Consider the following 57,671-nt stretch of genomic DNA (forward strand, 5'->3'; position numbering starts at 1 on the left):
TACGTTCGACGTAAAGCGCGCTTTCGGTTAACTGTTATGCCGGTGACGACAAGCCCGCAACGGGGTTGGATGCAAACCATCAGACCTGAATGGCTGTCGCCGCCGGCGCCGTGTTCGACGAGGCCGCCCATCGACCGAGCCCGCTTGGGTTGATCCCCTTACCGGTGAGATCAGGAACCTGTGCACCGCAACCGCGGACACATGGACGGAACGATGGCAACCGACGAGTGTTTGGGAGCGTAAAGCTCAGGGGCGCGAAGCGCCTTGATCCAGAAGGGTGACTGGTGCGGACTCACTCCGCAGCCAACCGAAAACACCAGGCGTCGGCCAATCCGAACTACGGCATTCAAACTCAACTCGCTCGGCAAGCGGGTGGATTACACTTGTGCCTATTGACTAGAGCGGCGAAATGGTGACCCCGAAGTTTCGTGCAAGCCGATGCGAAACAGGAAGCGGACACGATGAGTCGATCCGCTTCTTCCGTGCATTGCGACAAGATCGGGCAAGGCCAGGATCGGGACAGCCACAATACCGCGGTTTTCCGATTGACGAATGCTACAAAGCTAGACCTGACCCTTGCTTCTCGATTGATGAATGCTACAAAGCTAGACCTGACCCTTGCTTCTCTGACCCTTGCTTCTCAAAGCTAGACCTGACCCTTGCTTCTTTATTGCCTTCCGTCGTCTTGAAAACGTCGGCTCCCGCAAAGCGGTCATTTCGGGGCTCAATCACACGGCCCACACACTCGCTGTCTACGCTTCGCAGTGACGGTTACCCGACCACCACGCAAGACTCGCTACCGGCTGCTGGCCAAGCATTACCGGGCGGGGTTCTCACCCGCTGAGCTCCATGCGCAGTTTCAGGCCACTCTTCCTGAGTGACCATCCCACGCGCCCAAGCTTCGCCTGGCGCACCAAGACCAGACCCCGAAGTTTGCTGATCATTCCATATTTTGATCGCTCGGATCCGCTCGGATCCGCCCGGATCTGCTCGGGGCTGCTCAGTTCTATAAGCTAAATGCGACGTAGTTAATCTTCTTTCCTTCAATCGTCCGCTGACGCTCCACAAACGGCTGGAGCCGCACGAGGAGCTCACTTAATGCACTTGATTCTATTGCTGATATTTCGCTCAGACGTCCTCCGAAGCCACCCATTGAGGTCCCCAAGCGAATACCGCTCGTAGCTCCGAGCAACCAACGGTCATGGACGGGTGAGCGTTCATCTCCGGGGTCACTCATTGCAATTATTTCAACGTCGGGTGGATCTTGATCGACCATATCCGACCATGCCTTGCTGAAGTCGTCTGCCCCAGCCGACCCCAAAGATTTTTTGCTTGTGAGAATTACAAGCCGCTGATCCGGACTCTCCCCCAAAACAAGCCTCACGAACTCCATGTCCCCAAGCCCAAAGTACGGGTCGCACAGCAGAAGCGGCTCCGCGCATTCAGCATGTTCGCGGAGCCACATTCGGAGAAATTCCAGTGCGCCTTCACGCCCTTCTCGCCGGCCAACCAAGATTCCAGTCCTATTCACGGCCTCCTCAAAAATTCTAATCTTTTGTCTCGACGAGTCTTTACTAATAACATTAATTGCCAACTCGGCAGAAAGAACGAGCGCCTCCCATATTGGCGTTACCTTGGACACGACATCTTCAGAGCGCATAACTCTCCTGCCCGAATTTTCGATATACCATGAAAGCACGGGAAACGCACTGTGTAGATCCCATTCGCCCGATGCCTCCACATACTCCAATAGTCTCTCTGCTATCTGAGGCTCGACACGACCGGCAACCAACGATCCGACAGTTTTCCAAGCAGCGGATGGAAGCACATCCTCTCCCTTGTCGTCTTTTTCAACTTCGCTCCGCGCATCGGCTATTCGCCTGCGAGCTTTCTGAACTTTAGACTGGGATACTAGTTGAGCCTTTGCTTCCGCACGAGCAGGATCGTCATCAATCGCGTCAATCAACGTGTCGACAAGTTTCGGATCAATTTGTTCCGCAACATCGAGTAGCTTTCTTCTTGACTTGACCGCCGCTGCTTCACTATCTAACTCAAACGTAATTTTTAGCGCATCTCTAAGGGCGCCCCGCGCCATCGCAGGCTCTGTGTCCCTAGCGCATTCAACCAAATAGTTGAGACGCCCGTAACGATCATATGCTGATGGAATTTCCTCAGTAGCTGACTTCGCGATCTCAAACATCGCCCGCTTCTGCACAGACGATTTTGGCGGAAGACATAACGCAACCTCCAGTAGAACCAACACCTTGTCAGCAACATTCTCCATCGACTCAGCACTCTGCCTCAGGTCGGTCCAGAAATCTGCTGGATTGGTAGAAAGGCGCCCCAAGTGGGCCCTACAAGCAATCAGGTATCCATCGTGTTTAATATTGTGAATATCCGGAAGTCGCGCCCGGACTACCTCATCCAGTTTCTGTCGGATACCAAGTCGTTGCTGTATTGATATTTTCTCTTTGCTACGCTTATTTAGTAACGATTCTGTGAAACCTTTGACTGCACCAAATATTGAGATATCTGATTGCATTTGAGAGATCAACCGGACAACGTCTTCTGCGTCATCAAGCGCGATCACGCATGCGGAATTATCGCCTGGCCAAGGATCGGCCCTAGTCACTCTGCGTATGATTATCTGACAACAGGTATGAAGCGCGTGGTCACGAGCATCTCTATCTTGACTTTCTAGAAGCTCGAACGCTTGCGTACCTCGCGCGAGGAACAACGCCGGGAATACAAGAATTGCAAGTGACTTATATATCTCGCTATCCTTGTCGAACTCTTCGAGCAGCGGTCTGCAATGTTGTTGAACAATGCGACGAGATATCTCCAATCTGTGCTCGCACCATGCTTTCGATGCTAGATCACAAAGATGAGCCACGCGAGCTAAGGGATCCGGCAATAGATTGAAAAGTCGAACAACACGAGCTAAGTAGTCATCATTCAGCTCATCGAAGCGAAGCAACGGCCGTGCAGTTCTAACTAGGAGCGCCATAACCTTTGCCATAGTTGCCTCCGAGGCGCCGGTTACGATTCTAGAAGTAGAACGCGCGGTCTCAGCCGCTTCGTAGAACTCAACCGCTAAACCTCGGTTGGTACGCGAGAGAGCGGCTGAAAAGCGAAACAGCGCGCTAACAAGATCTACAGGTGATGGAATGGCCGCCAAACCTGCCCTCATCCTCACAACCAACTCATCAGTGTGTGCGGGTAGTTCCGAGCACTCGCTGCGAAACAGCGCCGTGATTGCCGAGCAGATGCCATGAGCTGTGGTGGACTTTCGAACGAGCGCGAGAAGAGTCTCGAACCATTGAGAAGCCACCGAAGATCTCCGCGCCGAGTCGATCGCGGTGACTATGCAATCGTCACGTAGCTTAGGATTCGAGATTCGATCCACAACGCAGAGAATCTCTTGCGAACCGTCGGCCGGTTTCGTACCTGAGAATGCAATATGAACGATATGGTCATACGCTGCGTCGCGCGCGGATTGTGTATTAAGGCGCTCCGCAATCCCCACCGCAGCGCGGATGTCAAACTTCGTAAGGGCCGCAAGCGTGGATCTGACAACTTCGAAGTGACTTGCCGTCAGCAGCAGCAACTCAGCGATAGATTGCAGGAGATCATTGCTAACAACTTCTGAAAGATGCTCCTTCTTCTCGATAGCGCCGCTTCGATCAACATCCTTTAAAGCGTGAAGCAGAACCGCAAGACACTCCACCTTGGTCTCTGTGGATGAGATTGCAGAAATTTGGAAATAGCATTCCACAAGGCGCTTTTGCGCTGCAGTTTCATCGATCAGGCTATCGACCCTTGCAAGTTTCATTTCAAGTCTTACCCGATCACCCGACGTCGAAGCTTCTGCTACTAGGGCTATTTGCTCCTCCATTCTCCTCAACAACTTTTCCGCACGTGTTAGGTCCACACCCTCGAACCCAAGCGGTGTCGCGAAATCAACAAAGTCACGAATCTTAGGTAAATAGGAGGTTGCAGAGATAAGCTGGTCAAGCGCGTACTCAACGATGTCAAGTGACCCCTTACGTCCATCAGCGGCGCCTAAAATACTCCTTAAAAAATAAATCCTTCGTTCAACTTTCATGGGATCCGCGATAGCAGAAATTTGTATCGCAGAGACATCACCAAGGTAGCCAGCAATAAACGCTATGAGCGTTCGTAGTCGCTCGTCGGATATTTGGCTAGCGGTCTTCTCAAAAATTGCACCATTGTCCTGGGCTCCACTCAAACTTGCAGCCACAGAAACCTTCGCCAGCGCCTCGTCTCGTTGGTACTTATGGTCGTTCGACACGTTGCTGCAATCGAGAACCGATATGGCAAGATCTGGATCAACAAATGCGAGGTTTTCGGCGAGCTCCTCAGCCTCCGTTGGTGAGCCAAAGTAGTCAACTTCGGAAGCGAGCTCTCTAATAGTCGCGACGACCTCTTTGTCCAGCTGCGCGCCCGACTCTCGCATTGTACGAGCGTACTCCGCCAACATCTGTAGGCGTCGTTCCTTCGTTGCGGCTCTGGACGCTACATCTAACGCTTTTTGAGGCTGACCGAGCCCCACTAAGGCCGCGACTTGCGCCTGACAACCCCTAGCCGTTGCGACGTCTGCGAAAATGCTTCTCTGCAGTGAAAACTGAAACGTCTCAACAGCAAGCTTAAGTTCGTGTGCACTTCTTGCGCCAATTGCAGCCCTCGCCCGCAGGATTGACACTGACTGAGTGCTATCGAGCAGCCGCTCGTAGTGTTCGGGGCTCAACATCTCGATCAGCGTGCTGTGTTGGTTCGCTTGCTGCAAGTAGCTAGGCAGAAATTGAAGCGTTTTCAGACTATTTGGATTATCAGATAGATGCGAAATTTGAAGCGCCAATGCGGTGCTACGCAATGACTCTAGTCGAGTCTCCGCTATCCGGCGATGAGTTTCGGACTCAAAGGTTGAAAAAGGCGGCTCGCTTCTTATAGCTACAAATGAGCAACGTTGTGTAATATTGGCTATGTGCGTTTGATTTGCGTCACACAGCTTTAGTAACTCCTCTGCTGATGGCGCATATCGGGAAAACGCTATAACAGCCACAATCGTCTTCTCTAAGCTGCTTAGCTCATCTAGCGGACGAAACTCCATAGCTAAAAACTGTGGATAGTTCTTGGCATCTGCTGCAAGAATTGATTCGACAGCCGCACCCGCTTCAATCTGTCGCCTTACGGATGCAAGACGCCCAGGCAATCCCTTGCAAAGCCTAATGAGTTCATCAGCATCGCTCTCTTCAATTCCCAAGCCATCGAAGAAGTGCGTCGCTTCGTCTCTAGACAACTGCTGAACTGGGCATGTCTTTGACCCAACCCCGGGAAGATACTCTTGAAATATTTCTTGGCGACCCGTAATGAGATAGCGAAAGCCATCGACACCAAATGAAAGAACGTCGCCGAAAATCTCTTTCAACTGGCGCCGATCATCGCGCGGGACCTGATGCAGACCATCTACAATAATATACAGGATACCCCGACCATTCTTCTTGCGAATGGCGAGCAATAGCGCATGGTATTCGCTTTCATCTACACTTGAATCTGGCGGAAGTTCGCGCCCAAGGTAGGCGCAAAACTGCGTCGCAAGCATAAAGCGCAAATAGGGCACGCTATAGGCAAACCGACTGTGTGGCCTAACAAATAGATGGAATGCAGGGGTGGAGACGCCCAAACAAAATTGTGCCAGCAGAGTTGTGGCGCCACACCCATCCTCCCCTTCAATAAAGACGACTGGATACTCTTCCGTAGGAACCCTCGATATCGTCTCAATGACATGCTGGCGCTCCACTGGCCGATCCGGAAGAGTCGGAAATCCTCCACTTGCGGATTCCTGAGGGAAGACGCCGCTTCCAGCCTCGATGACTGCACCAAATATCACTAATTACTCCTCTTCATACGTAATGAATCAAGCATTCAATAGCGCGGATACACTGTCTTAAGTATGCCTCCCCCGGCAAAACCGCAATGAAGGGGGTCACAAAGAAGGGGGCAAGTCTCACAATGAAGGGGTCAAGTCTTGAACTTTGAATTGGCACCCCATTCTCCTACCTCGTAAATCGACAATTCTCACTCACTCCCCCTGCTGCTCCCTAAACGTATCCCGCAACTCCTTAGAAACCACATCCACCTCCCGCTTCCTCTGCATAAACGCCCTCTGCCCTTCCGGCAGCTGACAGTTGCGCGAAAGCGTGGTCGCGCCATCCGGGGTGGTTGCTGTTACGTCCTGCACGTTGACGACAATGGCGAGCGTGTCGCCGAGTGGCTGCAGGGCCAGGCAGACTTTGTCGATCATCTTCATGCTGTGGTAGCTGGCACCGTTGACCATGACGATGAAGTTCTCGCGATCCATCCAGACCGAGGAACGCACACCGGGCAGCGGACGCACGGCGGTGCGCGCGGCTTCGTGATCGATCGGTCGGGATGTGTCGTAGACGCGCGCGGATCGAATCACGTCATCGGTCATCGCGCGGACATGTGCTTCGGCGGTTTTGCTGTCTCCAGGCGCGGCTGACGCGCGGGTGCCGGTGATGTGCCTGGCCATCTTGACTGGATTGACAGGTTGGCCGGCTTGCTCGGGTCGAGCTTCGGCGGTGTCGGAGTCGGACGGTGCGCAGCCATGCATGCCCATCGCCACAGGGGCGATCAGCAACAAACAACAATATGGTGGCGCGGTGCTTCTGCGTCCGCTATTACGCACGGATTCCATCCCGACCTATTACCCCCTGTGGTAACTACCTACAGAGTAAGCAACAAATAGGCCAATTATTCAAGTGCGTAGAATGCTGCAAAGCAAGGTAAAGCGGATCCGCCAATGGTGATTCTGCCGTTGGTGTGAATACTGGTTGTGTGAGTCCACCCCGCTCATGGTTCGACAGGCTCACCACGAACGGGGTGGACTCATGACGTGCGGACGGGCCTCACCATGAACGGGGAGGCTTCATTCCGAACGGAGGGACCCCAGCCTGCGCTGGGGTGACCGCGTATTCGGAGTTTCCGAACCGACGGGGTCGCGTCCGGAATCGAATCTTTGACTCTGGCAACCCATGACCGGGCCGAAGCCAAGGCCGAAACTGGAATCAAGGTCGACTTTCTGATTAGCCCTACTCTGACTCCTGGCGCTACTGGCGTTCGGCAGTCCAGGTCCAGGTTACCCCCATCTTGTTGCCGCCCGTGCCCTCCATGTGGTCGGCGTCCACGAATTTTCCACGTGAAACCGCGTATTGATCATTGATGGAGATGCGTACTTCGTCAGCGGATTGCTCCCAGGTGCTCACTCCAACCGTTGATGGCGGGTTGGTTGCCAAATTGCCGCCATCTTCGAACTTGAGCACTTGTTCCTTCTTGAAGCCATTGACGTTCGTGACAAAAAGCCATCGGGTTGACGGGAGCAGATGAGTTGGCTTGCCGGTATCAAGCGGCGTCAGCAGATTAGAGGGAACACCTGGCTCCTGGCCTTGAATAAAGGTTCTGGTCGTTGCGGACTTGTTTGCCAGCGCGATGATTTCAGTGGAGCTTAGCCCGGTGATGCGGTCCTTGATTCGGACCGGACCAGGGCTGCGCAACTCCGGGTCGGCAAGCATTTCCTCGGCGCTGGAGATGCCGGCCAGATTGAGCTGAATAATTGCCGTCACCAATTTTGCCTGGCTTTCGTGATTCAGTGACTCAAGCATGCGCGTGTAGCTCTGTTCCACGCTCTTGTCGCTTGAACCATCAATCCGGACTACTTCCTGCGCGTGCGCAAAGCTCGTCATGAAAAGAAGTGCGATCAATGCCAGTGCGGGGCCGAGTAGCTTCACGGTATTCTTCATTAATTGCTCCTTTTATTTATCGCTCCATCGGTCATATCATCGGCAAAAGAGGCGCGGAATGCAATTTCTCCTGCGTCGCGATACCGTGAACTCTCTTGTCTACAATGATCTGCCATGGATGAAGGTGGCGCAAGTCAAAGAGAAGTTCGGCGACTTGCGCTTCTACGTGGATAGCGCATCGGAGCGGCAGCAAGCCTTGATCGACGACGCCCAGGCGCGGTCTTTTCGCGTCTGCGAAATCTGTGGCGCGCCGGGACTGCTGATGCGGGAAACCTGGATGCGAACACGATGCGCCGACCACGTATTGCTGAATTCATTCGAACATGGACAGATGCGAGCGCTCTGAGAATGCGCACCTGAGTAGAATTTCAACAGCCCGCTACACGCCACTCGAACTCGTTGCATCAGGCAACTTTGCTATCACGACGCAGTTCGCCGGCAGCCTTCAACTGCCGATGTAGCGCCTCGGCGCTGAGATCAAACCCGTTCGGCCACGCCAACGCGCCCAGTTCGATGAAATGCCGGCCAAAGAATTCCGTATCCCGCAAGGGTTCGGTCATTGGCGTACTCGCCTCTACATCGCGCGAAAAGTCGTAGACGCCCCACGCGCCATCGGAAAACCGCAGTCGTAGTTTGTAGGCGCCTTTCGACTCGACAGCAATCAGCTTGATAATTGGCGGTTCCACACGCTTACTGATCGCTCCAAAGCCGGGCAACAAGTCACCCCTAAGCAGCAATCTGCTCATAAGAGAACGCGGGAATGTCGGTCCGCTGACTCGCATGCTCCATGGTCATGGCACATATCCGCCCGCGATCATCCAGTTCGATCAAGGTGTTTTCATCTAGATCGCGAGTCTCGACGATTTTATCGCCGCGAAACTCGATATAAAGCGTATCGGTGTCCTGGAAATACTTGATTTTCATGGCACGAAACCTCGATCAAAAAAGGCGTTGTGTACCGTCTCTCCGTCGGACAGTAGCACGACCCGAAGATACCGCCCTTCGGCCTCAGGGACGGCTGCCCAGCACCGGATGCGCCCATCCTCCTGTACGAAACGCTTTTCGGGGTGAGCGATAGTTCGCTCTATCCAATCGTCAGCAATTCCTGCGCGATCCGGTCGTGTCCGCGTAGCTTGAAAGTACAGTGTAGTTTTCACCGCCTATCCTGCCAATCACATGTTGCGCCGATACTCACCACCCACATCATAAAGCGCATGGCTGATCTGGCCGAGTGAGTGGGTCTTTACGGCTTCCATCAATGCTTCGAAGACGTTCTTGCGCTCGCGGGCGGTGTTTTGCAGGTAGCCGAGGCCGTGGCCGGTGTGGATCTCGGTGGCTTCGTCTTCTTCCGACGTGGTTGCGTTGGCGTGCGAGGTTTCGCCGCTTGGGGCGAGTGCGTTGCGGTTTTTCTGGTAGCTGAGCACGTTGGCGATCTGTGCGCCCTTCTCTTCCGGGGTCGAGCGGATCAGTTCGATCTCGGTGGCGATTTCGCCGGCATGCTCCCTGGGCAGGAAGGTGTTGACGCCGATCAGCGGCAGCGAGCCATCATGTTTCTTGTGCTCGTAGTACATCGACTCTTCCTGGATCTTGCCGCGCTGGTACATGGTGTCCATCGCGCCGAGCACGCCGCCGCGCTCGCTGATCGCCTCGAACTCCTTGTACACGGCTTCCTCGACCAGGTCGGTCAGGGTGTCGACGATGTAGCTGCCCTGCCACGGGTTCTCGTTGAAGTTGAGGCCGAGTTCCTTGTTGATGATCATCTGGATGGCCACGGCACGGCGCACGCTTTCTTCGGTGGGCGTGGTGATCGCCTCGTCGTAGGCGTTGGTGTGCAGCGAGTTGCAGTTGTCGAACAGCGCGTACATCGCCTGCAGCGTGGTGCGGATGTCGTTGAACTGGATTTCCTGCGCGTGCAGTGATCGGCCGGAGGTCTGGATGTGGTACTTCATCATCTGGCTGCGGCTGCTGGCGCCGTAACGCTCGCGCATGGCGCGGGCCCAGATGCGCCGGGCGACGCGGCCGATGACGGTGTATTCCGGATCCATGCCGTTGGAGAAGAAGAAGCTCAGGTTGGGCGCAAAATCATCCACGCTCATGCCACGGGCGAGGTAATACTCGACGATGGTGAAGCCGTTGCTCAGGGTAAAGGCGAGCTGGCTGATCGGGTTGGCTCCGGCTTCGGCGATGTGATATCCGCTGATCGACACCGAGTAGAAATTGCGCACGCCGTTGTCGACAAAGTACTGCTGGATGTCGCCCATCATGCGCAGGGCAAATTCGGTCGAGAAGATGCAGGTGTTCTGCGCCTGATCCTCCTTGAAGATGTCGGCCTGCACGGTGCCGCGGACCTTGGTCAGGGTTTCGGTCTTGATCCGCGCGTAGGTTTCCGCATCGACCAGATCATCACCGCATACACCAAGCAGGGCGAGACCGAGGCCCTCATTGCCCTTGGGCAGCTCGCCGAGGTATTGCGGGCGTTCACGGCCGGCGAAGAGCTTGTCGATCTTCTTCTGCGCGGCGGCCCAGCGGGCGTCGTCCTCGCGCAGGTATTTCTCGACGTTCTGATCGATGGCGGTGTTCATGAACATCGCCAGGATCATCGGCGCCGGGCCGTTGATGGTCATCGATACCGATGTGGTCGGTGCGCTGAGGTCGAAGCCGGAGTAGAGCTTCTTCATGTCATCAAGGGTGGCGATGTTGACGCCGGAGTTGCCGATCTTGCCGAAGATATCCGGGCGCGGCGCCGGATCTTCACCGTACAGGGTGACCGAATCGAACGCGGTCGACAGTCGCGTGGCGGCACCGCCCTGGCTGAGGTAATGGAAGCGGCGGTTGGTGCGCTCGGGCGTGCCTTCGCCAGCGAACATGCGCGTGGGGTCTTCGCCGCTGCGCCGGTACGGATAAACGCCGCCGGTGTAGGGGTAATGACCGGGCAGGTTTTCCTTGCCGAGGAAGGTCAGCAGTTCACCCCAGTCCTTTGACTTGGGTGGCGAGACTTTGGGGATCTTCTGGTGGCTCAGTGACTCGCGGTAGTTGTCGACCTTGATGACCTTGTTGCGCACTTTGTATTCGTTGAACTCGGCGCTGACCGATTCAAACAGTGCCGGCCATTCGCGCAGTTGCTTGATGGCTTCCTTGCTCAGTTCGCCAAGTGCTGCGTTGTAGCGCTGACGCAGCAATTGCATCGAACGATCGCCTGCCGCCTGCAGCCCGTCGCTGGGATAAAGATCCAGCGGCTTGGGCAGCTTCTCGTCATCAAGTTCCTTCAGCGATTCGTAGTAGTGCTGCGCCTTGCTGGCGAACTCGGCCTGGGTCTCGATGCTTTTGTTGATCGACCGACCTTGCTCGGCGATCTCCGCGAGATAGCGGACGCGGGCACCAGGAATGAGCACGGTGGCACGCGGAGACTTGAGCGTGGTGTCCAGGTTCGGCGTGAAATCGCACTTTGCAGTACCGATTCCCGATTCCCCATTCCCCACTCCCAGCTTTTCCCGCAACAGGCGGCACAAATTCACAAACATCCAGCTGATGCCGGGGTCATTGAACTGGCTGGCGATGGTCGGATAGGCGGGGACGTCCTCGTCCTTGACGTTGAACGCGGTGCGGTTGCGCTTCCACTGCTTGCGCACGTCGCGCAGGGCGTCTTCGGCGCCGCGCTTGTCGAACTTGTTGAGCACGATCAGTTCGGCGAAATCGACCATGTCGATCTTTTCTAGCTGGCTGGCCGCACCATAATCGCTGGTCATCACATACATCGGGAAATCGACCAGATCGACAATCTCGGAGTCAGACTGGCCAATGCCGGCGGTTTCGATGATGACCAGATCGTAGGGCTGGCTCTTGAGGAAATCGATGCAGTCATGCAGCACGACGCTGGTCGAGGCGTGCTGGCGACGGGTCGCCATCGAACGCATGTAGACACGACGGCTGCGCAGCGAATTCATGCGGATGCGATCGCCAAGCAGCGCGCCACCGGAGCGGCGACGCGTCGGATCGACCGCAAGCACGGCGATGCGCATTTCAGGAAACGAATGCAGGAAGCGCAGCAGCAGTTCGTCGACTACCGAGGATTTGCCGGCGCCGCCGGTGCCTGTGATGCCAACAACTGGCGTTGTTGGCTGGGAGTGGGGAGTGGGAAATGGGGAGTGGGTAGAAGCCTCCGACCACTGCTTTCGCAATTTCACCAGTTCGGCTTCGTTGAAATCGCCGTTTTCCAGGGCGGTTAGCATGCGACCGATACTGATTTCGTCGTCGATATTGGCAGCTTCCGAGATGCTCTTGCCTGACGATTCCCCTTTCTCTATTCCCGAATCCCGCGCGCGCGCTGCGCGCGCGATAACGTCCTCGATCATCTCGACCAGACCGAGCTTCATGCCGTCGTTGGGGTGATAGATGCGTTCGACGCCGTAATCTTCGAGTTCGCGGATTTCTTCCGGGGTGATGGTGCCACCGCCGCCGCCGAATACACGAATATGGCTGGCACCGCGTTCCTTGAGCATGTCGACCATGTACTTGAAGTACTCGACGTGGCCGCCCTGGTAGGACGACATGGCGATCGCGTCGGCGTCTTCCTGCAATGCAGCGCGAACAACATCCTCGACCGAGCGGTTGTGGCCGAGGTGGATTACTTCGGCTCCTTGCGCCTGGATGATCCGGCGCATGATGTTGATGGCCGCATCGTGGCCATCAAACAGGCTGGCTGCGGTGACGAACCGCAACGGGGCCTTGACCTCGGTGCTCTCGCTGGCAGGAAGATTCTCGGCAGTCGTGCTCATGACGGAATTCGGCTTGCGACAAAGGACCGCAATTCTACCGCGTCGACCGCCTGTTCCGCAGTCACAGGTCCATGCCAGGCATTTTCAGCGGCTTACTGCAGGTCAGCCCAGCTGATTGATCGGGCTCGGATACGAGAACAGATAGCCCTGGCCAACCGTGCATCCCATTTCAATCAGTGCATCGCGTTGTGCGGGCGTTTCGATGCCCTCGCCGATCACCTCGACATCCAGCGAATCAGCCAGTGCGAGGATTGCATTGACGACAGCGGCGCTGCTGCTTTCGGCACCAAGATCGGCAATGAATGAGCGGTCGATCTTGAGCGAGTGGATCGGAAAGCGATGCAGATAGCTCAGTGACGAATAACCGGTGCCGAAATCATCCAGTTGGACCAGCACCCCGGCCTTGCGCAAGCGCAACAGGATCTCGCGCATCTGTTCGGGCTGATCGAGCAAGGCTCCTTCGGTGATTTCCAGGCGAACTCGGTGCGGAGACAGGCCGCATGATTCGATCGTGCGCAAGGCAAATTCGTCAAAATCCGGGACGCGCAACCTTCGTGCGGACACGTTGATCGACACATAGGTCGATTCCGGCAGCCGATGTGCATACTCGCAAGCGGCGGTAAAAATCTGCCAGTCGATCTGCTCGATGCAGCCGCTGTCCTCAGCCGCGGCAAGGAAGTCATTCGGAGCGAGTAAACCGCGCGTTGGATGATTCCAGCGCAGCAGTGCTTCGTAACCGAGAATCCGGCCATCAGACAGGGACACGATCGTCTGAAAATAGGGTTCGAATTCACGCCTTGTCAGCGCATGGCGAAGGTCGCCCTCCAGATCCAGCGCGCGCATGGCTTCAGCCCGCAGGTTCTCGTCGAAAATCTCGTAGCGTTGTCGACCTCTGGCCTTGGCCCGATACATCGCCGTGTCGGCATCGCGCAACAATTCCTCGGCGCGTGTGTAGTGCTCGTCAGAATAGGCAATGCCGACGCTGGCCGAGGTGAACATTTCCTTCTTGCTGAGCCGGATCGGGTCGTTGAATACATCGATCAGGCGTTGCGCAACCGTGGCCGCGAGGGATGGATCGGGCAGACTGTCGATGAGTACGGCGAATTCATCACCACCGAGGCGGGCAACCAGGAAAGGCGCGCAAGCGCCGGCGAGTCGCAGGGCGGCCTGCTTGAGCATCTCATCGCCGATCAGGTGACCGACACTGTCGTTGACCACCTTGAAGCGATCGAGATCGAGAAACAGGACCGCGTAGCGTCGAGCCGGGTCTTTCTGGAAATGCTGCATGGCCGTTTCCAGGCGTTGCAGCAACAGGGCGCGATTGGGCAGACCCGTCAACGCATCATGAAATGCCTCGTGAGTCAGGCGCGCTTCGATGCGTTCACGCTCGCGTATCTGGCCGGTCAGATCACGATTGGCCAGGGCCAGTTCGCGGGTTCGCTCATTGACCCGCGCTTCGAGTCTGACATTGTCGTGGACCAATGACTCCTGGGCACGCTTGCGCTCGAGGCCATTGGCGATGTGGTAGGCGACGAACGTCAGCAGCTCCTGATCGCGTGCGGTGAATGGTGTTTCCGACGAATAGCTCTGAACAGCCAGAACTCCGGCGGCAACATCCGCGCAAACCAGCGGCACGCCAAGCCAGTAGGCGGCACGGGTCCCGAAACGCTGCACCTCATCGGCCGCCACCAATTCGTCGATTTTTGCCCGATCGGCAAGCAGGGCCTGACCGGTCCGCAGCACGTATTCGGTCATGCCTTTGGCCAGGGGTCGACGCGGGCGCACCGGATTGATTTCGTCAACCGAATAGGGGAATTCCAGTTCGCCCGTGGCGTCTTCGACCAAGGCGATATAGAAATTTCGCGCATTCAGCAGGCCACCAACAATGCCGTGGACGCTGGCGTAGAAATCAGCCATCGACTCGGCGGCCGCCGCACATTCGACGATGCCAAACAATGCCCGTTGCAAGCGTTCGCCGCGCTGACGTTCGGCAACTTCCTGCTGCAACTCACCGATTGCCGCCGCCAGTTCGCGAGTCCGATCGACCACCCGGCTTTCAAGTTCGGTTTGCGCCTGCTTGCGTTCGAGTGCGGTAAGAATGTGCTGCGCGACATAGTTGAGGATGGCGCGATCCTCTTCGGAGTAGCGGGTATCCGGCAGATAGCTCTGCACCACGATCGCACCACGAATTGCTGCAGCAGCCCCGATCATCGGCACCCCGAGCCAGTCTTCGGACTCGGGCCCCAGGGTCGGGTCCTTGGCGACACCCAGCGTTGTGCGGACACGCTCGGAGGGTCCCATCTGCGACTCGCCGCTGCGTATCATTGCCAGGGTCAGACTGTTGGGCAAATCACTCGCCGCTATTTCGTCGTTGAGGCTGAATGAGTCTTTGTCGACAGAATCGACAAAGTACAGAAATCTCAAACTGTCGCGCTCGGGCTCGTAGAGCGCAATGAAGAAGTTCTCGGCATACATCAGCCAGCCGACGATCTCGTGGATGCCGTGCAGCATGTCCGGCATATCCAGATCGGAGCTTGCCATGTTGGCGATGGCAAACAAGGCGCGTTGGACATGCTCGGCGCGCTCCAGCCGACGCACGGAATGTGCCAGCGATTCACGCTGCAGGACCCGTTCCGAAACCAACGCAAGATCGCGCAGAAATTCTTCCCACGCATCCGCCGAGCGAACCTGGGCTGTGGTTTCCCTCCAGGCAATCTCGGCGTGCATTCCGTTGGCCGCGCTGAACAGTGAAACCCGCCGCACATCGGCGCCTTCGAGATCCTCCACGGGATAGCATCCGGTCAAATCACTGCTGCCATCGGCATGAGCGCGCTCGGCGTTCCAGCACAGCCTCACATCGTGCAGATCAAAGCGGCTGCGAGCCTCCTCGATGACCCGCGCAGAGAGCGATGACATGTCAGACGCGCGCAACAAGCGACGAACGAATTCGATCGTCGAATCGTTCGCGCTGAGCTCACGGTTTAACTGTGCCGACGGCATGAAACCTCGCACCTCACCTGCTTCTGCATCAACAAGGGCAGTCTGGTCACCTTATTGTTTCAAGGCTTGAAGCTGCACTCTAGGGGAATATGCACAAATTTGCATGGTTCGCAGCCGGTCAGCTTCGATTCGGCTGCCTTGCAAACCATGCCCATTTGCACTCACCGATTTGAAATCTCAGCGTATTCGGCGAACCCCGGCCGACAGCCGGGGCAAACCAGCGAAGAGTCCCGGATGCTCCGGGATTCGCTTCAATCGCTGACGGTGGCCGCTTGATCGGTGAATTCCTCGATCTGATCGAAGTTCATGTAGCGATAGATCTTCTCGACATCGGCGTTGAGCACACCGACGTCGGCCATGTACTCAGCCTTGCTCGGAATGCGCCCCAGACGCGAGCAGATTGCGGCCAGCTCGGCCGAACCCAGATAGACGTTGGCATTCTTGCCGAGACGATTGGGGAAATTGCGCGTACTCGTTGAAAACACCGTGGCACCTTCGCGAACCTGGGCCTGGTTGCCCATGCACAACGAACATCCCGGCATTTCCATGCGCGCACCCGCCGTGCCGAACGTTCCGTAGTGGCCTTCCTTGGTCAGCTCGGCAGCGTCCATCTTGGTCGGCGGCGCAACCCACAGCTTGGTCGGAATATCACGCTTGCCTTCGAGCAGTTTCGAGGCCGCGCGGAAATGGCCGATATTGGTCATGCACGAACCGATGAAGACCTCGTCGATGCTGGCACCGGCGACATCGGAAAGCGTCTTCACGTCGTCCGGATCATTCGGACAGGCGACGACGGGCTCATGCACATCGGCCAGATCGATCTCGATCACGGCGGCATATTCGGCATCGGCGTCCGGCGCCATCAGTTTCGGATCGGCCAGCCACGCCTGCATCGCCTCACTGCGCCGTTTGATGCTGCGCACATCCTTGTAGCCCTGGGCGATCATCCACTTCAGCATGACGATATTGCTGGTGATGTATTCAATGATCGGTGCCTTGTCCAGATGCACCGTGCAACCTGCCGCAGAACGCTCGGCCGAGGCGTCGGAGAGTTCAAATGCCTGTTCGACCTTGAGGTTCGGCAGGCCTTCGATTTCGAGGATGCGGCCGGAGAAGATGTTTTTCTTGCCTTTCTTCTCGACCGTCAACAGACCGGCCTTGATCGCATACAGCGGAATCGCGTTGACCAGATCACGCAGAGTCACGCCGGGCTGCAGTTCGCCCTTGAAGCGGACCAGCACGGATTCCGGCATATCCAGCGGCATCACGCCGGTTGCCGCGGCGAACGCGACCAGGCCGGAACCGGCCGGGAACGAAATGCCGATCGGGAAGCGCGTATGCGAATCGCCGCCGGTACCGACCGTGTCGGGCAACAGCATGCGGTTGAGCCAGGAGTGGATGATGCCGTCACCGGGACGCAGCGGAATGCCTCCACGGGTGCTGATGAACTCGGGCAGATCGTGATGCATGGTCACATCGATCGGCTTCGGATAAGCCGCTGTATGACAGAACGACTGCATGACGAGATCGGCGCTGAAACCGAGACAGGCCAGATCCTTGAGCTCGTCGCGGGTCATCGGCCCGGTCGTGTCCTGCGAGCCGACCGAAGTCATGCGCGGTTCGCAATACGTGCCCGGACGGATGCCCTCGCCTTCCGCCAGACCGCAGGCGCGGCCGACCATCTTCTGCGCCAGGGTGAAGCCCTTGCTGCTGCTGGCCGGGTTTTCGGGCAAGCGGAACAGGGTCGAAACCGGCAAGCCCAGCGCTTCACGGGCCCTCGCGGTCAATCCGCGACCGATGATCAACGGAATCCGGCCACCGGCGCGGACTTCATCGAACAACACGTCGGACTTGAGCTTGAACTCGGCAATGACCTTGCCGTCCTTGAGCGCCCTGCCCTCGTACGGACGCAGTTCGACAACATCGCCCATGTTCATTTCGCTGACATCGAGTTCGATCGGCAGCGCACCGGCATCTTCCATCGTGTTGTAGAAGATCGGCGCGATCTTGTTGCCGAGGCAGACTCCGCCAAAGCGCTTGTTCGGAATGAACGGAATGTCCTCACCGGTAAACCAGAGCACCGAGTTGGTTGCCGACTTGCGGCTGGAGCCGGTGCCGACCACGTCACCAACGTAGGCAACCAGATGGCCTTTTTCTTTCAACGATTCGATGAAGGCGACCGGACCGCGCTTGCCGTCCTCCTCCGGGGTAATGCCATCGCGCTTGTTCTTGAGCATGGCCAGCGCATGCATCGGGATGTCCGGGCGCGTAGTTGCATCGGGTGCCGGTGACAAATCATCGGTATTGGTCTCGCCGCTGACCTTGAACACGGTGACGGTCAGTGATTCCGGCACTTCAGGACGGCTGGTAAACCACTCGGCATCGGCCCAGCTCTGCATGACACTGCGGGCGTGCACATTGCCCTTGTCAGCCTTCTCCTTCACATCATGGAAGGCATCGAACATGAGCAGGGTTTTCTTCAGCGCTTCGGCCGCGATCGGGGCCAGACTGGCATGATCGAGCAATTCGACCAGCGGATGAATGTTGTAGCCGCCGAGCATGGTGCCAAGCAGCTCCGTCGCACGCTCAGGGGAAATCAATGAGCAGCTCTCGGTGCCAAAAGCGATGGCGGCTAGATACGAAGCCTTGACCTTGGCTGCATCGTCAACGCCGGCCGGTACGCGATTGGTGATCAGATCCAGGAGGACCTCGCCATCTTCAGAACCCGGCTGCTTGAGCAACTCGATCAGCTCGGCGGTCTGTTGTGCCGAAAGCGGCAACGGCGGGATGCCAAGTGCGGCGCGTTCGGCAACGTGTTGGCGATAAGAAGTCAGCATGATCGGCAGGCATCCTGTGGGCAGGCGAAGGGAAGCGCCCGGCGCGATGAGACAGCTCATCGCCAGGCGAAACGAAGCAAGCATGAACGCAGGGCATCGGGGCGAATCCAGCTCTGCGCCGGCCGCTGCAACCACGCATTTTAGCCGTTTCATCCACTTTCCCGCAACGCGATGTGCTCGTCGGGAAGGCCCTTCCAGCTTGCAGTTGGCGTGATTCGCCCCCATATGCGATCGCGCACCAGTCAACTCCAGAATCCGGCAGCCACATACCGGTCCGAACGCTGATTCGGTCTGATGATCAACCAATCGAAATTCTGCAAGGCCGAGGCAGGTGTCCAACTTTCCTCCAATCCAGCAGACTGTCGGGCTACGATAGTGGCGGCTGAACACCACCTTCGTACCGCCCTCTTGCAAGGAGAATCGCCATGAAAGACAGCTTCTCGACTCACGACACACTCAAGGTCAACGGCAAGGAGTACCGCTATGCCAGCCTTGCCAAGCTGGGTCAGCGATTCGATCTGAAAAAATTGCCCTACTCAATGAAGATCCTGCTCGAGAACCAGCTTCGCCACGAAGATGGCGTCGATGTCACCGACAAGCAGATCGAAGCAGTCGCCAACTGGAAGGCCGATGCCAAGCCGGACACGGAGATTGCCTTCATGCCGGCGCGCGTCGTACTGCAGGATTTCACCGGGGTTCCCTGCGTTGTCGACCTTGCCGCGATGCGTGATGCCATGGTTGCGCTCGGAGGCGATCCCACCCTGATCAATCCGTTGGCACCGGTGGAACTGGTCATCGACCATTCCGTCCAGGTGGATGTGTTCGGCTCGGAAGACGCGATCGAGAAGAACGTCGAAATCGAATTCAAGCGAAATCAGGAGCGCTATTCGTTCCTGCGCTGGGGCCAGAAGGCATTGAACAACTTCAAGGTCGTGCCGCCGCGTACCGGCATCGTCCATCAGGTCAACCTTGAGCACCTGTCACGCGTGGTCATGACCAGCCAATCCAACGGTGCGCAATGGGCATATCCGGATACGGTTTTCGGCACCGATTCGCATACCACGATGGTCAACGGTCTCGGCGTACTCGGCTGGGGTGTCGGCGGCATCGAAGCCGAGGCGGCGATGCTCGGCCAGGCTTCATCGATGCTGATTCCGCAGGTGGTCGGTTTTGAGCTGACCGGAAAGCTGCCGGAGGGCGCAACCGCGACCGACCTGGTTCTGACCGTAACCCAGATGCTCAGGAAACACGGTGTGGTCGGCAAGTTCGTCGAATTCCACGGCTCCGGGCTCAAGCACCTGCCGCTGGCCGATCGCGCCACGATTGGCAACATGTCACCCGAATATGGCGCGACTTGCGCGATCTTCCCGGTCGATGCGGAATCGATCCGCTATTTGCACCTGTCCGGACGCACTGAAGAACAGATTGCGCTGGTCGAGGCCTATACCAAGGCTCAGGGCATGTGGCATGACGATGAAACGCCAGCGGCCACCTTCTCATCAACCCTGAGTCTCGACATGGGCACGGTGAAACCCTCGCTGGCAGGCCCCAAGCGTCCGCAGGATCGGGTCCTGCTCAGCGACATGCAGTCGAGCTACCGCGAATCGGTGAAACTGATGACCGAGGGACGCCCGAGAAAGGATCAGGATGTCGCCCGCTTCAAGAATGAAGGCGGCAGCACCGCAGTCGGTCACGACGAGAGCGCAGCCAAGCACAAGCTGGCCAATCAGGCCTCGCTTGCAGTCGGCGATGGCGCCGTGGTCATTGCCGCGATCACCTCATGCACGAACACCTCGAATCCGGCGGTCATGATCGGTGCCGGCCTGCTGGCCCGCAACGCTGCGGCGAAGGGCCTCAAGCGCAAGCCGTGGGTCAAGACCTCGCTGGCACCGGGATCGCTGGTGGTCACCGATTATCTGAAAAAGGCCGGTCTGCTGGCTGAACTGGAGAAACTCGACTTTTTCCTCGTCGGCTACGGTTGCACCACTTGCATCGGCAACTCCGGCCCGCTCGATGAAGCAGTCAGCAAGCAGATCCAGGCTGGCGATCTGGCCGTCGCCGCCGTGCTTTCAGGCAACCGGAACTTCGAGGGTCGCATCCATCCGGAAGTGAAGATGAACTATCTCGCTTCGCCGCCGCTGGTGGTCGCCTATGCGCTGGCCGGAACGGTCGACATTGATCTCTCCACTGATCCGCTCGGTACCGACAAGGACGGCAAGCCGGTTTTCCTCAAGGACATCTGGCCAAGCAACAAGGAAATCGGCGATTTGATCGCAAAGACGATCAGCCCGGAGATGTTCAAGTCGAACTATGCCGACGTGTTCAAGGGCGACAGCCGCTGGAACCAGATCAAATCGCCCGAAGACAAGTTGTTCGATTGGGACGGCGACTCGACCTATATCAAGAACCCGCCGTACTTCGAAGGCATGACCATGGAACTGGATACGTTTGATGACATCCATTCCGCGCGCTGCCTCGGCTTGTTCGGTGATTCGATCACCACCGATCACATTTCGCCGGCTGGCAACATCAAGAAGAGCTCTCCTGCCGGCAAGTTCCTGATCGAGCGTGGAGTCACGCCTGAGCATTTCAACTCCTACGGCTCGCGTCGCGGCAACGACGATGTCATGGTGCGCGGAACCTTCGCCAACATCCGCATCCGCAACCAGATGCTGGATGGCGTCGAAGGCGGCTTCACCGAGCATGTGCCGAGTGGCGAGCAACTGGCCATCTATGACGCCGCAATGCGCTACAAGGAAGAAAAGACGCCGCTGATTGTCATTGCCGGCAAGGAGTACGGCAGTGGCTCATCCCGCGACTGGGCCGCAAAAGGCACCTTGCTGCTTGGCGTCAAGGCAGTCATCGCGGAAAGCTACGAGCGAATCCACCGATCAAATCTGGTCGGCATGGGTGTACTGCCTTGTCAGTTCAAACCCGGCGAAAACGCCAAGTCGATCGGGCTCGACGGTCGCGAGTCGTTTGAAATCATCGGATTGAAGGACGGAGCGGCAAGTGAAGCCAAGGTCATCGCCACGGCAAAGGATGGCAGCAAGAAGGAGTTCATGATCGATATCCTGCTGGCCACGCCCAAGGAGCGCGAGTTCTTCCGCCACGGCGGCATCCTGCCTTACGTTCTGCGCCAACTGGCCAAATCCGGCAAGGCCGCGTAAGTCTCATGGAAACGAGTTGCCGGATGGCTTCGACGCCATCCGGCAAATCCCGTCAACAGCCTGTCAGAGCGCTCGCTCCCACTGCGCATTGACACAGATCCATTCGCCATCCTGCTTGCGCCAACCGCTTTCGATCCGATAGATCGCTCCGCGTTCTGGAATCCAGCGGCCACTTCCCCCGGAGAGTGTTGCGGTCACCTTGACCGTCGCGTGGTTGCCCTGGAGTTCGACATCGGTCGAGGCGAGGGTGACGCCAATCCGGGCATTGGCAAGGACCTGTGCGCGAAGCAGGTTGTGCAAGGCTTGTCGATCAAGCTGCCCGTCGGCGCCAGTGAAATCCTCGCCGATGTACTGCATGAAGTCCCTTGGCTTTGCGGACTCCATGGCCAACTGCATGTCCTCCAGCGCAGCACGGATGCGCTGCTCGTCGGAAGGTCGCTTGCAGGCGCTGATCAGCAGAAGCGTGGAAAGAATCATGAGCAACGCCACGATTGCAGCCGGCCGCAGGTGGGGATTCGTGCTCATTCGCAGCGTGGCGGGTATTCTCACAACCAGTCTCCTCAATTTGAGTACCATTGATGGCGCAAGCCCGATTAAGGCGTCGCGCCTTGCTGCAACGTCATCGCGTGTGGTGGAATCAAACCCTGCGCTTCCGTACGGTTGACCCGTCACCTATCAATTTGGCCACCGCGCAGGCGGCAATGGCCTGGAGTGAAACATGTCCGAGATCAATGATCGACCATGGTTGGCAGGCTACCCCAAAGGCGTTCCGGCCGAAATTGACGTCAATGAGTTCGAATCGATTTCGGTCCTGTTTGACACCTGCTTCGAGCGTTTTCGCCATCGCCCAGCGTTTACCAACATGGGCCGCACGATCAGCTATGACGAACTGGATACGCTGAGCCGGCAATTTGCCTGCTTCCTGCTCAACGACCTGAAGTTCGTCAAGGGCGATCGCATTGCGATGATGATGCCGAATGTCCTGCAGTACCCGATCGCCATCGCTGGCGCGCTGCGTGCAGGCATGGTCGTCGTCAACACCAACCCGATGTACACGGCACGTGAACTCACCCATCAGCTTGAGGATTCGGGTGCGAAGGCGATTATTGTCCTCGACAACTTTGCCCATACCGTTGCCAGTGTCATCGCAAAGACCCCAGTCAAGCACATCATCACCACCGGTCTTGGCGACATGCTCGGCTTTCCGAAAAGCATGATCACCAATTTCGTCGTTCGCCACGTCAAGAAGATGGTGCCTGCGTTTTCGATTGACGGCGCAATCCGCTTCAACGACGCGCTGCGACGTGGTGCCGGCCAGACTTTGACCAAACCGGAAATTTCGTCCTCGGATATCGCCTTCCTCCAGTACACCGGCGGTACAACGGGCGTTGCCAAGGGCGCGATGCTGACCCACCGGAACATGATCGCCAACATGCAGCAAGCCAGCGCCTGGATAGGGACCGGCTTGCGTGAAGGCGAAGAAGCCATTATTACAGCCTTGCCGCTTTATCATATTTTCGCACTGACCGCGAATTGCCTGACCTTCATGAAGCTTGGCGGATTGAATATCCTGATCACCAATCCGCGTGACATGGCTGGCTTTGTCGCTGAAATGGGCCGCGTTCGCTATACCGCGATCACCGGTGTCAACACCTTGTTCAACGGGCTGCTGAATACGCCCGGATTCGACAAGCTCGATTTTTCCAATCTGCGCATGACCCTGGGCGGCGGCATGGCCGTGCAACGCGCCGTGGCCGAGCGCTGGAAGAAAATAACTGGTTGCACTCTGGCAGAAGCCTACGGATTGACCGAAACCTCGCCGGCCGTCTGCATCAATCCGCCGGATCTCGAAAACTTCAACGGCTCGATCGGCTTGCCGGTCCCGTCAACCGACGTTTCCATCCGCGACGACGATGGAAAGACCCTGCCGCCCGGAGAAATCGGCGAACTGTGCGTGCTCGGCCCGCAAGTCATGAAAGGCTACTGGAATCGCCCCGGGGAGACGGCAAAGATAATCGACGCTGATGGCTGGCTGCATACCGGCGATATCGCGCGCATGGACGAAAAAGGCTTTTTCTATATCGTCGACCGCAAGAAAGACATGATTCTGGTTTCGGGATTCAACGTCTATCCCAATGAAATCGAGGATGTCGTCGCATTGATGCCAGGCGTTCTCGAAGTGGCCGCAATCGGTGTCCCGGACGAGAAGTCGGGCGAAGCAGTCAAACTGGTTATCGTGAAAAAGGATCCAGACTTGACTGAGGACGCGATTCGCAAGCACTGCCGCACAGAGTTGACCGGATACAAGCAACCCCGGCACATTGAATTCCGCGACTCACTACCGAAAAGCAATGTCGGCAAGATCTTGCGACGCGAGCTACGCGACGCTCACTAGTGCTGAAGCCTCCGCGCGGCGGAGGCTTCGCCTTGCAACCTCAACGCTTCTGGACGGACTTGGCCGGACGCTCAAGATCATCGGCATACTGACCGAGAAGTCCCCACAATGCGTGCTCTTTTTCCTCGGGGATACTCGTGAAGGCGAATGCCAGCCGGGTTGCCGTCAGGCGAGTAACCCGGGCTTCAAGGTGGATGTGCAGATCGTCACCGACGAGCAGGTCGAGCACGCACTGCTCTCCTGCCTTGGCGCCCCATTCGTCGGGGCGCAAGACAAGAATGCCGGTCGATGAAATATTCTCGACCTCGGTAACCCAGGACAACGGGCCCATGCTGATCAAGACGATCGAACGAATCGGCATTCGCGCATGGCGTAGAAGTTGCCCCCTGCCATTGAAATTCATCATTTCCCCCTTGTGGCTTGCTGGATCGCCGAAGCGAACCCGTTCTCTCGCCCGATCCTTTGCAAGAAGAATTTCCTGATCACACGATTGCTGCTCAAAATATAGTGCATGAATCAGGCCAAGCATGAGCCATGCTGCAGCGCCCTGGAATAGAAAGCCACCATTGGAACGGACAAAGTGTGACTCGATTCTCACACTGAGACAAATTTCCCCCGCTGCAAGCCCCCCCTGCGGCAGCAAAAATCTTCGCTGGCAGTCCCATTGAAGAGTCGCGAAGATATCGTTGTTCGCTGTCTCGTCACGCCCTGGCGCGCCGCAAAGGTTTTCCGGGGCACGAGACAGATCTGTCTCCCAAGCGAAATCCATATATGCAAGAATCAAGCGAAAGGATCCGCTTTGTCTCGCTAGCCAACCACCACTGTCCCCGTTTCTGCCGTATCGTCGCTACTCGCTTGAAAAAGCCGTAACACGTCAGGTCATCGCCGCAGGAAAAATGGAGCAACCATCCAGATCACAGGTTTCTGCCCAGGTGCGTTGCTTGCATTTGCAGAAACACCCACAACGCCACCACAAGGATCAGCAATGAAACATCCCGATTCAGGTCAAATCCTCTCTCTGCTGCAGCAGTTTCTTGCAGAAAAATTCGATATCCCCAGCGAGAAAGCCGGCATTGAAACTCCATTGCTTGATCTCGGCCTTGATTCGATGCTTATCCTCGATGTGTTGCTGGAAGTCGAAGATCAGCTCGGGGTCAAGCTGGACGATCTGGCCATTCCTCGAAACGCGACGCTTGGCGACGTCGTCAACGTGATTCAGCGCAATCTGGAAAAAGCGGAATGAACATGGCCAGACAGGATGTCGTAATTACCGGCATGGGCGTGATATCACCGATCGGGCAATCCATCGCCGAGTTGCATCGCAGCGTTCTCGACAATCGTTCCGGGATTCAGCTCTGGGAGTCCGCTTTGCTGTCGAAAGGCGTTCCGGCGGGAATCATCGCGGATGATTTCAGCAGTCAATTCAGCAAGATCGAACTCCCGTACATGGATCGTTGCAGCCAGATCGCAATTCTGGCGGCCGAACAAGCCATGCAGGATGCGGGGATCGATCGATTCGAGTCCTACGCGCAGCGCGCCGGCCTTTATTACGGATCAGTCGGTGGTGGCGTGCAGACTGAACATGAGTGGGTCAGACAGTTTCACGTCAATCATGTGGAAGTTTCCAAACCCTTCACGATCATGGCCAGCATGCTGAATGCGGCTCCCGCGCTTATTTCGATCCGGCACAAGATTCTCGGGCCGGTCGTTACCAACAGCAGCGCCTGTTCGTCGTCCGGTGCCGCGATTGGCGAAGCCTGTCGCGCCATTCGGGATGGTTACCTGGATATTGCCCTGGTCGGTGGTGCAGAAGCCGCGCTCAGCCCCACCTTCATTTCCCTCTGGGGCGGCTTGCGCGCGCTGGCGAGCGTCGACGCCGACGATGTCACGCGCAGTTGCCGTCCTTTTTCGATTGATCGCAGCGGCCTTGTAGTCAGCGAGGGCTCGGTCTTCCTGGTTGTCGAGTCACGCGCGCACGCTGAGCAGCGAGGTGCAAACTGCTACGCGAAGCTTTCCGGCTATGGTATTGCCTCCGATGGTCATCACATTGGCTCACCGAATGCGCTTGGACAGGCCGCCGCACTTCGAGCCGCTCTGGCCGATGCCACGCTTGCACCCGAGCAGATCGACTACTACAACGCCCATGCAACCGCTACGCGCGGTGGTGATCCGATCGAGGCAGCAGCCATCCGCGAGGTCTTTGGTGACTCTACCGAGCGCCTGCCAGTGAGTTCGACCAAGGGCATCCACGGCCATTTGCTTGGTGCGGCCAGTGCCATCGAACTCGCCATCTGCGTACTCGCCGTCTGCGATTCATTTCTCCCCGCCACTGCACATCTGGTCGAGCCCGACCCGGAATGCGGCCTTCAGCATGTAGCCGGGAAACCAGTACCCGGTCACGCCCTCGAGCACGCGATGTCGCTATCTGCCGGGTTTGGTGGGACAAATGTCGCCTTGGCAGTTTCGAAAGAACACGATCTACCCAGAAGAACTCTTCCAGCGGAGAGTTCCGTCAACCGGGTGCCTCAGTAGGGGCACTCATAAATGCAGGAGAGTGTCATGAATGCCGTCCACGTCCTTCCGCAGTTTCCATCGACCCGTCATGTTGAAACCCGCTTCGATGCAAATGCGAACAATACCCTCTGGTTGACTCTGCCGAAATCGATCGATGGCAGTGCACCGTATTTTTCTCCGGCGCTACTGGAAGACTTGATGAGCGTATTGGGCCAGATGAAGGAGCACGGTGTCAGTTGGCCATGGAACGGCTTCTTGAAGCCGATTCACTACACCGTAATGAAGTCGGCACATCCGGATTTCTTCAGTCTGGGCGGTGATCTCGCCTATTTCCACGATTGCATCAATCGCCGTGACAGCGAAGCCCTGCGCAACTACTCGCTTGGTTGCGCCGACATGATTCATGACTGGTCTTCGATGCTTGGTACCGAGGCAACCAGCATTGCGCTGGTTCAAGGCCGTGCCCTTGGCGGCGGCTTTGAAGCTGCGCTTGCTGCTGACTTGATCGTCGCCGAGGAACATGCCGAATTCGGGTTTCCAGAGATTCTTTTCGGCCTGTTTCCCTGTACCGGTGGCATGAGCCTGCTGGCTCAGCGCATTGGCGCCCGCGCGGCTGAACGCATGCTCGGTGACGGTCGCATCTACTCGGCAGCAGCCCTGAAAAAGCTTGGCGTTATCGATGAGGTGTGCCCGAAAGGACAAGGCGAGCAATTTGTCGAGAAGCTCATTTCCACGCATGCGCGCCAGCGCATGGCCCGACTGATGCTTCAGCGAAGCCGTCATCGCATTGCATCACTCGACCGCACCGAACTGCATGCGATTGTCGATGAATGGACTGAAACCGCCATGAACCTGAGCACTCAGCAATTGCGCGTGATGGAAGCGCTATTCATGATGCAACGAGGTCGCGCCGGGGTCAGCTGAGGCCAAGCCGCATTCCTTGACCTCGTTCCTCAGCGCGGCCACGGTGTCGCGCAGCGATTCGCCGAGATCGTTGATCCAGCGATCCTTTTCGCGCTCGAATTCATCGCGCGGCGCCTGCATCAGCTTGCTTGCAAGAGCGAACAATCTGAGTGCACCCACGTTCGCAGATACACCTTTGAGCGCATGTGCGGCATCACGAACGGCTCCATAGCGGTTCTCGGTGATAGCTTCGATGATTTGCTGTCCACTATGGAAAATATCCTGCTCTGCTTCCATCAACAGTGTCGGGAAGAACTGCGGGCGAGTACTGACCGACTTCAATTCATCGATTACGCCGCGATCCAATGGATTGACGACAACCGCAGCCAATGTCGGCCGGGTACGTCTCGCCTCGGCATCGCCAAGCATGACCTCTGCGGCAGGCAAATCGTTCGCGTCGACTGTTTCCTCAAGATGGGCAATTGCCTTGCGCAACTTGCCCAGCGATATGGGCTTGTACATCACGCCCGCACTACCGGCGAATTCGCGAAGCCTGGAGGCGGTAGCCTGGGTTGTATCGGCAGTCAGAAACAACGCTCGTGCGGGGTTGATTCTGCCGAATTGGTAAGTCTGCAGGAGTCGAACACCGTCCATGTCGCCAAGATTGTAGTCGAGCAAGAGCAAATCAAAATCATGATCGACCAGAATATCCAGAGCGGCCATCCCGCTCGAGCAGGTGGTCACACGATGGCCGTCGGTTTCCAGCAGTTCACGAATCAGCATCAGGTTGGTCTCGTGGTCTTCAACCACCAGAATGTGTTTCGGTACAACTGCCGATGTCTCCTGAGTGCCACTCCCGATCTCAAGATCACTGCCCTTTGCCGCGCTGCGCGCGAACGTGACGTCGAACCAGAAACGACTGCCCTGCCCCAGAGTGCTTTCAAATTCCAGTGACCCGCCCATCAACTCGACGATCTGCCGGGAAATTGCCAGACCTAGACCGGTTCCCCCATAGCGTCGACCGGCACCCTGATTGAGCTGCGCAAACGGCTCGAAGATTTCTTGTCGGAATGATTCCGGTATGCCGATACCGCTATCAGACACGTCAAAACGAATCGTGTAGTGACTCTCGGTCTGGCTCAGCAGCCTCGCCCCGAGGTGGGCTTGGCCGCGATCAGTAAACTTGACCGCATTGCTGCCAAGATTCATCAACACCCGACCCAGTTGATGGGAGTCCGATTCGATACGATCGGTAATGGCCGGATCCAGTGAAGTGCTGAAATCGATCCCCTTCTTGGCGGCTGTTGCCGCCAGCGCCTCATGGACCAGATCAAGCTGATGACGCAAATCGACTGGCGCCAAATCAAGGGAAGCTGCGCGGGCGCCAAATTTGGCCTCATCGAGCAGATTATTGATTTCGCTCAGCAACTCGCTGGAAAGACTGAGAATTGTATCGGTACGCTGGGTCACACCGCTCTGTGCAGCCTCTGCCGCCAGCAGCTCGGTCGCCGAAATGATTCCGGTCAATGGCGTGCGCAGTTCATGGCTGACCTTGGCCAGCAATTCTGATTTGGCCTGACTCTCGCGTTCGGCATGCTGGCGTGATTCACGCAGGGTCAGGATCAGCTTGCCGGCATACATCGGAACCGCCACCAGCGGCAGCAGCATGGCGACGAAAAGCGTGGGATGTACTTGCCAGTAAGGAACGCTGAGAAAGACCAGAACAAACCCGGCAATCGACGTCAGTTGGCACAAATGCATCAACGGCCGTCCCGTGCGAAAACCGAATCCAAGAATGGTAAACAAGTAAAAACCAACGATGAGCGTTCCGAACTCGTTGGTAACGACCAGCCAGGCGGACAATGCGAGCGGATCAAGAACGGCAGTAGCAACCAGAAGATTGCGCGCGGGTAACGAAGTCCGATAGCGAACCAGCCCTTGCAGGATCACCACATAGAGGCAATATCCCATCGTCAGCACGATCAAGCGCTCGGCTACGCTGTTTGGCGACATCAGGTAGAGAAAGGCCTCGATCAGCACAACCGGCACGGCAATACAGATACGCAACATGCCCTGATCAGACAGGATCTCGCGCAAGCCGGAGTCGGACTTGTCGATTGCTCCTTCAACGATATCGGGATACATCAAATGTCACTCCGCACGGACAAGTCCCTCGATGCCAATCGCATGGGTAATGCGAATGGCATTCCAGGCATCGATGCGTCCAGTTGATTGCCGGCAGGGCCTGAAGGCAGCAACTCGACGGCTTCGCAATGCAACTTACAAGCCAAGGCCTGTTGGCACCAGCTTCGCGTTCTGGATCTCGATGATGCGGGCTTCGTTGGCGAGCAGAATCCTGACGCACTCCGGATCGAACAAGGTTCCCGCGTGCTCGCGGAGATAGGCAAACGATTCCTGATTGCTCCAGGCGCGCTTGTAAGGTCGCTCGGAGGTCAAGGCATCAAATACGTCGGCGATCGCGACAATGCGAGCGATCAGTGGAATCTGCTCACCCTTGAGCCCATCGGGATAGCCACTGCCGTCCCAACGTTCATGATGACGCAAGGCGATCTGTGCCCCGGTCTGGACAAAGTGACTCTGACTGTCGCGAAGAATCTCAAATCCGATCAACGGATGTTTGCGCATCTCGGTCATCTCGTCATCGGTCAAACTGCCACGCTTGAGCAGGATTGAATCCGGGATGCCAATTTTTCCAATGTCGTGCAACGGCGCAGCAAGCGTAAGCGTCCGTACATCCTCTTCGGACATACCCATGTTCTCGGCGATCAGCTCGCAGTAACGAGCCATTCTCAACAAATGTGCTCCGGTGCCGAAATCGCGAAATTCGATGGCCTTGGCCAACCGGAACAGCATCTCGCGCTCGCGTTGCTCGATCTCCTGAACACCTTCGAGGACCTTCTGCTCAAGTGAACGCGCACGCTCCTTGACCGTTTCGCCCTGCCTGCGAATCTGCAGCAGATTCTTGCAGCGGGAGCGAAGCTCGCGTGGACGCACCGGCTTGATCAGGAAGTCGATGACGCCGGCATCCAGCGCTGCCTGACGGACCGGCTCATCGCCGACGACGCTGATCAGGATGATCGGAATATCGCGACGCGAAATCGGCCGGCGAAAGCGCCGGGCGAACTCCAGACCATCCATTTCAGGCATGCGGTAGTCGAGCAGGAGCAGATCCGTACTGTTGCTGTCTGACCAGTGCAAGGCATCCACAGGATTGCCGAAATCTGAAACCTGAACGACAGGCCCGACGCCCTCGACAATATGTCTGAGCATGGTTCGAGCTGACGGTTGATCATCGACGATCAGAACGTTCATGCCGGCCTCCTCCAACAAATAATCCTGCTAGCCCGGGCCGTACTCGGCACGGTTGTGAACCGATTCGAGTGATTCGCGGCCGTAATCCGGCCCAAAGGAAAGAAACACTCTTGCAAATCTTTCGTGTAGAAAGGCTACCACATCAGCGCACAATCAAAACGCGCCATATGTCGGTCCAAATTGGACAGCGACGCTGCCCAATGGAGCGTATCCGGTGCAGAGAACCAGGCACCTGAAAGCGTTCGGAACCTGCGATGGTCGTGACGGACGGGCTGTCAATCACAGATTCTGAACGGCAATGAAAGGCCGTGTCATTCGCCAGATATACGTTGTGGGCGCATATACGGGAACAAGAGCACATCGCGAATCGATGCAACATCCGCCAGCAGCATGATGAATCGGTCGACGCCAATTCCAAGTCCCCCCGTCGGCGGCAAACCGTACTCAAGCGCACGGATGTAGTCGGCATCAAAATGCATGGCTTCGTCATCGCCCGCGTCAAGTGCATCGACCTGGGCCTGAAAGCGTGCGGCCTGGTCCTCGGGGTCGTTCAGCTCGGAAAATCCATTGGCAAGTTCCTTGCCTCCGATGAACAGCTCGAAGCGGTCCGTAACGCCGGGCTCGCTGTCACTCTCACGCGCCAACGGCGAAACCTCGACCGGGTGTGCAGTGATGAAAGTGGGTTGAATCAAAGTCGCTTCGACCGTCGCCTCGAAAACCTCGAGCAGGATCTTGCCCCAGCCGTAACCCGGCTTGATCGCGATCTTGAGTCGGGCACAGTGCTTGGCCATGGCCTCGCGATTGCGCAGCTCTTCGCGCTTGATTTCAGGGTTGTGCTCCAGCACCGCATCATCCATGCGCCAACGCCGGAATGGCGGACCGAGGTCGATATCCCTGCCCTCCCAGGTCAATGCGCTGCGACCGAGCGTTGCTTGCGCGGTATCGCGCATCAGCGCTTCAGTGAGATCCATGATCTCGGTGTAGCTGGCATAGGCCTGATACAGCTCCAGCATCGTGAATTCGGGGTTATGTCGGGTCGAAACCCCCTCGTTGCGGAAGTTGCGATTGATTTCGTAGACACGCTCGAAGCCACCAACGACAAGACGCTTGAGATACAGCTCGGGAGCAACACGCAGATAGAGGTCCAGATCGAGCGCATTGTGGTGAGTCACGAAAGGTCGTGCCGTCGCACCACCCGGGATGACGTGCATCATCGGCGTCTCGACTTCCATGAAACGGCGAGGCTCGGATTCCAGCCATTGGCGCATGAAGCCGATGGCCCGCGAACGCAGGACGAATGCGTTGCGTGACTCCGGCGTCACGATCAGATCAACGTAGCGCTGACGATAACGCTGCTCGATATCGGCGAGACCGTGCCACTTGTCGGGAAGAGGACGCAACGACTTGGTCAGCAGGCGCAGCGAATCAACCTTGATCGACAGTTCGCCGGTGCGCGTACGCATCAGCACGCCTTCGGCACCGATGATATCGCCCGTATCCCAGCCCTTGAAAGCATCGTAGGTTTCGCCCAGGGCCGAACCTTGCAGAAACAACTGGATCTGCCCACTCATGTCCTGAATCTGCACGAAACTGGCCTTGCCCATGATCCGGCGCGCAAGAATGCGTCCGCCAATACGAACCCGCCGCGCCTGTGCGGCAAGTGCTTCGGCATCCCACTGCTCAACATCACCGAATTCCGCCTGCAGGTCACCGGCGAACGCGTCGACTCGATAGTCGTTCGGATAGGCATTGCCGATCTCACGCAACGCTTTCAGCTTCTCGCGCCGCTCGGCAACCAGCTTGTTCTCGTCTTGTGCGACGGCAGTTGCAGGAGTCGAAGAATCTGCGGGTACAGGGGAAACGCTATCGGTCATCGCTGAGGCTCGCTGGGTAGCTGCTGGTGAAAGGAACTGGCTGGACAAGTGCAGTCAAGCGTCTACGCGCTTGGCACCCGCTTCGAGGCCGGATTTCAGACTGGCTTCGATAAAATCATCGAGGTCGCCGTCAAGCACGTTCTGCGTATCAGTCCGCTCAATTCCGGTACGCAAATCCTTGATTCTGCTTTGATCGAGCACATAGTTGCGGATCTGACTGCCCCAGCCGATATCCGACTTGGTTGCTTCCAGCGCGTCGCGCTCGACATTGCGCTTCTGCACCTCGAGCTCGTACAGCTTGGCGCGCAGCATCTTCATTGCGTTGTCGCGATTGGAGTGCTGTGAGCGGCCGGTCTGGCAGGCGACCACGACGCCAGTCGGCACATGGGTGATGCGAACAGCGGATTCCGTCTTGTTGACGTGCTGGCCACCGGCGCCGGATGAGCGATAGACGTCGGTTTTCAGGTCGGCCGGATTGATGTCGATATCGATGTTGTCATCAACTTCGGGCGAAACGAAAACCGAGGTGAAGCTGGTGTGCCGGCGGTTGTCGGAATCGAACGGCGACTTGCGTACCAGACGATGCACGCCGATCTCGGTCTTCAGCCAGCCGTAGGCGTAGTCGCCTTCAACCTTGAACGTGGCGCTTTTGACTCCGGCCACATCGCCCGCCGAAACCTCCAGAATTTCGGTTTTCCAACCCTTGTCTTCGGCCCAGCGCAAGTACATGCGCAGCAGCATCTCGGCCCAATCCTGTGCTTCGGTGCCACCTGCGCCAGCCTGGATATCGACGAAGGCATTCATGCCATCCATTTCGCCGGAGAACATGCGATGGAATTCCAGCTTCTCGACGCGAGCCGTGATTGCGGCAACATCGGCTTCAACGCCGTTGATCACATCCTCGTCGTCTTCCATTTCGCCAAGTTCGAGGAGTTCGCCGGAATCCTTCAGGCTTTGGGTCAATTCGACGATGCCATTGACTACGCGCTCAAGCTGGGCGCGCTCCTTGCCAAGTTCCTGCGCATGCGCCGGATCGTCCCAGATATTCGGGTTCTCAAGTTCCAGGCTGACTTCTTCAAGGCGCTCGGACTTCGTATCGAAGTCAAAGATACCCCCGGAGCGAATCAAGGCGCTCGGTCAGGTCATCAATAGTTGCGTGTAGGGGGTTGGTCTCGATCACGGGAATGCTGCAGTGCAAGGTCGGTCGCAAAGAATAGCAAATCAGAGCCCGTGCGGGTTTGCCGCGTCAATCCAGCGCTTCGACGTGACGCAGGATCAATTGCAGCGATTCGCGCCCGTTCCACTCGTTGACATCGAGCTGATACGCCGCACGGAATGTCGCTGCTGGCGTGGCACCTGGCTCGGCATTGAACAACATGGCATCGACCACGCTGGCTTGTTTGCACAAACGCAATTTGAGTTTCCAGTGCTTCGAGCCGACCAGGCGCCAGGAGACGAGCTCGAAGTCATTCTCGAAAATCGGTTCGGCAAAGCCCTGCCCCCAGGGTCCGGCGAAGCGCAATACCCGGGCCAGGTCGAGACTGAGGTCAGCGCCACCCAGTTCGCCATCGGTCATCAGAATTGGTTCAAACAGATCGGCCGCTGCACGCTCACGCACCACGGCATCGAATTCAGCGGCAAATTCGCCAACTGAAGATTGCTCTAGGGTCAGCCCTGCAGCCATGGCATGGCCGCCAAAACGCAGGATAAGGCCGGGTTTGCGCGCATCGACTTCAGCCAGCATGTCGCGTACATGGATGCCGCGAATCGAGCGCGCCGAAGCACGCACCTCGCTGCTGCCATCTCCTGCCGGGGCACACGCAACCACGGGCCGGTGCAATCGGTCCTTGAGTCGGGATGCAACCAGGCCGACTACGCCGGGATGCCAATCCTGCTCGAACAAGGTCAGGCCGATTGGCAGTTGTGCCTGACCCTGTGCGGCGATCCAGCACGAGACCGCAGCGTCGGCTTGCTCGATCATGCTGGCCTGCAATTCACGGCGCTCGGCATTGATCGCCGACAGTCGCTCGGCCAATTCCAGTGCGTGCTGCGGATCATCGGCAAGCAGACATTCAATGCCCAGGGCCATGTCTTCCAGGCGCCCGGCCGCATTGATGCGCGGCCCGAGCGCAAACCCGAGGTCAGCAGGAATCAAGGTACGCACATCGCGACCGGAAACGCGGGCCAGAGCCTGAATGCCGGCGCAAGCTCGCTCGGAGCGAATGCGTTTCATGCCAGCATTGACGAGCACGCGGTTATTGAAATCGAGCGCGACGAGATCGGCAACCGTGCCGAGTGCGACCAGATCCAGCAGGCAACCGATATCCGGTTCGCTGCGCGCTTGCGCCACAAACCAGCCCGACTCGCGCAAATGCGCACGCAAGGCAACGAGCAGACAAAACATGACACCGACCCCGGCCAGGGCCTTGCTCGGAAAGCTATCGCCAGGCAGGTTCGGATTGACCATCGCGTTCGCCGCAGGCAACACCGGACCGGGCAGATGATGATCGGTGACCAGCACATCGATGCCGCGTGCGCGGGCCGCAGCGACGCCGGCGAGGCTGGCGACACCATTGTCGACGGTGACGATCAGATCCGGCGCGGGATCTACGAGGGTCGCGACCAGGGCGGTGGTCAGTCCATAGCCGTGAAGCTGACGGTTCGGTACGCGATAGTCGACATGATTGGCACCGAGCAGGCGCAAACCTCTGACCGCAACTGCCGTGCCGGTTGCGCCATCGCAGTCGAAGTCGCCGACGACGACAATGCGCTTGTTGTCGGCGATGGCCGCGGCCAGCAACTGACAGGCCACCTCGATGCCACCAAGTGTTGCCGGCGCAGCCATCGAAGCCAGGCGATGATCGATCTGGCAGACGTCGTCGATTCCACGCGAGGCGTAGACGCGGCGTAGAACCGGGTGCATGCCGTGCGGCCAGTCGATCTGGATTGAAGGAACCGGGCGTCGCTGCAGACGGGTCAGCATCAGCAGCGCAGTTCGCTGATCCGTCGCCAGAAGCGCAGACGATGCAAGCTCTGCAAGCGATAACGCTGACCCGATGCGAAGAGCAGGTCGGCGCCACGCACATGTCCTCGCCGCAGCGCGTTGTCGATTGTCCGCAACGAGGATTCAAGCAGGTCGTTGCGCAAACCGGTCAAATCGATCAGCAGATCACCGTTGCCGGATTCTGAAAGCTGCGCCTGCAGTGATTTCAGTTCGAGCGACTGCCGCGGAATGCCGGCAATCTGCGCCAGGCCGCGAAGCTCAAGTCCGTCGCTGAAAATCCGCTCGAATCCGCCGCGCACCGAAACCGGCAGTACGCCCGCTCCCCAGAACCACAAGCTGTTGACGCTGACCGCGCCACGCGCGGCACGCTGCGCATTGACCGGATGGTTGTGCAGGATGATTTGCGAATCGTTGAATAACTGACGCCAGCGCTTTCCCGCCGCGCCCTGGGGCAGATGCAGCTTGAGGTCATCACCCATGGCCTCGTCGGGCGAAGCACACGCAGGCAAATCCGAGCCAATGGCTGCACGCAGATACCAGCGGTTGGAAAAACGCGCATCAAGCTCAAAGCCGGCGTCACCGAACAGCGGCATCAATTCCCTGGCCAGGCCGGCTGACTCCTCATCGGTCAAACCGAGCTCGCCGCAGGCCAGCATGCGGGCGGTGACCATGTCGGCGCGCACATACGCAGGATCAGCCCGCAACCAGGCCGAATCGGCGGCATCACCAACATCGATCTGACGGCTCAATGCGGCCGCGGGCAGAGGTGAACCACCCCACGGCAAAACCTCCCGCACTGCGGCGGCGAACCCGCCTGCCCCGGGTTCAAGGCGATCAGCACGCGCGCACCATTCACTCAGACTGCCCCTGGCAACCACCTCGGAGGCGACGCAGCGGGTCCAGTCAGGCAGCAGCAGACAAACGCGGCTCATCAAGATCAGGCGCTGTAGCGAACGGCGAGGATCTCGTAATTGCGTGTGCCATTCGGCGCCTGGAACTCGAAGCTGTCGCCTTCACTCTTGCCGATCAAGGCACGGGCAAACGGCGACATCACCGAGATCAGCTTCTGCTTGATGTCGGCCTCCATGTCGCCAACGATCTGATAAGTCACCTCTTCGCCGCTGTCTTCATCGACCAGTTCAACGGTTGCGCCAAAGACGATCTTCTTGCCGGCATTGAGCTTGGTGATATCGATGACATCCGCATAGCTGAGGCCAGCCTCCAGTTCCTTGATGCGGCCTTCGGTAAATCCCTGCATCTCGCGAGCGGCATGGTATTCGGCGTTTTCCTTGAGATCGCCATGCGCGCGCGCTTCGGCGATGGCCTGGATGATGCGCGGGCGATCTTCCGTTTTGAGTCGATCAAGTTCGGCGCGCAAACGGATGGCGCCTTGCTGGGTCATGGGAGCTCGGTTCATACGGTCAATTCTCTATGCAGTTCCTGCAGGCTCAAGACGCTCTCGCTATCACGGAAATCCAGTGAATGAAGCAAGGCACGTGCGCCCGAAATGGTAGTCGAATACGTAACCCGTTGCTGCAGGGCCTGGCGCCGGATCGAGAAAGAATCCGCGATGGCCTGCTTGCCTTCCGTGGTGTTGACGATGAATACGATCTCACGGTTCTTGATCAGGTCGACGATGTGCGGCCGACCCTCGATGACCTTGTTGATGCGCTCGCAGACGATGCCGTGATCGCTGAGCCAGGCACAGGTACCGCTGGTTGCGACCAGACTGAAGCCGCGACGCAGCAAATCCTCGGCGACTGCAAGCAGACGTGACTTGTCCGAATCACGCACCGACAGAAATGCCTTGCCAACCGAAGGCGGCATGATTCCGGCCGCCTCGTGGGCACGCGCAAAGGCTTCACCGAAACTGCGACCAACGCCCATGACTTCACCGGTCGAACGCATTTCCGGTCCGAGAATCGGATCGACATTCTGAAACTTGAGGAACGGGAAAATCGCTTCCTTGACCGAGTAATAATCCGGCACCAGCTCGCGCGTCATGCCTTGATCGGCAAGACTGCGACCGACCATGCAGCGCGCTGCGATCTTGGCCAGCGGCACACCGGTCGCCTTGGACACGAACGGCACCGTGCGCGAAGCGCGTGGATTGACTTCGAGGACAAAAATCGAATCACCCTGAACTGCAAACTGGGTATTCATCAATCCGATGACCTTGAGTTCGCGGGCCATGAGAGTGACCTGTTCGCGCAAACGAGCCTGCAATTCGGCACTCAGTGAGTACGGTGGCAGTGAACACGAGGAGTCGCCCGAATGCACGCCAGCTTCCTCGATGTGTTCCATGACGCCACCGATCAACACGTTGCCTTCGGCATCGGCGACCAGATCGACATCGATCTCGGTGGCGTGATCGAGGAAGCGATCAAGCAACACGGGTGAGTCGTTGGAAACCTTGACCGCATCGCGCACATAACGCGACAGGTCCTCATCATCGTGCACGACTTCCATCGCTCGCCCGCCGAGCACATAACTCGGTCGCACGACCAGCGGATAGCCGATTTCGCGAGCCAGTGCCAACGCTTCGTCGGCGTTGCGGGCCGTACGATTCGGTGGCTGGGCGAGGTTGAGTTTGATGATCATCTTCTGGAAGCGTTCACGATCCTCGGCCAGATCAATCGAGTCCGGCGAGGTGCCGATGATCGGCGCCCCTGCCGCCTCGAGCGCTCGCGCAAGCTTGAGCGGCGTCTGTCCGCCGTACTGCACGATGACGCCCTTGGGCTTTTCCTTGTCGATGATCTCCAGAACATCTTCGAGCGTCAGTGATTCGAAATACAGGCGATCCGACGTGTCGTAATCCGTCGAAACCGTTTCCGGATTGCAATTGACCATGATGGTTTCGTAGCCATCCTCGCGCAGCGCAAGGGCGGCGTGAACGCAGCAATAGTCGAATTCGATACCCTGACCGATACGATTCGGGCCACCGCCGAGGACCATGATCTTGTCCCGCGTTGTCGGTTCGGCTTCGCACTCTTCCTCATAGGTCGAATACAGATAAGCCGTCGTCGTCGCAAATTCGGCGGCACAGGAGTCCACGCGCTTGTAGACCGGGCGCACCTTGAATGCCCAGCGCAGATGGCGCACGGCGTTCTCGTCGGTATCGAGCAATTCGGCCAGGCGTGAATCCGAGAATCCCTTGCGCTTGAGCGCACACATGCGCTCGGCATCAATCGCCTGAAGGCCTTGTTCGCCGACTTCCCCCTCAATCTCGATCAACTCCTTGATCTGATCAAGAAACCAGGGGTCGATATGAGTCAGATTGTACATTTCCTCAAGTGAAAGCCCGGTGCGAAAACCATCGCCGATGTAGAGCAGACGTTCCGGTCCCGGCTCGCGCAGCTCACGCTTGAGCGTGGTCATGCCGATTTCGTTCGAGGTGTCGAGCTCCATCGGGCTCAAGCCGTTCTTGCCGGTTTCAAGCCCGCGCAGCGCCTTTTGCAATGACTCCTGGAAAGTGCGCCCGATCGCCATGACTTCGCCGACCGATTTCATTTGCGTGGTCAGGCGTGAATCGGCGGCCGGAAATTTCTCGAAGGCGAAGCGCGGAATCTTGGTCACGACATAGTCGATCGATGGCTCGAACGAAGCCGGAGTCTGGCCACCGGTGATTTCGTTGCGCAGTTCGTCCAGGGTATAGCCGACGGCAAGCTTGGCCGCGACCTTGGCAATCGGGAACCCGGTGGCCTTGGAGGCCAGTGCCGATGAGCGCGATACGCGCGGATTCATCTCGATGACGACAACCCGGCCATCTGCGGGATTGATGCCAAACTGGACATTGGAACCGCCGGTATCGACACCAATCTTGCGCAGCACGGCGATCGAAGCGTCGCGCAGACGCTGATATTCCTTGTCGGTCAGGGTCTGTGCCGGAGCCACCGTGATCGAATCGCCGGTATGCACGCCCATGGGGTCAACGTTCTCGATTGCACAGACGATGATGCAGTTGTCCGCGGTGTCGCGAACCACTTCCATCTCGAATTCCTTCCAGCCAAGTACCGATTCTTCAATCAGCACCTCGTTGGTCGGCGAAAGCTCGATGCCGCGAGTGACAATCTCCTCGAACTCTTCGCGGTTGTAGGCGATGCCGCCACCCGAACCCCCCAGGGTGAAACTGGGCCGGATGATGGTCGGATAGCCAACATTGAGCTGTGCCTCCAGCGCATGCTCGAGAGTGCGCACGACCTCCGCCTTTGGACAATCCAGTCCGATCTCGCCCATGGCGACGCGAAACAACTCGCGATCCTCGGCCATGCGGATGGCCTTGCGTGAGGCTCCAATCAGTTCAACATTGTGCTTTTCGAGCACGCCCCGATCGGCCAGATCCAGCGCACAGTTGAGCGCAGTCTGGCCACCCATGGTCGGCAGCAGGGCATCGGGCTTTTCCTTGGCGATGATCTTCTCGACCATGCGCGCATTGATCGGCTCGATATAGACCGCATCCGCGGTTTCCGGATCCGTCATGATCGTCGCCGGGTTCGAATTGACCAGGACGACACGGTAGCCCTCATCCTTGAGCGCCTTGCAGGCTTGTGCGCCTGAATAGTCGAATTCGCAGGCCTGACCGATGACGATCGGCCCTGCGCCAATGACCAGGATGGTGCGTATATCAGTTCTTTTTGGCACCGGGCTTACCTTCGTGCGGAGAAGTTTCGTTGGAGAAAAGCGGATCGGCAGGTGCAATTTCGAGCATCACCTTGCGAATCGTGTCGCGCGGAATGGACAACTCGATCGAACCCTGATCCGCTCCGAGCTTCACGCTGATGCCGACCGTGGTATAGCGCTGCAACGTGCCACTCCGGGTCGTGTCGTTGGTTGTCTGGATAACCAACCGACTGCCGATCTTGTTTTCCAGCGCGCTGTATTCGACTTCGCGCAAGCTGTGCTTTGCGGCCTTGCCATCAGCATGTCCGTCACTGCTGACCGGAGTGGCGGCCTGCGCACTTGGAATCAACAGGCCAATCAGGGTTGCAAGCAATACCTGGGCAATCAAATGTGGATTGTTCATGCCATTACGCCGCGGCAGACGCGTGCGCCTCCATCAGTTGAATGAATCGATCAAACAAGGGAGCCACATCTTGCGGCCCGGGACTGGCTTCCGGATGCCCCTGAAATCCGAATGCCGGTGCATCGACAAGCTCGATCCCCTGCAGCGAGCCATCAAACAGCGAACGATGGGTCGCCTTGACCGTATCGGGCAAACTCGACTCATCGATTGAAAAGCCATGGTTCTGGCTGGAAATCATCACGCGCCCCGTGCCGAGGTCAATAACGGGATGGTTGGCACCATGATGGCCAAATTTCATTTTCTGTGTGCGCGCACCGAGTGCCAATCCGAGCAACTGATGTCCAAGGCAGATGCCGAAGACCGGAATGCGCGCATCGACGAACTCGCGAATCGCCGCAATTGCGTAATCACAGGGTTCCGGGTCACCAGGACCATTGGAAAGAAACACGCCATCGGGCTTCAGCGCGAGCACTTCACTGGCCGGTGTCTGCGCCGGCACCACGGTGATTTCACATCCGCGATCAACGAGCAGGCGCAAGATGTTCTGTTTGACGCCGAAATCATAGGCAACCACGCGAAACCTTGCCGCCGTCAAACGTGCGCTACCCAAATCCAGATCGTGGCTACCGGCAGACCAGGGGCGCGACGTCTCGGCACTGACGACTTTGGCCAGATCCAGGCCGGCAAGGCCGGCAAACCCGCGCGCCGTGGCCAGTGCCGTTTCGTCGGATATCCCGGTACCGGCCATGATGCAACCACTCTGGGCTCCGCTTTCGCGCAGAATTCGGGTCAGGCGACGCGTATCAATATCGGCAATGGCGACCACGTTGTTGCGCTTCAGATAGGTATCCAGTGATTCTTCGCTGCGCCAGCTACTGGCCAGTCGCGGCAAATCCCGGATGACAAGCCCGGCAACCTGCACACGATCCGATTCGACATCCTCGGCGTTGCAGCCGGTATTGCCGATATGCGGATAAGTCAGGGTGACGATCTGTTGGGCGTATGAAGGGTCTGTCAGGATTTCCTGATAACCGCTCATCGCCGTATTGAAAACCACTTCGCCGTGGCTGCTGCCGTCGACGCCAATGGATCGGCCACGAAACAGACTACCGTCGGCGAGGGCAAGGATGGCTTGTTGAGACATACGTTCGCCTGGTTGGGGCCATTCAACTGAATCCAGGGCATGGATGCAGCAGAACCTGCGGGCTGGCGGGAACCAGTCCGTGGTTAGGCAAGTTGGGATCGAGGCGAGGAGGAATGATAGGCATCGGCCGCTGCTCTGTCCACCTTCGCATTCCGGATACCCTTAAAATGGAGAGCAATTGCTGGCCCACACTGGTCTGTTTCGTGCGAATGCTCAGGCTGGAAGTTCTTGATCGCCCTGGCAACAGGGCTCAAAAGGAACCGTTCGCGTTCCTTGTTGCCGCTGGCGTGCTCGATGATTCTGCCCGCGCCCGCCTTGCCGTTGATTTTCCACGCTATACGAGCGCAGGTTTTTTCCCCCACGAACCTGACGATTGTGGCCCTTCCGTCAACGCCCTGATTGCCGAACTGACCGCCCCGGTCTTTGCCCACGTCGTCGGAATGAAACTCGGCATTGATTCGCTGGAAACATTTCCGACCCTGGTCACAATCTGTCGGATGCTGAACAAGCGGCATGGCACGATCCACACCGACAGCCAATCCAAGATTGCAACCGCCCTGCTCTATCTCAACGAAACCTGGCCAGATACCAGTGCTGGCTGCCTGCGCTTCCTGCAGCGGGCAGACAGCATCGATGATCAGTAGGGCAACGCTGATCAAGTGGCCCAACCGTCATGGCATTCAGAAGGTTCGCCGGTCGTGCTGCGTGGCGAAGTGAAGGCTGGTTGCCTTGACGATCCGCGCGGTGCGGCTGGCGGACCTTCTGGATGCCACCTGTTTCAACAAAAACAATCGGTTAGGCGACACCTGTCTGCGCGCAGCTCTTTGTTGCGCTGGCTTGAAGCACGGCCAGTGCATCTACGCCAGCGCGCCGCGATCTGCACGCAGACAGGTGTCGTGACGATTGCGCCACTTGATCAACGTTGCCCTAGGCCCTGAAATACGCCCGCTGTACGGTAATCTGGCCGCATTCCGGCGTAGTGAGCATTCGTTTCATGGCCATCTGCCATACGAAGGTGAGCGCCGGGTCATTCAGGTTGCCTGGTTGATCAGTGAACAGGAGAAGCTTCGCAAGACTCAACGCGGTAAACTTTCGCGCTTGTTCAAGAAACTGTTCGGTGCCATCGATCACAGGATCGGCGCAGGACGCAAGGATGATGCAGCGCATCTCGACTGATCCGGACCCGACCATGAAGAACCTGTTCTCCAGCCTCATCACCCTGATTGCGATGCTCGCCGTCGCCCCTGCTTTCGCCCGTCATGGCGAGGCCCCATGGAGCATCGGGAATGCGGCCAAGGCCGGGTTTTCAGTTCCTCTGGCAAGCCTGCCCGAGATCGATGCGGCTGCCTTGCGGGATCTGGACGATGCCAAGCTGCAACAGGTCGGTGTCATGCACGACAAGCGCCTGGCCATTGCCGCAGGCAATACGGTTTCTTTCAATCCGCTCAGCAGCGGTCAGTGGCAGGTGCTTGCCGATGGCGGTTCGCTGTGGCGCCTGCGCGTACGGGTTCCCGGAGCCACCGATCTGCACCTGGGCTTTGAAAGCGGCAGCTTGCCGGCTGATGCCTCGCTTTGGGTGATCGGCGCCGATGACTATTACGAAGGCCCGTACGACGCCGCTGACGCCATGCCCTTGTGGATACCGATGGTTCCCGGTGACAGCGCCATGGTCGAAATCCGGTTGCCCGCCGGTTCGGCGATCGAGACCGCGCTGCCGAGCCTGACCCATGTTGGCGCGGGCTACCGTGATCTTTTCAACCCGATCAGCAAGAACGGCAATCCGAACGGGTCAGGTGCCTGCAACGTCAATGTCGTCTGCCCGCTTGGCCAGCCCTACTCCGATGAACAGCGTGCCGTTGCCTATTACGAGTTTCGTGTCGTCGGCGACAATAGTACCTATCTGTGCACAGCGACCCTGCTCAACGATGTTCCCGGTGATCGCAAGAACTATGTGCTGACCGCCGCGCACTGCGTATCCACCCAATCGGAAGCAACCAGCATGCGCGTGTACTGGAACTATCAATCCACCGACTGCGCGATAACCAGGGGCTGGTCGTTCGCGCAGAATCAAACCGGCGCGACCTTGCGCGCCACGCGCGCCGACGCCGATTTCACCCTCGTTGAACTGAACCAGACGCCAGATCCGGGCTGGAATCTTTTTCATGCCGGCTGGGATGCGGACGGCATTGCTCCGTCGGCCAGCATCGGCTTGCACCACCCGAGTGGCGATGTCGCCAAGGTCGACAACAGCCCGACTGCACCACGCTCCACCTACAACTGCATCGGAACCGGAAGTTTCGGGACCGATTCGCATTGGATGACCGGCCCCTATGATCAGGGCACTACCGAAGGCGGCTCGTCGGGATCCGGATTGTTTATCCCGTCCAGCGACAGCAGCGGCCATGGGCGTCGCCTGATCGGCGTACTTTCCGGCGGCAATGCCGCTTGCTCACTTGCCCAGCCTACCCAGCCCGACAATGGCACGGATTGCTATGGAAAATTCTCGGCGGCATGGAACAGCCCCTCGCCGTCAAGTCGTCTGCGCGACTGGCTCGATCCGCAATCGAGCGGAACCAAGAGCGTCGCCGGTATCGACAACAACCCACCAACGACTGCGCCGCTTGATTCAGTCCTGGCGACGCGCATCGCGGCAGATCGCCAGGCGGTACCATTGCGTGCAGTCGGTCGCGGGCCGGCAGGTCATACCGCACCTTACAACCCGCTTCAGCGAACAAACTGATCAGAGGCCGAGCATGTCAGCCATGCTGTAGCGTCCTGGCACTTGCCGCGACAACCAGCAGGCTGCGGTCAGCGCGCCCTTGGCAAAGATGGCGCGATCAGTAGCGCGGTGGATGAGTTCAACGCGCTCGCCGAATCCGGCCAGACGCACCTCATGTTCACCGACGATATCGCCTCCGCGACTGACCGAGTAGCCAATCGTTCCGACGTCGCGTCGCCCATTGCGATCCAGATCCGGATCGGGCGCATCAACACCGCGAGCCTCGCCAGCGCGACGCCCGAGCGTCAATGCGGTTCCCGAAGGTGCATCGAGCTTGTGCCGATGGTGCGATTCAATGATTTCGCAATCCCAATCCGGCAACAAGCGCGCGGCTTCACCGACCAGATGCTCGAGTACGGCAACGCCGACACTGAAATTGGCCGCCCACATCAGTGGAATCCGGCGCGCCGCTTGATCCAGCGCTTCGATCTGGGACGGATCAAGTCCGGTTGAACCGCTGACGAAGGCGATGTTGCGTGTCAGCGCAAGTTCCAGCGCGGCATCAAAACCGGAACTGGCGGAAAAATCGATCAGCACATCGGCAATGACAGACTCAGGCAAGCGCGTCGCATAGTTCGGCGCACCCGCGGTCGGTGTCGGGCGATTTTCAAGTTCGCTTCCCGGGCGAATCAGAGTGGCAACCAGTGAAACATCATCGCGCTCGGCGATGACGCTCGACAAGGCCTTGCCCATGCGCCCTGCGGCACCACTGATGACAATCCGGATCGATTCGCTCATTGCTGCGATTCCGTGATGCGATTGGAGAGTCCCAGAGTAAACCGAACCAGCGCGAATGACCCAACGATTACGACGTGACGCGATCCCAGAATTGCTTGACCCCATCGAGGAAGCTGCGATTTCGTGGAGAGTGGGTTTGCGCATTCTCACCGACGAAGGTGGTCTCGAGCTCTTCGATCAGTTCGCGTTGACGTGCGGTCAATTTCACCGGAGTTTCGAGGACGACACGGCACAACAAATCGCCGGCACGCCCGCTGCGAACCGATTTGACGCCCTTGCCGCGCAAGCGGAACAGCTTGCCGGTCTGGGTTTCGCTCGGAATCGTGATTTGCGCCTCGCCGCCGAGGGTTGGTACGGCGATCTCGGCACCGAGTGCTGCCTGGGCAAAGCGGATCGGAATCTCGCAATAAAGGTCGTCACCCTCGCGAGTGAAAATGTCATGCTCGCGAACCCGCACCTCGACGTACAGATCACCGGGAACGGTTCCTGCAGGTCCCGCTTCACCCTGCCCGCTCAAGCGAATGCGATCACCGTTGTCGACGCCGGCCGGAATCTTCACTTCAAGACTGCGTTCATCGTTGACCCGGCCATCGCCCCGGCAGGTGCGGCACGGGTTGGCCACGGTCTTGCCGCTGCCTGCGCAATGCGGGCAGGTCTGCTGAACCGAGAAGATGCCGTTCTGCATGCGCACGCGACCATGCCCGCGACAGGTATCACAAGTTGCGGTCTTGCCATCTTCCGAACCACTACCCTGGCAATCCTCACAGGCAACCAGAGTCGGAACGTCGATCTTCTTTTCGACGCCGAAAACGGCCTCTTCGAGATCAAGCTCCATCAGATAGCGCAGATCCGATCCGCGCTGCGGACGCCTGCGACCGGCTCCACCCATGCCGAAAATATCGCTGAAGATGTCACCGAAGATGTCACCGACATCGCCATTGAAGCCACCACGCCCGCCCATGCCGTTTTCGAACGCAGCGTGTCCATGTTGATCATAGGCCGCGCGCTTTTGCGCATCGCTGAGGACTTCGTAAGCCTCCTTGGCTTCCTTGAACCGCTCCTGTGCCTCGGGATCATCCGGACAGCGATCCGGATGACACTTCATGGCAAGGCGGCGGAAGGATTTCTTGATCGCCTCGTCCGTGGCGGTGCGGTCGATCGAGAGGACTTCGTAGTAGCAGCGTTTTGTGGTCATGGTCAGAACAGCAATCGAGATCAATGTGGCTCAAGAAACGTGAAGGGCGGAACGGCGAGCGGCAATCAGTAGCCGTTCACCGTTCCGCCCTGCCACACGTACTTACTTTTCTTCGTCTTTCACTTCGGTGAATTCGGCATCGACCACATCCTCTGGCTGACCCGGACCGGCGTGCGCGCTTTCATCGGCATTCGCCTGCGCTCCGGCCGAAGCCGCTGCAGCGTGCAAGGTCTGGGCAACTTCCTCGACGCGGCTGATCTTGGCCTCGATCTGCGCCTTGTCATCACCCTTCATGGCCTTGTCGAGATCCGACAGGGCTTCCTCGATTCCACCCATTTGCTCGGGCGGCACCTTGCCACCATGCTCCTTGAGCGCGGAACGCGTCGAATGAAGCAGTTGATCCGCCTTGTTGCGAGTCGTGACCAATTCCTGGAAACGCTTGTCTTCCTCGCGATTGACCTCGGCATCTTCGACCATGCGCTTGATTTCATCATCGGACAGGCCTGAACCGGCCTTGATCTCGACGCGCTGCTCCTTGCCGGTCTTCTTGTCCTTGGCCGACACATGCAGGATACCGTTGGCATCGATGTCGAAGGTGACTTCCACCTGCGGCATGCCTCGCGGCGCCGCGTCGATATCAGTCAGATCGAACTTGGCCAGCGACTTGTTGAAGCGAGCCTGATCGCGCTCACCCTGCAGGACATGCACGGTTACCGCGCTCTGATTGTCTTCGGCAGTCGAAAAGACCTGAGAAGCCTTGGTCGGAATCGTCGTGTTCTTCTCGATCAGCTTGGTGAATACACCACCGAGCGTTTCGATTCCGAGCGACAACGGCGTCACGTCAAGCAACAACACATCCTTGACCGTGCCCGAGAGCACGCCACCCTGGACGGCAGCGCCAATGGCGACAGCCTCGTCGGGGTTGACGTCCTTGCGCGGCTCCTGGCCGAAGAAATTCTTGACCGCTTCCTGCACCTTGGGCATGCGCGTCTGACCACCGACGAGAATGACTTCGGAGATATCGCTCACCTTGAGTCCGGCATCACTGAGCGCGGTGCGGCATGGCTCGATGGTGCGCTTGACCAGATCATCGACCAGCGATTCAAGCTTGGAGCGGGTCAGGCGCATCTCCAGATGCACACCTTCGTTGTTGACCTGGGTAATGAACGGTTCGTTGATATCGGTCTGCTGACGCGAGCTGAGCTCGATCTTGGCGCGCTCGGCAGCCGAGCGCACGCGCTGCAGCTGGATCGGGTTCTTGCGCAGATCGACGCCATGCTGCTTTTCGAACTCATCAATGATGTAGTCGATGATGCGCATGTCGAAATCCTCGCCACCGAGGAAGGTATCGCCGTTGGTCGCAAGCACTTCAAACTGCTTCTCGCCATCCACTTCGGCAATCTCGATGATCGATACGTCGAAGGTGCCGCCGCCAAGATCATAGACCGCAATCTTGCGATCGCCGCCCTTCTTGTCGAGGCCATAGGCCAGAGCAGCCGCGGTCGGTTCGTTGATGATGCGCTTGACCTCGAGACCGGCAATACGGCCGGCATCCTTGGTCGCCTGACGCTGGCTGTCGTTGAAGTAGGCCGGAACCGTGATGACCGCTTCGGTCACCGTTTCACCGAGATAATCTTCGGCGGTCTTCTTCATCTTCATCAGCACCTGCGCGGAGACCTCCGGCGGCGCCATCTTCTTGCCGTCAGCCGTTTCGACCCAGGCGTCGCCATTTTCATGGCCGATGATCTTGTAGGAAACAAGATCAATATCCTTCTTCACCTCGGCATCCGAGAACTTGCGTCCAACCAGGCGCTTGACTGCCGTGAACGTGTTCTTCGGGTTGGTCACTGCGCCACGCCGGGCGCTCGCACCAACCAGGACTTCACCGTCCTTGAATGCGACGACCGACGGCGTCGTACGATCGCCCTCGGAATTCTCAATAACGCGGACCGTGCCGCCTTCCATGACCGCGACGCACGAGTTTGTCGTGCCGAGGTCGATACCGATAATCTTGCCCATTGTGTCTCTCCCGATATATCTGTTCGGCCGCTACGGCCACTGGCGCAAAAACTGGGGGTGTTGTGTCGGCTTTCAAGCGTTGCGGACAGCTAAATGCCCGGATTGTGCATTTCAAGCTCGCTTACTGGGCCACATTGACCAATGCAGGTCGTAGCAGGCGATCATTGAGCACGTAGCCTTTCTGGAAAACCGTCACCACATGATTGGATTCGACCTGGTCGGATTCAACCATGCTCATGGCTTGATGATGGTCCGCGTTGAACGGCTCACCCAAGGGGTCAATGACAACCAGGCCATTTGCGCCGACCACGCGCAACAACTCCTTGAGTGTCAGTTCGACGCCAGCATGCAATCCACTGCCTTCGCCCTTGTCCGCAGCAAGTCCGCGTTCGAGGTTGTCGATCACCGGCAACAATTCGCCAAGCAGGCGCTCATTGGCAAACTTGCGCGCCTGATCGAGATCGCGTTGCAGGCGTTTGCGCTGATTGTCGAGTTCGGCACGTTCGCGAAGAATCAGCTCGCGCATCTCGCCAAGCTTGATCTCGTAATCGGCCATCATCTGGTTCAGGGCTTCCTCGCCACTGGCCAGGGTGGATTCATCGACGATTTCCTCTTCTGCCGATTCCGGCTTGGGTTCCGTATTTTCCATGCTCGCCTCCAGTGGCGGTCGCAACCTGGGCGCTGGCCCCGGCTTCGAACAACCGCATTTCTTATGATGTCACTGCCAAAATTCAACTTCATCGCTCGATCCTGATCACGGAAATTGAGCAGACGAACGAGTCCCGCCAACCTTATGGGGGTCAGGGCAACGCTGATCAAGTGGTGCACTCACCATCAGTTGCCTGCGCGCAGATCACGGCCAGGACCCTGCACAGATAATCTGGGCTAGGACGAGCGGTTCAAGGCGCCCGAGATCAACTGGGCGGTCGTCGCAACCACGGGAATGACCCGCTCATAGGCCATCCGGGTCGGCCCGATCACGCCGAGAACGCCAAGAATGCGATTGCCCACGCCGTACGGAGCGGTGACCAGGGAATAGCCGCCGAGCGCGGCAAATCCCGATTCCTCACCGATGAAAAGGCGAACGCCCTCGGCGCGTGAGCAGCGCTCAAGCAGTTGCAGCAGGTCACGTTTGCGCTGGAAGGCATCGAACAGGTCGCGCAGCCGATCAACCTCGGACAGCTCGTTGATACCCATCAAATTGGTCTGACCCGAAACCAGCATGTCGTTGTCATCGGTCGACTGGAATGCCGCTTGGGCAACCTCGACAGCCGAGGCCAGCAGACGATTCAGTTTCGCCCCCTCTTCGCGCATCTCGCGCAGCAGGCGCTGACGGATTTCATCCAGACGCATGCCTGCGTAGTTTGAATTGAGAAAATTCGCCGTCTGTTCGAGCTCGCTGGCTGAATATGGTTGCAGGGTCTCGATCACCCGGTTCTGCACCTGACCATCGGTAAACACCAGGATTACCAGCAGGCGATTGGCGTCGAGGGGAACGAAATCGATATGACGGAACGGGAATTCATCGTGCTTGGGCACACTGACCACACCGACAAACCGGGTCAGCTCGGATAGCAAGGCGCTGGCACTGCCAAGCAGCGCCGGTGTTGCCGCGCCGGTCGGCAGTTCACGACGCAACTGCTCGACTTGCGGCTCATCGAGCGGACGCATTTCGAGCAGGCTGTCGACAAACATGCGGTAGCCCTGCGCGGTCGGAATGCGACCGGCCGAAGTATGCGGTGCCGCGACCAGACCGGCCTCCTCAAGATCGGACATGATATTGCGGATCGTCGCCGGGCTGACATCCAGGCCTGACGACTTGGCCAGCGTGCGCGAGCCGACCGGCTGGCCATCGGCGATGTATTGCGCGATCAATGTGCGCAGCAGCGAGCGCGAGCGCGCGTCCAGGGAATCAGGGTTGCCGGAGTAACTCATTCCTGCAGCATACACAGCGATGCGGGGCGGGTGATAGAAGTGTGTCTGCAGAATTCGGTCAGTCTCACCGAATGATCCCAGACTTGCGACAATGGTCAGCGACCCGGAAACTCCGGGCGGAAATTTCCAAGGGTGCTGCATGCTGCGTTCGTTATACGTCAAGGATTTCGCCATTGTCGGCGAAGTTGAAATCGCTTTTGGTCCGGGGCTCACCGTGGTCACCGGTGAAACCGGCGCCGGAAAGTCGTTGCTCGTCGACGCCTTGTTGATGCTTGCCGGCAATCGAGCCGAGAGCAGTCTGGTTCGGCATGGCTGCGAACGCGCTGAATTGTCAGCCGAGTTCGATTTGGCTCAACGCGAGGATTTGCGTGAATGGTTGCGTGAGGAAGAACTCGATGACGACAACGCCTGCCAGTTGCGCCGCGTCCTGCGCAGCGAAGGCACGTCCAGAGCCTGGATCAACGGCCGCCCGGTCACCCTGACCCAGATGAAGGCGCTCGGCGACCGCCTGATCGAGATCCATGGCCAGCACGAGCATCAGGCGCTGCTCGAACGCAGCCAGCAACTTGGTCTACTCGATGCCTTTGGCGGTCATGCCGATGCTTTGGCCGAGGTCAGGAAGACGGCAATCGCGTGGCGAACGGTGGTCGCCAGAATCAAGGATATCTCGCGCGGCGAGGATCATGCCGAGCGCATCGAATGGCTCAATCATCAGGTCAGCGAACTCGATACGCATGCATTGACCGCCGAAGCGCTGGCCGAGCTGGAGGAAAGCCACAAGCGACTGGCCAACTCCGGACAACTCCTGCAGGGCTGTGCGGGCCTGGCCGACCTGCTCGATGGCGACAGCGAGTTCAGCATCTCGCGCCTGATCGCGCGAGCGCACGGTGAGAGCCAGCGTCTGGCCATGCTCGATCCTGCGTTGACCTCATTGGGCGAACTGCTCGATGCCGCGCGTATCCATGTCGACGAGTCGGTCGATACCTTGAGCCGCTACCAGAGCTCACTGGATCTTGATCCCGAGCGCTACGCGGAAGTCGACGCCCAACTTGGCACCTTGCATGAACTCTCACGCAAGCATCGGGTGAACATGGCCGAACTGACCAGTCACGGCGAAACCTTGCGCCAGGAACTCGAATCCCTGCGCGATGCCGGCACCGAACTGGTTCGCCTCGAACGTGAACGCCGTGAACTCAAGAGTCAATACCAATCTGCCGCCAAGGAATTGAGCAAGGCGCGCCTTGCAGCGGCGAGGAAGCTCGGTGATTCGGTAACCGAGCTGTTGTCCGAGCTTGGCATGAGTGGCGGCAGGTTCCAGATTGAGCTGGAACCGACCGCCAATGAGGAACCTGAAATCCAGGGTGCCGAGCGTTGTGAGTTCATGGTCAGCGCCAACCCCGGGCAACCCGTGCGTGCGCTGCGCAAGGTCGCCTCGGGCGGTGAATTATCGCGTATCAGCCTCGCCATCGAAGTCGCGGCACTTGGTCATGACGACGTCGGCACGATGGTTTTCGATGAAGTTGATTCCGGTATCGGCGGTGCTGTCGCCGAGGTGGTCGGCCAGAAACTGCGCCGCCTCGGCAGCCAGCGCCAGGTACTTTGTGTGACCCATCTGGCCCAGGTGGCGGCGCAGGGCCACGCCCATCTGCAGGTCAGCAAATCGGCCGAAGATGACAACACGGAAACCGGCATCGAGCAGCTGAATGAGAAGTCACGCCGCGACGAGATCGCACGCATGCTGGGCGGTATCGAGATCACAAAGGAAACCCTGGCCCACGCGAAGCAGATGTTGCAGGTGGCTCAGAGCGGGGATTGAGGCACTGTCCCGATCCCGCCGATTTACTCGAAATCCGGGTTTCAGTTGAATCTGCGGTTGCGTGTCGCGGGATATGTTCGTCCCATCCCTGGGTCTCGCCCTCCGCGCTGTGGGCAAGCCGTTCGGCTGTCCAAATTCGTTCCGGACACTGCGGAGGCAGGATGCCGCAGCGAACATCGCCGATGGCGATGGCCCGAAGGGCGGAGAGCGCGCGACGACATGGATGCCGGAGGTGGAGCAACGCAGAAGCAGTTGCCGACCGTCCGGAGTCAACCGGGAGGTTTCGTCCACACCTCTCTCCGCCAGATACGAAAAAAGCCCCTTTCGGGGCTGATTTCGTATCTGGCGGAGAGAGAGGGATTCGAACCCTCGATAGAGCTATAAACCCTATACACCCTTAGCAGGGGCGCGCCTTCGACCACTCGGCCATCTCTCCGGATTTCTTGCGTTTGTTACGTGTTCGCTGACTTCCGGGTGTCAACGGGAGCCGAAGGATACCCGCAGCGGCTCATTGGGTAAAGCTCAGGATTCGCTTTCATTTCCGCTGGCGTCATCACCGGGTTCCTGCTCGCGTTTGATGCGTTGGTAGATTTCTTCGCGATGGACCGATACATCCTTGGGTGCATTGATGCCAATGCGTACCTGATTGCCTTTCACTCCGAGGACGGTAACGGTTACCTCGTCACCAATCATCAGGGTTTCCCCTACTCGGCGGGTCAAAATCAACATATGTCTGCTCCTTGAATCTTTTTCGTCTATCCGGTCTGGCTGCCAGTCACGTACTTGATCCGTACGAATCCTGGCGTCAGGTCCGGGGACCAAACCCAGCATCCCTAGCTGAATTCGCGGCCCGTTCCCCCCAGTTCGCAGCCTTCGTCCGCTGATCCAATGGCGCGCCCCGTAAACGAGACGGCCAGCGATGCGTGGGACCCGACGATACTAAGCGATGGCGTTGCATGTGCGCAATGAAACTTTGCCCGTAACCACCTGGACCAATGGCACTACCCAACCGCTTCATCGATTGACTGCGTCTTCGCTCGCTACTCCGCAAGCGCATGTCATCCGAGGCGAGCCTCAATCCATTTTGGCAATTCAGCCAGTGTGGAGGCGAGCTTGGGCGAATCCGTGCCGCCGCCCTGGGCCATGTCGGGTCGACCACCGCCCTTGCCGCCAATCGCCGCGGCAACGTGTGCAACGACCTCGCCAGCCTTGATTCGACCGAGGGCCGATCCGCCGACCGCACCCACCAGGGCAATCTTGCCATCCGCTCCAGCGGCCAGAACGATGACGCAGTCGCCAAGTCGTGGCTTGAGCGAATCGATGCCTTCTCGAAGTGCCTTGGCATCGAGACCATCGACGCGTGCAGCGAGAACCTTGATGCCTTGAATGTCGATCGCCTGATCAGCGAGATCTGCGGTCGCCGCGCTGGCTGCCTTGGCCTTGAACGACTCCAGTTCGCGCTCGAGTTTCTTCTGCCGATCAAGCAGATGACGCAGCTTGTCGATGACCTCGCTGCCCGATGCGGAAAGCAGATGTCCAATCTCGCCAAGGCGGGCCTCCTCGTCGACGACGAAGGCGGTTGCGGCAGCGCCGGTCACGGCCTCGATACGTCGAATGCCGGAGGCAACACCGCTTTCGCCAAGAATCTTGAACAAACCGATATCACCCGTGCGCGAAACATGCGTGCCGCCGCACAGTTCGGTCGAGAAATCACCCATGCGCAAGACACGGACTTCATCACCATACTTTTCGCCGAACAGCGCCATGGCACCGAATTCAATTGCGTCGTCATAGGCCATCTGGCGAATCTCGGCTTCAGCATTGGCGCGGATTTCACCGTTGACCCGTTCCTCGATCTGCCGCAGTTCCTCGACAGTAACTGGTTGAAAGTGGGAAAAATCGAAGCGCAGCCGATCGGGCGCGACCAGAGAGCCTTTCTGCGTGACATGCTCACCGAGCACCTTGCGCAAGGCCGCGTGCAGCAGATGCGTGGCGGAATGGTTGAGGACGATCTGGCAGCGACGCGAACTATCGACGCTGGCCTTTGTTTCACTTCCGACAGCCAGCGATGACGAGCCCTGCCAGCGACCGACATGGCCATGGAACGCGCCGCCGAGCTTGATCGTATCGCTGACGATGAAGCGGCCAGCCGATGTTTCGAGCGTGCCGACATCACCAACCTGGCCACCGGATTCTGCATAGAACGGCGTGCGATCGAGAATGACAATGCCTTCATCGCCGTCGGCCAGTGATTCAAGTTTTCGCCCCGCCCGGACCATGGCCAGCACGCGACCACCGCTTTCCTCGCAGGTGTCGTAGCCGGTAAACACGGTAGCCGGCAGCGCACTCGCCAGCTCGGCTGGCAACTGGCCCTTCGAACCGAATTGACTGGCCGCGCGGGCGCGTTCGCGCTGCTCGTTCATGGCCGCCTCGAAACTTGGCATGTCGATTGTTAGCCCGCGTTCGCGGGCAATGTCGGCGGTGAGATCAACCGGAAAGCCATAGGTATCGTAAAGACGAAATGCATCCACACCCGGAATGATCGATGTCGACTTGGTCGCCACTTCCTCGAAAACCTTCATGCCTTGCTCAAGGGTTTCGCCGAATCGGTCTTCCTCGGCCTTGAGCGCGCGCTCGATGAAATCGCGCTTGGCCGCAAGCTCGGGATAGGCCTGACCCATCTCGGAGTCGAGCGGACCAACCATCTTCCAGAAGAAATCGCCGCGAACGCCGAGCATCCAGCCGTGGCGCAAAGCGCGACGGATGATCCGGCGCAGCACATAGCCCCTGCCCTCGTTGGACGGCAGCACGCCATCGACGATCAGGAACGAGCAGGCGCGAATGTGATCGGCGATCACGCGCAAGGATTTGTTTTCAAGATCGGTCGTCGAAGTCAGTTCGGCGGCGGCCTTGATCAGGCTCTGGAACAGGTCGATTTCATAGTTGCTATGCGCGTTTTGCAGGATCGCGGCTAGGCGCTCAAGACCCATGCCGGTGTCGACACAGGGCGCCGGCAACGGCGACAGCGTCCCGTCCTCGGCACGATCGAACTGCATGAAGACCAGGTTCCAGATTTCGATAAATCGATCACCGTCCTCATCCGGCGATCCGGGAGGACCACCGGGTATATGCGCACCGTGGTCGTAGAAGATTTCCGACGAGGGACCGCATGGGCCGGTATCAGCCATCTGCCAGAAATTGTCGGAGGCAAACGCTGCGCCCTTGTTGTCGCCGATGCGCACGATGCGCTCAGCTGGAATGCCAATTTCGTCTTTCCAGATCGCGTAAGCCTCATCGTCGGTCTGGTAAACCGTGACCAGCAGTCGTTCCCTGGGCAATTTCCAGACTTCGGTCAGCAGTTCCCAGGCCCATTGAATGGCCTCGCGCTTGAAGTAGTCGCCAAACGACCAGTTGCCAAGCATTTCGAAAAACGTGTGATGGCGCGCGGTATAGCCGACCTGATCGAGATCATTGTGCTTGCCGCCAGCGCGCAGGCAGCGCTGCACATCGACAACGCGGGGGCTGGGTGGCTTCTCGCTGCCGAGGAAGGCGTTCTTGAACGGCACCATGCCCGAGTTGGTGAACATCAGGGTCGGGTCGCTGGATGGAACCAGCGAAGCCGAAGGCACCACGGTATGGCCCCTGGCGCGGAAGAATTCGAGGAAGTCGGAGCGGATATCTGCGCTGGTTTTCATCAATCTGTTCATTCTGGAGTGCGGACACACCGATGAACGTCCCGAGCGGAGCTCTCAATCGAACTCGTCACCGGGATCGCCGATGTCGGCGCGTGTGAGAACGCTTACTGTGGCGGCATCGAAGCCACGGCGCAAGAGATAGGCAGCTCGACGGCTACGTTCCTTGGCATCTGCAGCCGCTTTTCGCCCGTAGTGACGCTGCATCTGGCGGCGGGCGAGATCGCGCCAATCACAATCCAGTTCATTGATTGCGGCTGAGATTTCGGCGTCGCTGACGCCATGCGACTTCAGTTCAGCGGATATCCGGCGTGGCCCATAGCCGTTCGCCGATCGTGAGCGCGCCAGCATCTCGGCAAATCGGGAGTCGCTCTGGTATTTCTGTGATTGCAGCGAATCGATGGCGGCTGCGGATTCATCGTTGGAGTAGCCGCTGCGATCAAGCTTGGTTTTCAGCTCGCGCTCGGATTGCTCACGGCGGACCAGCAGGCCCATGGCCTTGTCGTAGGCACTGGGTTTGTCTTTCGATGAAGCGGCCTCGGAACCGGCCTTCTTGCGCGCCACGTCGATCGCTACCGGAGTTCCATCAGCACTGGAATGGAATCAGGCCAAAAGCGAAGGCACCGATAAACGCCACGATTGCGCCGGCAATCAGCCCGGATACGGCGATCGCCACGTGCCCGAAAACCGACCACGGTCGGCTCTCATCCTGATCCATGCTTGCGGGAATCACTGCTTCGATCCCCGCGCTGCAATCCGTGCCGCGATGGCGGGATCGAGATCGGCACTGGACTGACCGGCCGAATCGAGCGCCTGGCGGATCGCATTCGCATCAAGACCGCCCGCTCGTGAAGCCTCCGACAAGGCCCAGGTTCGCGCAGCACGTCGACCGCTCCCACAAAAAAGCACGATCGGCTTTTCGGCGACAGCCAGCGACAAGGCGAGAGAATCGACCTGTGAATCAGGGATTTCTCCAAGCGGAACCGGAACATAGGCAAAGGTCAGGCCATTGAGCGCCGCCGCGGCATTGATCTCATCCGAACTCGGTTGACCGCGCTGCTCGCCATCCGGACGCAGATCAATGATCGAGTGAAACCCCTTCTGTTTGAGTGCTGCCAGATCCTGCGGTTGTATCTGCTCCGATATCCAGATGCCCTCGACCAACTGATGGACGCCGGGTCGCGGAGGCCAGGTCATCACCGCCCACGTCAGAACGATGCCAGCGCCGAGCAGCAACGAGACCAGAAAGGTCAGCCAGGGGCGCGGCATCTTCATCCTGTTCAGGCTTCCTCGGCCTCAGTCTCGACGGCGGGTGCTGGCGCATTGCCAACCTTGACCAGCAGCTTCTCGCGCAAGGCCTTGTCGATCTCGTCGGCCATTTCCTTGTGCTCCTTGAGGTACAGACGCACGTTGTCCTTGCCCTGGCCGATGCGATCACCGTTGTAGCTGTACCAGGCGCCGGACTTCTCGACCAGATTGTGCTGAACGCCGAGCTCGATCAGTTCGCCTTCACGCGAGGTGCCCTCGCCATAGAGAATCTCGAATTCGGTTTGCCGGAATGGCGGCGCAACCTTGTTCTTGACCACTTTGACCCGGGTTTCCGAGCCGATCACTTCATCACCACGCTTGACCGCACCAATACGGCGGATATCGAGACGAACCGAGGCGTAGAACTTCAGTGCAT

General features: G+C 58.3%; 42 protein-coding genes and 1 tRNA gene (1 of these 43 running past the window's edge). 11 read left to right on the forward strand and 32 right to left on the reverse strand.

What is annotated here, in order from left to right; translation table 11 throughout:
• Positions 1-1,006: 1,006 nt before the first annotated feature.
• The 3 genes from VFN25_RS07560 to VFN25_RS07570 form a co-directional block, all read right to left on the reverse strand.
• Positions 1,007-5,911 carry a hypothetical protein gene (locus VFN25_RS07560; RefSeq protein WP_325140447.1) on the reverse strand — a complete coding sequence of 1,635 codons (4,905 nt, stop codon included), beginning with the start codon at positions 5,909-5,911 and terminating at the stop codon, positions 1,007-1,009.
• A gap of 192 nt (positions 5,912-6,103) precedes the next feature.
• Positions 6,104-6,682, reverse strand: coding sequence for a hypothetical protein (locus VFN25_RS07565; protein WP_325140449.1), 579 nt, complete (start codon positions 6,680-6,682; stop codon positions 6,104-6,106).
• 469 nt (positions 6,683-7,151) lie between these two features.
• Positions 7,152-7,841, reverse strand: coding sequence for a hypothetical protein (locus VFN25_RS07570; protein WP_325140451.1), 690 nt, complete (start codon positions 7,839-7,841; stop codon positions 7,152-7,154).
• A 118-nt stretch (positions 7,842-7,959) separates the two neighbouring features.
• Between VFN25_RS07570 and VFN25_RS07575 the strand changes: the two genes are divergently transcribed.
• The gene (locus VFN25_RS07575) at positions 7,960-8,187 is read left to right on the forward strand and encodes a hypothetical protein (protein ID WP_325140453.1); all 228 of its coding nucleotides are present in this window, start codon (positions 7,960-7,962) and stop codon (positions 8,185-8,187) included.
• Positions 8,188-8,245: 58 nt separating this feature from the next.
• Here the strand turns inward: VFN25_RS07575 and VFN25_RS07580 are convergent, their stop codons facing one another.
• From VFN25_RS07580 to acnB, 5 genes are all read right to left on the reverse strand, one after another.
• On the reverse strand, positions 8,246-8,527 hold the full coding sequence (locus VFN25_RS07580) for a DUF2442 domain-containing protein (protein ID WP_325140455.1): 282 nt from the start codon (positions 8,525-8,527) through the stop codon (positions 8,246-8,248).
• Between the two features lie 40 nt (positions 8,528-8,567).
• Positions 8,568-8,765 carry a DUF2283 domain-containing protein gene (locus VFN25_RS07585; protein ID WP_325140457.1) on the reverse strand — a complete coding sequence of 66 codons (198 nt, stop codon included), beginning with the start codon at positions 8,763-8,765 and terminating at the stop codon, positions 8,568-8,570.
• A gap of 248 nt (positions 8,766-9,013) precedes the next feature.
• On the reverse strand, positions 9,014-12,616 hold the full coding sequence (locus tag VFN25_RS07590; RefSeq protein ID WP_325140459.1) for a methylmalonyl-CoA mutase family protein: 3,603 nt from the start codon (positions 12,614-12,616) through the stop codon (positions 9,014-9,016).
• A 102-nt stretch (positions 12,617-12,718) separates the two neighbouring features.
• Positions 12,719-15,532, reverse strand: a complete 2,814-nt coding sequence (locus VFN25_RS07595; RefSeq protein WP_325140461.1) for a putative bifunctional diguanylate cyclase/phosphodiesterase — start codon at positions 15,530-15,532, stop codon at positions 12,719-12,721.
• A 335-nt stretch (positions 15,533-15,867) separates the two neighbouring features.
• Positions 15,868-18,453: a bifunctional aconitate hydratase 2/2-methylisocitrate dehydratase gene (gene acnB / locus VFN25_RS07600; RefSeq protein WP_325140463.1), complete on the reverse strand. Its 2,586-nt coding sequence runs from the start codon at positions 18,451-18,453 to the stop codon at positions 15,868-15,870.
• 425 nt (positions 18,454-18,878) lie between these two features.
• On the opposite strand from acnB, the gene acnA reads away from it, so the two are divergent.
• On the forward strand, positions 18,879-21,623 hold the full coding sequence (acnA, locus tag VFN25_RS07605; RefSeq protein WP_325140464.1) for an aconitate hydratase AcnA: 2,745 nt from the start codon (positions 18,879-18,881) through the stop codon (positions 21,621-21,623).
• Positions 21,624-21,686: 63 nt separating this feature from the next.
• Here acnA and VFN25_RS07610 read toward each other — a convergent pair whose 3' ends face one another.
• Complete coding sequence (locus tag VFN25_RS07610; protein WP_325140466.1) at positions 21,687-22,100, reverse strand: nuclear transport factor 2 family protein; 414 nt, start codon at positions 22,098-22,100, stop codon at positions 21,687-21,689.
• Here VFN25_RS07610 and VFN25_RS07615 point away from each other — a divergent pair.
• The gene (locus tag VFN25_RS07615) at positions 22,099-22,287 is read left to right on the forward strand and encodes a hypothetical protein (protein WP_325140467.1); all 189 of its coding nucleotides are present in this window, start codon (positions 22,099-22,101) and stop codon (positions 22,285-22,287) included. The genes VFN25_RS07610 and VFN25_RS07615 overlap by 2 nt on opposite strands.
• A gap of 54 nt (positions 22,288-22,341) precedes the next feature.
• Positions 22,342-24,018 (forward strand): long-chain-fatty-acid--CoA ligase, encoded by a 1,677-nt coding sequence (locus tag VFN25_RS07620; protein ID WP_325140469.1) that lies wholly within the window; start codon positions 22,342-22,344, stop codon positions 24,016-24,018.
• A 40-nt stretch (positions 24,019-24,058) separates the two neighbouring features.
• Here VFN25_RS07620 and VFN25_RS07625 read toward each other — a convergent pair whose 3' ends face one another.
• Positions 24,059-24,379, reverse strand: coding sequence for a PilZ domain-containing protein (locus VFN25_RS07625; protein ID WP_325140471.1), 321 nt, complete (start codon positions 24,377-24,379; stop codon positions 24,059-24,061).
• A gap of 624 nt (positions 24,380-25,003) precedes the next feature.
• Here VFN25_RS07625 and VFN25_RS07630 point away from each other — a divergent pair.
• The 3 genes from VFN25_RS07630 to VFN25_RS07640 are packed head-to-tail and all read left to right on the forward strand — an operon-like array spanning position 25,004 to position 27,456.
• Entirely contained in the window at positions 25,004-25,261 is a 258-nt protein-coding gene (locus tag VFN25_RS07630) for an acyl carrier protein (protein ID WP_325140473.1), read from the forward strand.
• Positions 25,258-26,550 (forward strand): beta-ketoacyl-[acyl-carrier-protein] synthase family protein, encoded by a 1,293-nt coding sequence (locus tag VFN25_RS07635; RefSeq protein ID WP_325140475.1) that lies wholly within the window; start codon positions 25,258-25,260, stop codon positions 26,548-26,550. The genes VFN25_RS07630 and VFN25_RS07635 overlap by 4 nt, the downstream gene beginning before the upstream one ends.
• A gap of 27 nt (positions 26,551-26,577) precedes the next feature.
• A complete protein-coding gene (locus VFN25_RS07640; protein ID WP_325140477.1) occupies positions 26,578-27,456 on the forward strand; it encodes a crotonase/enoyl-CoA hydratase family protein in 879 nt (292 codons plus the stop codon).
• Here the strand turns inward: VFN25_RS07640 and VFN25_RS07645 are convergent.
• The 10 genes from VFN25_RS07645 to carA form a co-directional block, all read right to left on the reverse strand.
• Positions 27,418-29,580: an ATP-binding protein gene (locus VFN25_RS07645; RefSeq protein ID WP_325140479.1), complete on the reverse strand. Its 2,163-nt coding sequence runs from the start codon at positions 29,578-29,580 to the stop codon at positions 27,418-27,420. The genes VFN25_RS07640 and VFN25_RS07645 overlap by 39 nt on opposite strands.
• Positions 29,581-29,715: 135 nt before the next feature.
• A complete protein-coding gene (locus tag VFN25_RS07650) occupies positions 29,716-30,768 on the reverse strand; it encodes a two-component system response regulator (RefSeq protein WP_325140481.1) in 1,053 nt (350 codons plus the stop codon).
• 311 nt (positions 30,769-31,079) lie between these two features.
• A complete protein-coding gene (lysS, locus tag VFN25_RS07655) occupies positions 31,080-32,642 on the reverse strand; it encodes a lysine--tRNA ligase (RefSeq protein ID WP_325140483.1) in 1,563 nt (520 codons plus the stop codon).
• Between the two features lie 54 nt (positions 32,643-32,696).
• Positions 32,697-33,822 (reverse strand): peptide chain release factor 2 gene (prfB, locus tag VFN25_RS07660; protein WP_325140484.1). Its coding sequence is split into 2 segments (ribosomal slippage): positions 32,697-33,746 and positions 33,748-33,822, totalling 1,125 coding nucleotides; the frame shifts between segments, so codons are not numbered across the junction.
• 66 nt (positions 33,823-33,888) lie between these two features.
• A complete protein-coding gene (gene recJ / locus VFN25_RS07665; RefSeq protein ID WP_325140485.1) occupies positions 33,889-35,625 on the reverse strand; it encodes a single-stranded-DNA-specific exonuclease RecJ in 1,737 nt (578 codons plus the stop codon).
• Complete coding sequence (locus tag VFN25_RS07670; protein ID WP_325140487.1) at positions 35,625-36,578, reverse strand: phosphoglycerate mutase; 954 nt, start codon at positions 36,576-36,578, stop codon at positions 35,625-35,627. Before VFN25_RS07670 ends, recJ begins: the two co-directional genes overlap by 1 nt.
• 5 nt (positions 36,579-36,583) lie before the next feature.
• Complete coding sequence (gene greA / locus VFN25_RS07675; protein ID WP_325140489.1) at positions 36,584-37,063, reverse strand: transcription elongation factor GreA; 480 nt, start codon at positions 37,061-37,063, stop codon at positions 36,584-36,586.
• On the reverse strand, positions 37,060-40,287 hold the full coding sequence (gene carB / locus VFN25_RS07680) for a carbamoyl-phosphate synthase large subunit (RefSeq protein WP_325140491.1): 3,228 nt from the start codon (positions 40,285-40,287) through the stop codon (positions 37,060-37,062). Before carB ends, greA begins: the two co-directional genes overlap by 4 nt.
• Positions 40,271-40,669: a hypothetical protein gene (locus tag VFN25_RS07685; protein WP_325140493.1), complete on the reverse strand. Its 399-nt coding sequence runs from the start codon at positions 40,667-40,669 to the stop codon at positions 40,271-40,273. Before VFN25_RS07685 ends, carB begins: the two co-directional genes overlap by 17 nt.
• Positions 40,670-40,673: 4 nt before the next feature.
• A complete protein-coding gene (gene carA / locus VFN25_RS07690; RefSeq protein ID WP_325140494.1) occupies positions 40,674-41,813 on the reverse strand; it encodes a glutamine-hydrolyzing carbamoyl-phosphate synthase small subunit in 1,140 nt (379 codons plus the stop codon).
• 167 nt (positions 41,814-41,980) lie between these two features.
• On the opposite strand from carA, the gene VFN25_RS07695 reads away from it, so the two are divergent.
• From VFN25_RS07695 to VFN25_RS07705, 3 genes are all read left to right on the forward strand, one after another.
• Entirely contained in the window at positions 41,981-42,457 is a 477-nt protein-coding gene (locus VFN25_RS07695; protein WP_325140495.1) for a hypothetical protein, read from the forward strand.
• Positions 42,458-42,725: 268 nt separating this feature from the next.
• Positions 42,726-42,989, forward strand: coding sequence for a hypothetical protein (locus tag VFN25_RS07700; protein ID WP_325140496.1), 264 nt, complete (start codon positions 42,726-42,728; stop codon positions 42,987-42,989).
• Positions 42,967-44,553, forward strand: a complete 1,587-nt coding sequence (locus tag VFN25_RS07705; protein ID WP_325140497.1) for a trypsin-like serine peptidase — start codon at positions 42,967-42,969, stop codon at positions 44,551-44,553. Before VFN25_RS07700 ends, VFN25_RS07705 begins: the two co-directional genes overlap by 23 nt.
• On the opposite strand, the gene dapB is transcribed toward VFN25_RS07705, so the two are convergent.
• The 5 genes from dapB to hrcA all read right to left on the reverse strand — a co-directional run bounded on the left by dapB (position 44,554) and on the right by hrcA (position 50,479).
• A complete protein-coding gene (dapB, locus tag VFN25_RS07710; protein WP_325140499.1) occupies positions 44,554-45,330 on the reverse strand; it encodes a 4-hydroxy-tetrahydrodipicolinate reductase in 777 nt (258 codons plus the stop codon).
• 67 nt (positions 45,331-45,397) lie between these two features.
• The gene (dnaJ, locus tag VFN25_RS07715) at positions 45,398-46,525 is read right to left on the reverse strand and encodes a molecular chaperone DnaJ (RefSeq protein ID WP_325140501.1); all 1,128 of its coding nucleotides are present in this window, start codon (positions 46,523-46,525) and stop codon (positions 45,398-45,400) included.
• A gap of 102 nt (positions 46,526-46,627) precedes the next feature.
• Positions 46,628-48,544 carry a molecular chaperone DnaK gene (dnaK, locus tag VFN25_RS07720; protein WP_325140503.1) on the reverse strand — a complete coding sequence of 639 codons (1,917 nt, stop codon included), beginning with the start codon at positions 48,542-48,544 and terminating at the stop codon, positions 46,628-46,630.
• A 121-nt stretch (positions 48,545-48,665) separates the two neighbouring features.
• On the reverse strand, positions 48,666-49,193 hold the full coding sequence (gene grpE / locus VFN25_RS07725) for a nucleotide exchange factor GrpE (RefSeq protein ID WP_325140505.1): 528 nt from the start codon (positions 49,191-49,193) through the stop codon (positions 48,666-48,668).
• Between the two features lie 236 nt (positions 49,194-49,429).
• Entirely contained in the window at positions 49,430-50,479 is a 1,050-nt protein-coding gene (gene hrcA, locus VFN25_RS07730) for a heat-inducible transcriptional repressor HrcA (protein ID WP_325140506.1), read from the reverse strand.
• 139 nt (positions 50,480-50,618) lie between these two features.
• Here hrcA and recN point away from each other — a divergent pair, with 139 nt between their 5' ends.
• On the forward strand, positions 50,619-52,295 hold the full coding sequence (gene recN, locus VFN25_RS07735; RefSeq protein ID WP_325140508.1) for a DNA repair protein RecN: 1,677 nt from the start codon (positions 50,619-50,621) through the stop codon (positions 52,293-52,295).
• A gap of 343 nt (positions 52,296-52,638) precedes the next feature.
• Here the strand turns inward: recN and VFN25_RS07740 are convergent.
• From VFN25_RS07740 to recA, 7 genes are all read right to left on the reverse strand, one after another.
• Positions 52,639-52,731: transfer RNA gene (locus VFN25_RS07740), tRNA-Ser, on the reverse strand.
• An 86-nt stretch (positions 52,732-52,817) separates the two neighbouring features.
• Positions 52,818-53,024, reverse strand: coding sequence for a carbon storage regulator CsrA (gene csrA, locus VFN25_RS07745; RefSeq protein WP_325140510.1), 207 nt, complete (start codon positions 53,022-53,024; stop codon positions 52,818-52,820).
• A 329-nt stretch (positions 53,025-53,353) separates the two neighbouring features.
• The gene (alaS, locus tag VFN25_RS07750) at positions 53,354-55,990 is read right to left on the reverse strand and encodes an alanine--tRNA ligase (protein WP_325140512.1); all 2,637 of its coding nucleotides are present in this window, start codon (positions 55,988-55,990) and stop codon (positions 53,354-53,356) included.
• A gap of 54 nt (positions 55,991-56,044) precedes the next feature.
• Positions 56,045-56,551 carry a regulatory protein RecX gene (locus VFN25_RS07755; RefSeq protein WP_325140514.1) on the reverse strand — a complete coding sequence of 169 codons (507 nt, stop codon included), beginning with the start codon at positions 56,549-56,551 and terminating at the stop codon, positions 56,045-56,047.
• A gap of 22 nt (positions 56,552-56,573) precedes the next feature.
• Positions 56,574-56,720 carry a hypothetical protein gene (locus tag VFN25_RS07760; protein ID WP_325140516.1) on the reverse strand — a complete coding sequence of 49 codons (147 nt, stop codon included), beginning with the start codon at positions 56,718-56,720 and terminating at the stop codon, positions 56,574-56,576.
• Positions 56,717-57,262, reverse strand: a complete 546-nt coding sequence (locus VFN25_RS07765) for a TIGR01244 family sulfur transferase (protein WP_325140518.1) — start codon at positions 57,260-57,262, stop codon at positions 56,717-56,719. The genes VFN25_RS07760 and VFN25_RS07765 overlap by 4 nt, the downstream gene beginning before the upstream one ends.
• Before the next feature lie 5 nt (positions 57,263-57,267).
• Positions 57,268-57,671, reverse strand: the final stretch of a protein-coding gene (gene recA / locus VFN25_RS07770) for a recombinase RecA (protein WP_325140519.1). The gene runs 634 nt beyond the window's last position; 404 of the gene's 1,038 nt are visible here — the last part of the coding sequence; its start codon lies off the right edge, out of view; it ends in the stop codon at positions 57,268-57,270.

Source organism: Dokdonella sp. (genome assembly GCF_035703485.1).
GTDB lineage: Bacteria > Pseudomonadota > Gammaproteobacteria > Xanthomonadales > Rhodanobacteraceae > Dokdonella.

What these genes read in the sequence shown, in the direction of transcription:
- VFN25_RS07570 (WP_325140451.1), bottom strand. Translation starts at nt 7,841, where the DNA reads ATGAAGAATACCGTGAAGCTACTCGGCCCCGCACTGGCATTGATCGCA.
- VFN25_RS07575 (WP_325140453.1), top strand. Translation starts at nt 7,960, where the DNA reads ATGAAGGTGGCGCAAGTCAAAGAGAAGTTCGGCGACTTGCGCTTCTAC.
- VFN25_RS07585 (WP_325140457.1), bottom strand. Translation starts at nt 8,765, where the DNA reads ATGAAAATCAAGTATTTCCAGGACACCGATACGCTTTATATCGAGTTT.
- VFN25_RS07590 (WP_325140459.1), bottom strand. Translation starts at nt 12,616, where the DNA reads ATGAGCACGACTGCCGAGAATCTTCCTGCCAGCGAGAGCACCGAGGTC.
- VFN25_RS07595 (WP_325140461.1), bottom strand. Translation starts at nt 15,532, where the DNA reads ATGTCATCGCTCTCTGCGCGGGTCATCGAGGAGGCTCGCAGCCGCTTT.
- acnB (WP_325140463.1), bottom strand. Translation starts at nt 18,453, where the DNA reads ATGCTGACTTCTTATCGCCAACACGTTGCCGAACGCGCCGCACTTGGC.
- acnA (WP_325140464.1), top strand. Translation starts at nt 18,879, where the DNA reads ATGAAAGACAGCTTCTCGACTCACGACACACTCAAGGTCAACGGCAAG.
- VFN25_RS07615 (WP_325140467.1), top strand. Translation starts at nt 22,099, where the DNA reads ATGAGCAACGCCACGATTGCAGCCGGCCGCAGGTGGGGATTCGTGCTC.
- VFN25_RS07610 (WP_325140466.1), bottom strand. Translation starts at nt 22,100, where the DNA reads ATGATTCTTTCCACGCTTCTGCTGATCAGCGCCTGCAAGCGACCTTCC.
- VFN25_RS07620 (WP_325140469.1), top strand. Translation starts at nt 22,342, where the DNA reads ATGTCCGAGATCAATGATCGACCATGGTTGGCAGGCTACCCCAAAGGC.
- VFN25_RS07625 (WP_325140471.1), bottom strand. Translation starts at nt 24,379, where the DNA reads ATGCCGATTCGTTCGATCGTCTTGATCAGCATGGGCCCGTTGTCCTGG.
- VFN25_RS07630 (WP_325140473.1), top strand. Translation starts at nt 25,004, where the DNA reads ATGAAACATCCCGATTCAGGTCAAATCCTCTCTCTGCTGCAGCAGTTT.
- VFN25_RS07635 (WP_325140475.1), top strand. Translation starts at nt 25,258, where the DNA reads ATGAACATGGCCAGACAGGATGTCGTAATTACCGGCATGGGCGTGATA.
- VFN25_RS07640 (WP_325140477.1), top strand. Translation starts at nt 26,578, where the DNA reads ATGAATGCCGTCCACGTCCTTCCGCAGTTTCCATCGACCCGTCATGTT.
- VFN25_RS07645 (WP_325140479.1), bottom strand. Translation starts at nt 29,580, where the DNA reads ATGTATCCCGATATCGTTGAAGGAGCAATCGACAAGTCCGACTCCGGC.
- VFN25_RS07650 (WP_325140481.1), bottom strand. Translation starts at nt 30,768, where the DNA reads ATGAACGTTCTGATCGTCGATGATCAACCGTCAGCTCGAACCATGCTC.
- lysS (WP_325140483.1), bottom strand. Translation starts at nt 32,642, where the DNA reads ATGACCGATAGCGTTTCCCCTGTACCCGCAGATTCTTCGACTCCTGCA.
- recJ (WP_325140485.1), bottom strand. Translation starts at nt 35,625, where the DNA reads ATGCTGACCCGTCTGCAGCGACGCCCGGTTCCTTCAATCCAGATCGAC.
- VFN25_RS07670 (WP_325140487.1), bottom strand. Translation starts at nt 36,578, where the DNA reads ATGAGCCGCGTTTGTCTGCTGCTGCCTGACTGGACCCGCTGCGTCGCC.
- greA (WP_325140489.1), bottom strand. Translation starts at nt 37,063, where the DNA reads ATGAACCGAGCTCCCATGACCCAGCAAGGCGCCATCCGTTTGCGCGCC.
- VFN25_RS07685 (WP_325140493.1), bottom strand. Translation starts at nt 40,669, where the DNA reads ATGAACAATCCACATTTGATTGCCCAGGTATTGCTTGCAACCCTGATT.
- carA (WP_325140494.1), bottom strand. Translation starts at nt 41,813, where the DNA reads ATGTCTCAACAAGCCATCCTTGCCCTCGCCGACGGTAGTCTGTTTCGT.
- VFN25_RS07695 (WP_325140495.1), top strand. Translation starts at nt 41,981, where the DNA reads ATGGAGAGCAATTGCTGGCCCACACTGGTCTGTTTCGTGCGAATGCTC.
- VFN25_RS07705 (WP_325140497.1), top strand. Translation starts at nt 42,967, where the DNA reads ATGATGCAGCGCATCTCGACTGATCCGGACCCGACCATGAAGAACCTG.
- dapB (WP_325140499.1), bottom strand. Translation starts at nt 45,330, where the DNA reads ATGAGCGAATCGATCCGGATTGTCATCAGTGGTGCCGCAGGGCGCATG.
- dnaJ (WP_325140501.1), bottom strand. Translation starts at nt 46,525, where the DNA reads ATGACCACAAAACGCTGCTACTACGAAGTCCTCTCGATCGACCGCACC.
- dnaK (WP_325140503.1), bottom strand. Translation starts at nt 48,544, where the DNA reads ATGGGCAAGATTATCGGTATCGACCTCGGCACGACAAACTCGTGCGTC.
- grpE (WP_325140505.1), bottom strand. Translation starts at nt 49,193, where the DNA reads ATGGAAAATACGGAACCCAAGCCGGAATCGGCAGAAGAGGAAATCGTC.
- hrcA (WP_325140506.1), bottom strand. Translation starts at nt 50,479, where the DNA reads ATGAGTTACTCCGGCAACCCTGATTCCCTGGACGCGCGCTCGCGCTCG.
- recN (WP_325140508.1), top strand. Translation starts at nt 50,619, where the DNA reads ATGCTGCGTTCGTTATACGTCAAGGATTTCGCCATTGTCGGCGAAGTT.
- csrA (WP_325140510.1), bottom strand. Translation starts at nt 53,024, where the DNA reads ATGTTGATTTTGACCCGCCGAGTAGGGGAAACCCTGATGATTGGTGAC.
- alaS (WP_325140512.1), bottom strand. Translation starts at nt 55,990, where the DNA reads ATGAAAACCAGCGCAGATATCCGCTCCGACTTCCTCGAATTCTTCCGC.
- VFN25_RS07765 (WP_325140518.1), bottom strand. Translation starts at nt 57,262, where the DNA reads ATGAAGATGCCGCGCCCCTGGCTGACCTTTCTGGTCTCGTTGCTGCTC.